A 55,259-nucleotide genomic window follows, 5' to 3' on the forward strand; every position below is an offset into this window, starting at 1 on the left:
TCGCCGGCGACCGGGCCGAGGAGTTCGCCGCCCGGATGGCCGGGCGCCCCTACGGCGCGGGCGGTATCCGCACGACCATCGCGGCCACGCGCGCCGCGAGCGACGACGAGCTCGACGCGAATCTGCGCCGCCTGCTCGCGGAGTCGGTGCGTGCCGGCAGCACCACGGTCGAATGCAAGAGCGGTTACGGGCAGTCGGTGGCCGAGGAGTTGCGCAGCGTACGGATCGCGGGCCGCCACACCGACGAGGTGACCCTGCTGGCCGCGCACGTGCCGCCGCCGGAGTACGCCCGGCGCGCCGACGACTACGTGGCGATGGTGTGCGCGGACATGATCCCGCGGTGCGCGCCGCACGCGCGCTGGATCGATGTGTTCTGCGAGCAGGGCGCCTTCGACCGGGACCAGGCGCACGCGGTGCTGTCGGCCGGGATCGCGCACGGCCTGGTGCCCCGCGTGCACGGCAACCAGCTGCACCAGGGCCCCGGCGTACAGCTGGCCGTGGAGCTGGGCGCGGCGTCGGTCGATCACGTCGTGCACGTGACCGGCGCCGATATCGACGCCCTCGCCGGCGGCGACACCGTCGCCACCCTGCTGCCCGGCGCCGACTTCTGTACCCGCAACGCCTACCCGGACGCGCGGAAACTCCTGGATGCCGGTGTCACGGTGGCGCTGGGCGCGGACTGCAATCCGGGCACCAGCTACACCACGAGCCTGCCGTTCTGTATCGCCCTGGCGGTGCGCGAGCTGCGCATGACCCCCGATGAAGCCGTCTGGTCGGCGACCGCGGGCGGCGCGAAAGCCTTGCGCCGCACCGATATCGGGGTACTGACCCCGGGCGCGCGCGCCGACGCGATCGCTCTGGACGCTCCCTCGCATCTGCATCTGGCCTACCGGCCCGGTGTCCCGTTGATCAGCCGGGTGTGGCGTGGCGGCGTACTCGTGGTGGGAAAGTGAGTCCGCGATGACTGCCTGGACCGGCCGCGTAGACGGTGCCACCGCCGATCATCTGCGCTGGCATCAGGCCGTCGCGCCGTACACACCGGGCCGCGACCCGGGAGCGTGCGTGTTCGTCGGCTTCGCCAGTGACGAAGGGGTGCGCCGCAACAAGGGCCGTCCCGGCGCGGCCGCAGGACCTGACGCACTGCGGCGCGCGCTGGCGCCGATGGCCCTGGCCACTCCCCTGCGCGCCTACGACGCCGGCACCGTCACGGTGACCGACGGGCGACTCGAAGACGGACAGCGCAGGCTCGGCGCGACGGTGTCGGCGCTGCTGGACGCCGGCGCCTTCCCGGTGGTCCTCGGCGGCGGCCACGAAGTCGCCTTCGGTACCTATCTGGGCGTCGCGGGCTCGGCGCGCCGGACCACGGGCACCACGATCGGCATCCTCAATCTGGACGCGCACTTCGATCTGCGCCCCGATCCGGTCGCCAGTTCCGGCACCCCGTTCCGGCAGATCCTCGAATCCGACGCCGACGTGCGCTACGCCGTGATCGGGATCAGCCAGCCCAGCAACACCACGGTCCTGTTCGACACCGCCGACCGGCTCGATGTGCGCTACCTGCTCGACGACGACTGCGCACCCGAACGGGCCGCCGCCTTCGTCACCGAATTCCTGGCCGGGATCGACCTGCTGTATCTCACCATCGACCTCGATGTGCTGCCCGCCGCCGTCGCCCCGGGGGTGAGCGCCCCGGCGGCATTCGGTGTCGCACTGCCCACCGTCCAGGCGATCTGCGATCAGGTCACCGCCAGTGGCGTGCTGGCGGTCGCCGAGATCGCCGAGCTCAACCCGGAACTCGATATCGACGCCCGCACCGCCCGCACCGCGGCCCGGCTGATCCACCGCCTGGTCACCGGGCATGTGCGCGCCGGCTGATCAGAAGTAGCGAACCCACACATAGATCCAGGCGATGACGCTGCTGAGCAAGGTGACCAGCATGCCGTACTTGGTGAACTGCCAGAAGGTGATCTTCTGCCCGGCGCGGGCCGCGATCCCCAGCGCCACCACATTGGCGCTGGCCGCCACCGCGGTGCCGTTGCCGCCGAAGTCGGCGCCGAGGGCGAAGGCCCACCACAGCGACTGACCGGTGGCCGGGTCGGGAGCGCCGGCCACGAGGTCCTCGACGACCGGCGCCATGGTCGCGGTGTAGGGGATGTTGTCGACGAACGCGCCCAGGACAGCCGAACCGAAGACCAGCGCGGTCGCGGCGGCGAAGAAGTTGTCGCCGACGATCCCGGTGGCGGTGTTGCCGATGGCCGCGATCACCCCGGTGTGCACCAGGCCGGCCACCATCACGAACAGGCCCATGAAGAACACCAGCGTCGGCCACTCCACCTCGTGCAGGATGTCGCCGAGATCCAGCCGCGACACCAGCACCATCACCCCGGCGCCCACCAGCGCGATCACCGACGGCTCGACGTGCACGACGCTGTGCAGGCAGAACCCGATCACCACCCCGGCCAGCACGATCAGCGAACGGACCAGCAGCTTCGGATCCCGGATCGCACGCCGCTCCTGCAGCGCCATCACCGCCTCCACCGACCCCGGGTCACCGCGCAGCGCGGAGCGGAACAGCACTTTGGTCAGCGCGACGAACAGCACGAAGGTGATCACCACGATCGGTGTCATGTGGATCAGGAAGTCGTTGAAGGTCAGGCCCGCCCGGCTGGCGATGATGATGTTGGGCGGATCGCCGATCAGCGTGGCCGCGCCACCGATATTGGCGGCCAGCACCTCGGCGATGATGAACGGCTGTGCGGCGATACCGAGCCGGCGGCACACCACCAGCGTCACCGGCGCCACCAGCATGATGATGGTGACATTGTCCAGGAACGGCGAGGCGACCGCGGTGATGAGCATGAGCATCACCATCAGGCGGTACGGATTGCCCCGCGACCGCTTGGCCGACCAGATCGCCAGATAGTCGAACAGGCCGGTCTGCTTGACGACCCCGACGATGATCATCATCCCGAGCAGCAGGAAGATGACATTCCAGTCGATGCCCTCGTGCGGGGAGAAGAACACCTCGTCGCCGGGGATCAAACCCAGCACGGCCATCAGGCCCGAGGCGATCAGGACGGTCTTGACCTTGTCGGCTTTCTCCGTGGCGATGAAGAAGAAGGCCACCACGAAGATCAGCACGGCGAGGGCTGCGGCCATCGCCGACAGCCTCAGTCGCCGGGGCCGACGACGGCCAGGCTCGTCAGCAGCCGTTCCAGGGTGATCGCGCCGCGCAGCACACGCGAACGGTCGACCACGGCGATGAGCGGACTGTGCTTGCGCGCCATCAGGATCGCGATCTCGAGCAGAGTCGCGTCGGGGGTGACGGTGGCCGGTGTGGCGGCGCCGTCGGGCAGGCAGTCACCGACGGTCAGGCTGCCGGGTTCCTGCCAGAACAGGTCGGCGTGCACCTCGTCGATGGTGCGGACCAGGCTCGGGTCGTCCTGATAGGAGGCCGGGATCGCCAGGCGCAGCACCTGGGTTCCGGGCAGCACCGCGACCGGGCGGTCCGCCTCGTCGACGACGATCAGCCCGGGCAGCCGGTTGACCACCATCAACCGCACCGCCCGCGCGACCGGATCGCTGGTACGGACGGTCGGCAGGTTCATCGCGATATCGCGTGCGCGCATGGCGTGGCTCCGGGGGGATTCGACTGTGCTCAACGGTGGGCTCGCTTCCCGGTCAGGTGGTCGAGCCGCTGTTCCACGCGGGCCAGCCGGTCACCGAGCGGGCTGCTGTGCATCAGCTCGGCGACCTGGTCTGCCTCGTCGGGCTCCAGGACGATGTCGACCGCGGGTTCGTCGCTGTCTTCGAGGTAGGCGAGCAGGCGGCGGTCGCCGGCCGACTCGGTCAGCAGGGCGAATCGGGTGCCGCGGCGGGTGCGGAAGCTGTGCAGCACGCCCGCTCCTGGGATCGTCGTCCGGTCGATATCCATCCCCAGCGGTCCTTCCTGGCACGGTCGATTGCCTGTGCATCGAGTCTGTGCCGGGCCGGTCGGAGCCACCATCGGCCGTGACACCCATCTCCGCGGCCGGTCGGTACCGGGATCGGCGGGTTCGATGGGTGTCGCACCCCATGGACAGATCAGTGGAGCGCCAGCATGCTGGTGGCATGAACCGTCTCGCAGCGCTGCGAGCAGGACGTGAGCAGCGAATCAGAACCCCGGTGACGGCGCTGTTCTGGCGGATCTGCCTGCTCAACGGCGTGATCTTCACCCTGGGCACGCTGGTGCTCGCGCTCTCCCCGGCCACCGTCTCGGCCCGGTTGCGGCTGACCGAGGTGCCGGTGCTGGTCATCGGGCTCGCGGTGATCCTGACCGCCAACGCCGTCGCGCTGCGCACCAGCCTGGCGCCGCTCGACGAGCTGGTCGCCTCGATGCGCCGGGTCGATCCGCCGCGGCGCGCGGTCCGGGTCGACCGGCCCGCCAGCGGTGATTTCCACCAGCTGATCGAAACCTTCAACGCGATGCTCGACCGGCTCGAATCGGAGCGCTCGGTCGCCGGCGGCACCGCACTGGCCGCCCAGGAGGGCGAGCGCAGGCGCATCGCCCGCGAACTGCACGACGAGATCGGCCAGAGCCTGACGGTGGCGCTGCTGCGGCTCAAACGGGTCGTCGACCGGGCGCCCACCGGGCTGCGCGAGGAGGTCGAGGCCGCGCAGGAGACGGTGCGCGGCTGCCTCGACGAGGTCCGCGGGATCGCCGCGCGGCTGCGGCCCGACGTGCTCGAAGACCTCGGCCTGCCCAGCGCGATCACCGCGCTGTGTCACGAATTCACCCGCTCGGCGGGCATTTCCGTGCGCCGCGAGGTCGACCCGGCGCTGAGCCGACTCGATCCCGACATCGAACTCGTCTGCTACCGGGTGGCGCAGGAGAGCCTGACCAATGTGGCGCGCCACGCCGGCGCCGACGAGGTGACCCTGGTGATCGAACCGCGACCCGGCAGCGTGCTCCTGCAGGTGACCGACAACGGACGCGGCGGCGCGGTGGAGGACGGCGCGGGCATCCGCGGCATGCGCGAGCGCGCCGTGCTGATCGACGCGACCCTGACCATCACCTCCCCCGCCGCGGGCGGCACCTCGGTGGAGCTGGTCATCCCGGTCGCGGCCCGGCGCGAGGAGGTTCCGGCGTGAACTCCCCCACCCGCATCCTGCTCGCCGACGATCACGCGCTGGTGCGCAGCGGGCTGCGGATGATCCTGGACAACGAGCCGGACCTGCTCGTCGTCGCCGAGGCGGCCAACGGGCTCGACGCGGTCACCGCGCTCGCCGACGACAGCATCGACCTGGTGATCCTCGATATCGCCATGCCCCGGATGACCGGCATCCAGGCCGCCCGCGAGATCACCAGGACCAACCACGCGGTCCGCGTCCTGATGCTGTCGATGTACGACAACGAGCAGTATTTCTTCGAGTCACTGAAGGCGGGCGCGTCCGGATACGTGCTCAAGTCGGTGGCCGACCGCGATCTCATCGAGGCCTGCCGGGCGACGATGCGCGGGGAGTCGTTCCTCTACCCGGGTGCGATCACCGCGCTGGTGCGCGACTACCTCCAGCTGGCCCGGCAGGGCTCGGCGCTGCCGGAGACGATCCTGACCCCGCGCGAGGAGGAGGTGCTCAAGCTGATCGCCGAGGGGTACTCGGCGCGCGAGATCGCCGCCGAGCTGGTGATCAGCGTCAAGACCGTCGACCGGCACCGGGCCAACATCCTGCAGAAACTGGGTTTACGTGACCGGCTCGACCTGACCAGATACGCCATCCGCGCCGGGTTGATCGAGCCGTGAACACGACCGGGACCCCCGCGGCGCGACGCCGCGGGGGTGGGGTCTCATTCCGAGACCGGATCCACCTGGACGGCCTGCTTGCGGCCGACGATCAGGCGCATGACCGGCTCGACGACGCGCGCGCCGATCGGACCGATGATCGCCATCAGCAGCACATAGGTGGTGGCCAGCGCGGCGAACCCGTCGGGCACCGCACCCGCGGCCACCGCCAGACCCGCGATGACGATCGAGAACTCGCCACGGGCCACCAACGCGGTACCCGCGCGAGCCCGGCCCAGTTGCGAGGCGCCCGCGCGTTTGGCTGCCCACCAGCCGGTCGCGATCTTGGTCGCGGTGGTGACCACGGCCAGCAGGATCGCCCAGCCGAGCACCGGCGGAATGCTCGCCGGGTCGGTGCTCAGGCCGAACAGCACGAAGAACATCGCCGCGAACAGGTCGCGCAATGGTTCGAGGATCTTGGTCGCGTCGTGGGCGGTGGAATCGGAGATCGCGATGCCGAGCAGGAACGCCCCGACCGCCGCCGACACCTGCACCGCCGAGGCGATACCGGCTACCAGCAGCGCCGAGCCGAGCAGTTTGAGCAGGAAGATCTCGCGGTCCTCGCTGGCCACGATCGCCGAGACGTATTTGCCGTAGCGCAACGCGACCACGAGCACCAACGTCACCGCGACCAGCGCGATCCCCACGGTGGTCAGCCCGGCCACGAATCCGACACCGGCCAGCACCGCGGTGAGCACCGGCAGGTAGACCGCCATCGCCAGGTCCTCGAACACCAGGATCGACAGGATCGTCGGGGTCTCCCGGTTACCGAGGCGGCCCAGGTCGTTGAGCACCTTGGCGACGATGCCGGAGGACGAGATATAGGTGACACCGGCCATGGCGATCGCGCCGGTCGGCCCGAGGCCGAGCATGAGCGCGACGATCACGCCGGGTGTCGCGTTGAGGACCAGGTCGAGCAGACCCGCGACCCAGGATTTGCGCATACCGGTGACCAGTTCACCGGCGGTGTATTCGAGCCCGAGCAGCAACAGCAGCAGGACCACGCCGATCTCGCTGGCGAGATGGATGAAGTCCTCCACCTCGTGCAGCTCGATGAGGCCGCCGGTGCCGAAGACCAGGCCACCGAGAAGATAGAGCGGAATGGGTGAGAGGCCGATGCGTGCCGCGATGCGGCCGAGCACACCCAATCCGAAGAACACTGCCCCCAGCTGGATCAATGCCAGCGTTGTTCCGGTCATCTGCACGGGCTCAGCCGCCGGAGAGGATCGAAGCGGCGGCGTCGAGCCCGGCATTGGTCCCCACGACCACGACCACGTCGCCGCCGACGAACCCGAATTCCGGTCCCGGCGAGGCGAGTACCTGCCCCGCGCGCAGGACCGCGACGATCGAAGCACGGGTCCTGGTCCGCATCTCGGTGTCGCCCAGGCGTTTGCCGGCGAACGGGGAGTTCGGCGGGATCGGCAGCGACCGGGTGCTCACTCCGTCGAGTTCGCGATGCTCTTCGCGCAGTTGCGCGACCAGCTGCGGTGCGCCGAGCAGGCTGGCCAGCGTGCGGGCCTCGGCATCGGACAGCGGGATCTGTACGGTCGTGTCGGAGTCACCGATCTTGGTGAAGATCAGGTCTGTTCCGCCGTCCCGATGGTCGACGATGCCGATCCGGCGGTCGACCTTCGTGAGCGAAAATTCTTTCCGGACACCGATTCCCGGCAGGGAAGTCACATCTACATTCATAGGATCACCTAACTTCAGCTAGGCAATACCTTACCTTCTCTTTACTATCGATGCGCCCGGTCAGCCCTGGTCGAGCAACCGCGCAGCAGCGTCGAGGCCCTCGTCGGTGCCGACGACCACGACGAGATCACCGGCGACGAAGGTGAAATCGGTTCCCGGCGAGGGAGTTACCTCACCCGCCCGGACGACCGCGACAACCGAAGCCTTCGTCCGGGTGCGCATCTCGGTGTCGCGCAACGGCCTGCCGTCGTACGGACTGCCCCGATCGATGGCGAACTGCCTGGTGGACAGCTCGGCCACGCCGGGCACGTCGCGGGTCTTCTGGACCACTTGGGGCGCGCCGAGCAGGCCGGCCAGCACGCCGATCTCGGTGACCGACAACGGAATCGAGGTGGTGGTGTCGAAATCGCCCGGACGCGAGACCACCAGATCGACCGAACCGTCGCGGTGCTCGATCACGCCGATCCGCCGACGAGCCTCCGCCAGCGGAAAGTCCTTACATACGCCGATCCCCGGTAGAGGCGTCACATCGATGTTCACGCCCACACAGTACGACGGCACCCCCTCGCCCGGGACCCCACCCCGGCTACCCGAACCGGCCGCCCGGAACACCCACCGCACGCACGGTTAGGGTTGTCGGCTGCCGGACCGGCCGGCACCTCAGCGGAAACGGAGTTCGACATGGGCGCCTCGCCTTCCTGGTGGGACGGACCAGTCCTCACCGCACTGCGCAGCCCACGCCGGTTACGGACCGAAGTGCTCGGCGGACTCGTCGTCGCGCTGGCGCTGATCCCGGAAGCGATCTCGTTCTCGATCATCGCCGGGGTCGATCCCCGCGTCGGGCTGTTCGCCTCCTTCACCATGGCCGTGACGATCGCGTTCACCGGCGGGCGGCCCGCGATGATCTCGGCCGCCACCGGCGCGGTGGCCCTGGTGATCGCACCGGTCGCCCGCGAACACGGGATCGACTATCTGGTCGCGACGGTGCTGCTGGCCGGGGTGTTCCAGATCGCGTTGAGTGTGGCCGGGGTGGCCCGGCTGATGCGGTTCATTCCGCGCAGTGTGATGGTCGGGTTCGTCAACGCGCTGGCGATCCTGATCTTCCTCGCCCAGTTGCCGCATCTGATCGGGGTGGGATGGCTGGTGTATCCGATGGTGGCGGTCGCGCTGGCGGTGCTGGTGCTGCTGCCGAAACTGACCACCGCGGTCCCCGCGCCACTGGTGGTCATCGTCGGGTTGACCGCGGTGACGATGGCGTTCTCGCTGGACGTGCCGAATGTCGGCGACGAGGGCGCGCTACCGGAGAGCCTGCCCACCCTCGGACTGCCCGCGGTGCCGTGGAACCTCGAGACGCTGCGCGTGATCGCGCCCTTCGCGCTGGCGATGGCGCTGGTCGGCCTGCTCGAATCGCTGATGACCGCCAAGCTCGTCGACGACATCACCGACACCCACTCCGACAAGACCCGCGAGGGCTGGGGTCAGGGCGTCGCCAATGTGGTGACCGGGTTCTTCGGCGGGATGGGCGGGTGCGCGATGATCGGCCAGACCATGATCAACGTCAAGGTCTCCGGCGCGCGCACCCGCATCTCGACGCTGCTGGCCGGGGTGTTCTTGCTCGCGCTCGTCGTCGGCTTGGGCGGGCTGGTCGCGCAGATCCCGATGGCGGCACTCGTCGCCGTCATGGTGATGGTGGCGGTCGGGACGGTGGACTGGCATTCGCTCGCACCGAAGACCTTGCGGCACATGCCGATCGCGGAGACCACGGTGATGCTGGTGACGGTGGGCGTCACGGTCGCCACACACAACCTGGCCTATGGCGTCGTCGTCGGTGTGCTGGTCGCGATGGTGGCCTTCGCCCACCGGGTCGCGCACTTCACCGAGGTGGTGCCGGTGCGCGCCGAGGACGACGTGCGGGTCTACCAGGTGCGGGGCGAGCTGTTCTTCGCCTCGAGCAACGATCTGGTCTACCAGTTCGACTACGTCGGTGACCCCGAACACGTCGTGCTCGATCTGTCCTCGAGTCATATCTGGGACGCCTCCACCGTCGCCGCGCTCGACGCGATCGTCACCAAATACGCCGGCAAGGGCAAACGCGTGGAGATCATCGGACTCAACGACGCCTCCGAGGCCCGCCGCGCGCTCCTGTCGGAGCATTCCGGCCCGCGGTGAGCCGGCATCGGCTTGCGTATTCGGGCGAACTTGTGTGTTGTGGGGTTGTGACCAACTCTTCCGGAGACGCGTATCCACTCACGGACACGATGACCACCACGACGGCGGTACACGACGGCGTCACCGTCCTCACGGTGACCGGTGAGGTCGATCTGGCGACCGCCCCCGCGCTGGACGCCACCATCGACGCCATCCTGGCGGAGAAACCGGCGGCCCTGGTGATCGACCTGACCGCGGTCGGGTTCCTGGCCTCGGCGGGGATGGCGACGCTGGTCGCCGCCCATCAGCGCGCCGGCGACACCACCGCGATCGCGGTCGTCGCCGACGGGCCGGCCACCAGCCGTCAGCTGAAGATGACCAGCCTGGATCAGGTGTTCGCGATGCACACCACCCTGGCGGCCGCACTGGCCTCCTTCTCGTCCTGACCGGCGAGGACCCGAGCCACGACGCCGCGCCGCCGACCGGAGCAGTTCCGGCGGCGGCGCGTCGTCGTCGCGCGCTGTCTCAGCAGAGGCCGCGCAGCTGCTCGATCAGCTTGACCCGGCCCGCCGCGTTCTCGGCCAGCGGCGTGACATTGAGGGTGGTGACACCGGCCTCGGCCATCGCGGCGACGCGCTCCTTGACGAAGCTCTCGGTGCCGATCAGCGACACGTCGCGGACCAGCTCGTCGGGCACCGCCTGCGCGGCGGCCTGCTTGTCCCCGGCCAGGTACAGCTCCTGGATGCGGTCGGCGGCCGCACCGTAGCCGTACTTGGTGGCCAGCGTGTGATAGAAGTTCTTGCCCTTGGCGCCCATGCCGCCGATGTAGAGGGCCAGGTGCGGCTTGACGAATTCCAGCAGCGGCGTGACGTTCTCGCCGATCGCCAGCGGCGGACCGGCGAAGATCTCCAGCTCGCCCAGCGCCGGATCACGCTTGGCCTTGCCCGCGGCGAGCGCGTCGCCCCACACGTCCTGCGCCTTCTCCGGCAGGAAGAAGATCGGCTGCCAGCCTTCGGCGAGTTCGGCGGCCAGCTCCACGTTCTTGGGCCCCAGTGCGGCGAGCAGCACCGGAATGTTCTCGCGCACCGGATGATTGATCAGCTTGAGCTCTTTACCCAGACCGGTGCCGCGCTCGGCGGGCAGCGGGATCTGGTAGTACTTGCCCTGGTAGTTCAGCTTCTCGCGACGCCAGACCTTGCGGCAGATCTCCACCAGTTCGCGGGTGCGCCCGATCGGGGCGTCGTAGGGCACGCCGTGGAAGCCCTCGATCACCTGTGGCCCGGAGGCGCCGATGCCGAGGATGAACCGGCCGTCGGAGACGAAGTCCAGGCCGGCCGCGGTCATCGCGGTCAGGCTGGGGGTGCGGGTGTAGAGCTGCAGGATCCCCGAGGCCAGCTGCACCCGTTCGGTGCGGGCGGCCAGGAAGCCCAGGGCGCTGACCGCGTCGAACGAGTACGCCTCGGGCACGAAGACGATGTCGAGTCCGGCGCGTTCCAGGTCGGCGACCTCGGCCGCCACCTCCTTGAAACCGCCCGAATAGTTGATGCTCAATCCGATGCGCATGACACCCAACATAGCCCCGGCCACGGCACCGTCCCCGACCGGTCGGTCTGTCGGTACACCCGCTGGTCGCGCGGGGTTACCGGCCGGGCACCCGGTAGCGTTGGGGGCGAATACCCCTCGCAGTTCTCGCCGCATCGAAAGGTCACCCCGTCGTGTCGCAGCCCACCGTATCGCCGCAGCAGATCGCCCCCTCCTTCGGTTCGGTGACCCTCGAGCAGTATCTGTCGCAGCTGGCCGCGAAGGTGCCCGCACCCGGCGGTGGCGCGGTGGCCGCGCTGCACGCCGCCCAGGCCGCCGCGCTGGTGGCGATGGTGGCGCGCTACACCACCCGGGCCAAGGACGCCGAGCACAAGCCGGTCGTCGACCGGATCATCGAGGCCGCCGACGCCGCCCTCGGGCGCGCGCTGGCGCTGGCCGACGCCGACGCCGCCGCGTTCACCGCGGTCGGCGCCGCCTACAAGCTGCCCAAGGACACCGACGCCGAGATCGCCGCCCGCACCGCCGCGATCAACGCCGCGCTGGTGGAGGCGGCCCGGGTGCCGGCCGCGGTGGTCGACGAGGCCGACGAGATCCTGTCGCTGGCAGCCGAACTGCTCCCGATCGGCAACCCGAACGTGGTCACCGACATCGGTGCCGCCGCCGACGCCGCCCGCGCCGCGGCGATGAGCTCGCAGCTCAATATCGAGATCAATGTCGGTTCGCTGCCCGCCGAACTCGGCGACCCGTTCGCCGCCGCGCTGCTGCGCGTGGACACCGTCGCCGCGCGCGCCGACGCCCTGCACGGCGACGTCCTGCACGCCGTGCGCGGCTGACCCCCACCGCGCCGAACACGAACTGGGAACGATATTTCGATTCCCTCACCTGGGCGAACACAAGACGACACACCGATGGGCCGGTCGGCCGTTATCACTTCGATAGGTCGAGTTGATCATGGCCGCCTAGACTTGGTGTCCGCCTACGAGTGAGTGAAGGGGTGGCGTCTATGAGGAGCGCACTTCGTTTCCTGTTCGTCGCGACCATGGCGGCAGTACTCGCCGCGTTCTGGTCCGGTGCCGCCTCCGCGGCGCAGATCGCCGACTCCCCGACCGCGCGACTCACCGGAATCTTCCCGGCGAACGGGCAGGTCGTCGGGGTCGCCGCGCCGGTGACCTTCACCTTCGCGGCCCCGGTCGCCGATCGGGCCGGCGCCGAACGCGCCGCCTCGGTCCGCGCCGCCGACGCCCTGCCCGGCACCTTCGCCTGGCTCGACGACACCCACCTGCAGTGGACGCCCACCGGCACTTTGCCTGCGAGCGCGCCGATTTCGGCCGGATTCGGTGATCAGCGCACCGAATTCCAGACCAACGGTGGCGTGTACGCCGAGGCGAACCTGTCGGCGCACACCTTCACCGTCAGCATCGGCGGCCAGGTGGTCCGCACGATGCCTGCGTCGATGGGCAAGCCGGGCTTCGAGACACCGACGGGCACCTTCTCCGTGCTGGAGAAGTTCCGTTCGCTGGTGTTCGATTCGCGCACCATCGGCATCCCGCTGGACTCCCCCGAGGGCTACATCATCGACGGTGAATGGGCCGTGCGGCTCACCTGGGGTGGGGTGTTCGTGCACTCCGCGCCGTGGTCGGTGGACTCCCAGGGCAACGCCAATGTCAGCCACGGCTGCATCAATCTCGCCCCCGACGACGCCGCCTGGTACTACGAGAACGTCGGCATCGGCGATCAGGTCTACATCCACTGGTGAACTGATCCCTCGTGGCATTCGGCGATCCCACCGTCAGCGCAGTATCGTGCCCGTAACGAAATCGTTGCGAGACAGACCTGACGGCGACAGCCTGATGAAGGTGGGGCGATGGATCGACCGGATGCACACAGACCGATCGGGGCTCGGCAGCACGACCCGGGGTCGGCGCACCGAACCGGTCGCGACCGCGGCGCACCGCGCCCGCGGCGGCTGACCGAGTCGGCCGAGCCGTCGCCGGCCGGGCCCCGTCATCGCGTCGAGGGCGGTCCGACCACGCCCGCCGGGATCCCGGTCATCCCGGTCGCCGCGATCGTCACCGAGGACAGTTTCCCCACCGACCGCCTGCCGGTCGTCGGCGGCCGGTTCGATCCCGTTGCGCGCCATGCCCTGCCGGATACGGCGTTCGCGATCGAGGAGCCTGACAACGGCCCCGACACCGACGAACTGCCGATCATCACCCCGGACACCCGCGCCCCCGAGACCATCGGTCACCGGGCGCCGTGGGAGCCCCCTGCGCCCGGCCCGGACACCGAATCCGCCCGGCCCGCACCGGACTACAACGGTGACGACGAGGTCTTCGCCCGGATGATCGACCGCTCCCGCAGGCGCAGTGTGCCGCGCTGGGTCGCCCCGCTGGCCGCCTCGGTCGCCGGCGCCGCGCTGATCGGTGGCGGCTATCTCCAATTCCGCGGTCCCGCACCGGCATCCACGGCCGCGAGCAGCCCCATCGAGACCCCGGCGGTGACGACCGCGGCGGGCTCCTGCCCCGCCGAGCAGGTCGGCAACCAGATCCAGGGCAACGGCCCCGGTGGCACCGACAGCGGCGTCTCGGCGATTCTGGCCTTCCAGCACGCGTACTACGTGGCGCGTTCGGGCGATCAGGCGCGCACGCTGGTGGCCGCGAATGCCGCGCTGCCCTCGGGCGCCGACATCCAGGCCGGTATCGACACCATCCCGGCCGGGACCACCCACTGCCTGGCGATCGTGCCGGGCAGCGAGGACGGCCAGTACCTGGTCACCATCACCGAGTACCGGCCCGACGAGGTGCCGATCCGCTACAACCCGCAGCTGGTCGGGACCGCCGTGGTCGGCGGCAAGACGCTGATCACCTCGATCGGGCCGGTCCGCTAGACCCGGTCGAGGTGCGAAAAACGGTCAGCCGCGGGCTTTTTCGGCGGCAACGACCACATGGCGCATGAGCAGCGCGGTGGTCACCGGGCCGACACCGCCGGGCACCGGGCTCAGCGCGGCGGCCTTGCCGAGCACCGAGGCGGCGTCGACGTCACCGACGATGCCGCCGTCGGGGGCCTCGTTGGTGCCCACGTCGACCACGACCGCGCCCTCGCCGATGTGCTTGCCGGTAACCAGCCCGATCCGGCCCGCGGCGGCGACCACGATATCGGCGGGGGTGGTGACCGCGGCCAGGTCGGCGGTGCGCGAATGCGCCACAGTGACCGTCGCGTTCTCGGCCAGCAGCAGATGCGCCAGCGGCTTGCCGACGATATTGGAGCGGCCGACCACGGTCACGAGCCTGCCCTCGAGGGCGATGCCGTGATGCTTGAGCAGTTCGACCACGGCCTCGGAGGTCGCGGGCACGAAACCGTCCAGGCCGGAGGCCAGCAGGCCCAGTGACAGCGGGCTGACCCCGTCGACGTCCTTGCCCGCGGCGATGGCCGAGCTCACGTCGTCGAGCGCGACACCGGCGGGCAGCGGGGTCTGCAGCATGATCGCGTCGGTGGCCGGGTCGGCGCTGCGCGCGGTCAGTTCGGCACGGATCTGCTCGGCGCTCGCCGTGGCGCCGAGATCGATGCGCTCGCAGGCGATACCGAGCCGTCCGGCGGCCTTGCGCAGGGAGTTCACGTACCAGGCGCTGGCCGGGTCGTCGTTGGCGACGATCAGCGCCAGCGTCGGGGCGGTGCCCGCGGTGGTGAGCGCGGCGGCGCGCACCGACGTGTCGGCATTGATGGCGGCGGCGAGTTCCTTGCCGGTCAGCGAAGCGGTATCCACGGTGGGTCAGCTTATCCGCCGCGCGGCCCGCGCCGAAACCGCCGGGCCGCGCCACGCGGCACGGCCGGGGTTCCCCGGTGCCCGGCGCGGCCGGTCGTAGGGTGTGCCCAGCTCTGCCCTCAGCTCCGCCAGCACGTACCGAACCGTTCGCCGGAAGGGTGTCGACTGTTGTGAAGATCTCCAGGCATTGGAAGCACGTGGCCGCCGCGCTCGCCGTGGCCGCGACCCTCACCACCGCCGGGGTCGGCCCGGCCACCGCCGAAGGCGAGGTGACCGCGCTGTACAACTCGGCGCAGCAGCACTTCCTCGACGGTGACGACGCCGCGGGCCGCGCCGATCTGCGCGCGCTCATCGCCGCCGACCCGCACGACGCGGAAGCGCTTGCCCTGCAAGCCATCTGGTCGCACTATGCGGGTGATCCGGCGGCGGTCGGCGAGGCGCTGGGCCGGCTCGGCGCGGTCGACGCCGCGATGGCGGCCGGGACGAACCGGGTGCTGCACGCGGTCACCGCGGCCGTGTCCACCCTGCCCAATCCGCTGCCCGCGCTGGTCGGTCCGCAGACCGGGATCGTGGTACTCGGCTACGGCCTGCTGCCCGACGGCGCGCTGCGTCCCGAATTGGAGAACCGGCTGACCGCGGCCTGGTTGCAGGCGATCGCCGCGCCGTTCTCCCCCGTGATCGTCACCGGCGGCAACCCGCAGAACGGGATCTCCGAGGCCGAGGCCATGCGGCGCTGGCTGATCGGGCGCGGCCTGCCCGCCGATCGCATCCATGTGGAGGAACGAGCCGGGTCGACGGTGCAGAACGCGCTGTTCAGCACGCAGTTGCTGCGTGATCTCGGTGCGACCAGTGCTGTGGTGGTGACCTCGCCGAACCACATCCGCCGCGCGGTGGCCGATTTCATCGTGGCGGGCACGCATGTCGTCGGGGCGATGACCTCGCTCGACGAGCTGGTCTCGCAGTTGCCGCCGCCCGCGCGCAGCGCGCAGCGCGGGATCTACCTGGACGCGACCCGCACCTTCCAGCTCGACAGTTCGCGCTGAGGCGTTAATCCATTTGCCCGGCAGGGGACAATCTCGGCATGAGTACTACCACTGCGGGTGAGGTGATCGCGGCGCTGCGCGGCGCGGGCTGCGTCTTCGCCGAAGACGAGGCGGACTTGCTGATCGAGGCCGCCGCCGATGACCGCACCCGGCTGGACGCGCTGGTGGCGCAGCGGGTGACGGGGACACCGCTGGAGTATCTGCTCGGCTGGGTGGAGTTCCGTGGGCTGCGGGTGGGGGTGCGGCCGGGAGTGTTCGTGCCGCGCCAGCGCACGGCGTTTCTGGTGGAGCAGGCCGTCGCCGGGGTGGCGTCCGATGCCGCGCAGGTCTGTGTGGTCGACCTGTGTTGCGGGTGCGGTGCGCTGGGGCTCAGCGCCGCCGGGGAGCTGGGTGCGCAAGGGCACACGGTGGAACTCGTCGCGGCCGATATCGATCCGGTCGCGGTCGCGTGTGCGCGGGAGAATCTCGCGCCGGTGAACGCGCCGGTGTTCGCCGGTGACCTGTTCGACGCCCTGCCCGCCGATCTGCGCGGGCGCGTCGATGTGCTGCTGGCGAATACGCCCTATGTGCCGAGCGCGCGGGTGGCCGATCTGCCGCCGGAGGCGCGCGAGCACGAACCGCTGGTCGCCCTCGACGGCGGCGCGGACGGCCTCGACGTGTTCCGCCGGGTCGTCGCGGGCGCCGCAGGCTGGCTGGGACCGGGCGGGTCGGTCCTGATCGAGATCGGGACCGGGCAGACCGATGCCGCGTGTGCCGCGCTGCTCGCCCACGGGCTGGAGCCGCGGATCGAGCACTCCGAGGAGTACTACGCCACCGTCGCGATCGGCACGCGTACCGATCCGGCCTGACCGGGTGCGTGACGGCCGCTACAGGAGTTCGGTGATCAACGCTTCGACGCGGGTCCTGATCTCGTCGCGGATCGGCCGGACCGCGTCGAGGCCCTGGCCGGCGGGGTCGTCCAGGGCCCAGTCGCGGTAGCTGATGCCGGGCAGGACGGGGCAGGTGTCACCGCAGCCCATGGTGATCACCACATCGGAGGTTTCCACCGTGTCGTAGGTGAGGATTTTCGGGGTCTGATCGGCGATGTCGATGCCGAGTTCGGCCATGGCCGCGACCGCCGCTGGGTTGAGCTGATCGGCGGGTGCGCTGCCTGCGGAGCGGACCTCGATGGCGTCGCCGGCGAGGTGGGCCAGGAATCCGGCGGCCATCTGGGAGCGGCCGGCGTTGTGCACGCAGACGAACAGCACGCTGGGCTTGGTGGTCATGGGGCGCTGAGCCTTTCGGTGGTGGGGAATCGTTGGCGCAGCGACAGCGACACGTAGACCAGGGCGACCAGGACGGGAACTTCGATGAGCGGGCCGACGACTCCGGCCAGGGCCTGGCCGGAGGTGGCGCCGTAGGTGGCGATCGCGACGGCGATGGCGAGCTCGAAGTTGTTACCCGCGGCGGTGAACGCGAGGGTGGTGGTGCGCTCGTAGCCCAGGCCGAGCAGCGCGCCGAGGGCGTAGCCGCCGCCCCACATGATGGCGAAGTAGGCCAGCAGCGGGATCGCGATCCGGACGACGTCCCAGGGCCGGGAGGTGATCTGGTCGCCTTGCAGAGCGAACAGGATCACGATGGTGAACAGCAGCCCGTAGAGCGCCCATGGCCCGATCTTGGGCAGGAAGCTGGATTCGTACCAGTCGCGGCCCTTGGCGCGTTCGCCGAAACGGCGGGTGAGGAATCCGGCGAGCAGGGGGATGCCGAGGAAGATCAGCACCGATTTCGCGATCTGCCACGGTGACGTGTCGATGGTGGTCTGTTCCAGGCCGAGCCAGCCCGGCAGGACCGAGACGTAGAACCAGCCGAGGACGGCGAACATGATCACCTGGAACACCGAGTTCAAGGCGACGAGGACGGCGGCGGCTTCGCGGTCGCCGCAGGCGAGGTCGTTCCAGATGATGACCATGGCGATGCAGCGGGCCAGGCCGACGATGATCAGCCCGGTCCGGTATTCGGGCAGGTCCGGCAGCAGCAGCCAGGCCAGGGCGAACATCAATGCCGGGCCGAGCACCCAGTTCAGGATCAGGGAGCTGAGCAGCAGTCGGCGGTCGCCGGTGACGGTGTCGAGGCGGTCGTAGCGGACCTTGGCCAGCACCGGATACATCATGATCAGCAGCCCGATGGCGATCGGCAGCGAGATCCCGTCGACCTCGATCGCGCTCACGGCGTCGCCCAGGCCCGGGATCAGGCGGCCCAGCAGCAGGCCGGCGGCCATGGCCACGCCGATCCAGACGGGCAGGAACCGGTCCAGGGTGGAGAGTTTGCCGACGACGGCGGGGGTGTCGGTGGTGGTGCTCACGCGCTGATCACCGTCGCGGCCTCGGCCGTGAGCACATCGGCCAGCCTGGTCAGCGCCTGCGGGACGACCCGGTAGTAGACCCAGGAGGCGCGGCGTTCACTGGTGAGCAGCCCGGCCTCGCGCAGCACTTTGAGGTGGTGCGAGATAGTCGGCTGGGTGACATCGATCCCGGCCGACAGATCGCACACGCAAGCTTCGCCGTCGGCGCGGGCCGCGATCGCGGAGAGCAGACGCAGCCGGACCGGGTCGGCCAGGGCTTTGAACACCGTGGCCAGCTCGGCCGCGGTTTCGCCGGTCATCGGCGGGCGGGTGCTGGGTGTGGGCGCACACCCCGGCGCGGCCACACTCAGCGGCAGCTCTTGGTTCGACATCCATCGATATTGACAGATATCGAAACAGTGGAGCAAACGGACACCGGGTGAACTCGCCCGCACCGGCCCGCTCGCCACACACGATCCAGCTCATGGATCGGCCGTGGCGCTTCGGTTTTCCGAATTCGCCACGGCCGACCGGTCGACAACCGTTCTCGGCCGGTGGAGCTACTTGCGGCCGGTGAACTGGTCCATCGAGTGGTAGACGCCCACCGCGTTGAGGTAGAGATCGCGGATCTTGATCGGCAGCAGGCCGGTCAGCGCACGGTTCATCCGCGAGGTCCACGGCAGCACCACCAGGGCGCCACCCTTCTTCATCTCCGACCACGAGGTGTCGACGACGTCGTGCTGCTCGAGCATCGGGGTGAACAGGATGCCCTTGGCGCCGTCGAACATGCCGGTGTTGATGTAGGTCGGGCACACCGTGGTGACCTTGACGTGCTGATGACCCGCCTGCTCGAGCTCGAGGCGCACCGAGTCCGACCAGCCCAGCGCCGCCCACTTCGAGGCCGCGTAGACGGCCATGCGCGGGTTGGCGACCAGACCGGCCGAGGACGCGATGTTGAGGATGCGCGCCTCGCCGGCGCCGGCGACCATGCCGGGCAGGAACTCCAGCGCGATGTACATCGGCGCCAGCGAGTTGATCGCCATGGTCTTGTCGATGTCGGCGCGGTTCTCGGTTTCCCAGAAGTAGGTGTTGCCGCGCACGATGCCTGCGTTGTTGACCAGGATGTCGATGCCGCCGACCTCCTTGCGGACCGCCTCGGCGTTCTCCTTGATGGAGTCCTGCGAGGACACGTCGACCACGTACGGGTGCACCTTGCCGCCCTGGGCGGTCAGCTGCGCCGCGGTCTCGCGCAGGGCGAGCTCGTTGACGTCCCACAGCACCACCGCGTCGGCGCCTTCGCGTACCGCGTGCTCGGCGAACAGCTTGCCCAGGCCCATGGCGGCGCCGGTGACCAGCACCCGCTTGCCCGCGACCGTTTCCAACTTCATCTGCCTATCCCCTGCTCTGTTCGCGCTGCTACTTCTGGCGCAGCGTCTTCATGACGCCGAAGACCAGCGTCATCGTCTTGGCCCACATCTGCTCGGACATGCCGGGCAGCGGCGCGATCGGCAGCACGCGCTGCACCGCGACGGTCTGGGTGTCGATGTACTTCAGCAGGCCCTCGGGACCGTGGCGACGGCCCTGCCCCGAGATGCCCAGGCCGCCGGAGGGCGCGTCGACGCTGCCCCAGGCCGCGACGAAGCCCTCGTTGACATTGACCGAGCCGGCATTGATCCGCGCGGCCACGCTCTTGCCGCGCTCGGCGTCCTTGCTCCACACGCTGGCGTTGAGGCCGTAGGCGGTGTCGTTGGCTGCCTCGATGGCGGCCTCGTCGGAGTCGACCTCGTACACCGACACGACCGGGCCGAAGGTCTCCTCGCGGTAGACGGTCATGCCCGGCTGCACGTCGACCAGCACGGTCGGCTCGTAGAAGTACGGGCCCAGGTCCGGGCGGGCACGGCCACCGGCGAGTACCTTGGCGCCCTTGGCGACGGCGTCGTCGACGTGTGCGGTGACGGTGTCGAGCTGACGCTGGAAGGTCAGCGAGCCCATGTCGCGGCTGTAGTCGAGTTCGCCGCCGAGCGACATGTTCTTGACATTGCCGACGAATTCGGCGACGAACTGGTCGTAGACACTCGAATCGACGTAGATGCGCTCCATCGACTCGCACAGCTGACCGGCCGAGGAGAAGCAGGCCCGCACGGCCAGCCGGGCCGCCTTGGAGACATCGGCGTCGGCGAGCACCAGCAGCGGGTTCTTGCCGCCGAGCTCGAGGGAGTACCCGATCAGCCGCTCGCCGGCCTGCTGGGCGATGGTGCGGCCGGTCGCGCTGGAGCCGGTGTAGTCGACGTAGTCGGCGCGGGCGATCACGTCGCCGCCGATCTCGCGGCCGCGCCCGAGCACCGCCTGCCACAGTCCGCGCGGCAATCCGGCGCGCTCGGCGGCGTCGATGGCCCACAGGGCCGACAGCGCGGTCTGGTTGTCGGGGCGCGCGATGACGGCGTTGCCTGCGACCAGGGCGGGCAGCGCGTCGGAGGCCGACAGCGCCAGCGGGTAGTTCCACGGCGAGATGACCGCGACGACGCCCTTGGGCCGGTGGTGCACCTCGATGGAGGTGAGCACCGGCAGCACGCCGCGCGGCTTGCGGTCGGCGAGCAGCTTGGGCGCGACGGCGGCGTAGTAGCGCGAGTTCAGGGCGACGTCGGCGACCTCGTCGAAGGCGTGCGGGCGGGACTTGCCGGTCTCGGTCTGCACGATGTCGAGGATGGTGTCCTGCTCGGCGAGCACGATGTCGTGGAAGCGGCGCACGATCTCCACGCGCTCCTTGACCGGCACCTTGGCCCAGTCGCGCTGGGCGTGGCGGGCGACGGCGAAGGCGCGGTCGATATCGGCGATCGAGGACTGCGGCAGGTCGCCGATCTTGTGTCCGGTGGCCGGGGCGAAGACCGCCACCGCGGGCGCGCCACCGGCGACCGCGCGGTCGAACAGGGGCTTGACCAGGGCGGTCGGCAGCGCGGTGGGTTCGGCGGTCAGCTCGGGGGCTGTCGTCATTGTCGGCCCTTCTCCTCATCAGATGGGTACTGCAAGCGGCGGTCGGCAGCGCGCCGGAGCGGTCGCGCTCGGTCGGCTATTTGCTGAACACTGGTGTTAGATTAATAGTTGCGCCCGGTACCGTGTCAAGCTTTCCGTCGAGGTCCGAAGGGTGTGAGGAGGTGCGATGACCGCAGATCCGGCCGCGGTCCGCCGTGGGCGGCCGCCGCAGACCGAGGAGCAGGCCGAGGAGGTCCGCGCCCGCATCGTCGAGGCGACCGCGGCGGTGTTCGCCCGCAACGGTTCGCGCGGGCTGAGCGTCGCCCAGATCATCGAGCAGGCCGGACTGGCCCGGCCCACCTTCTACCGCTATTTCGGCAATGCCTCCGAGCCGCTGCGCGCGGTGCTCGACGCCTCCAACGACGGCCTGGTCGGTGGCATCAGGGCCGCGCTGACCGGGACCGACGAGCCGGTCCAGCTCGGTATCCGGCTGATCGACGCCTATGTCGACTGGGCGCGCGGGCACGGGCCGATGCTGCGGCCGCTGTTCGCCGAACTGCACGATCCCGGTTCGCCGGTGTCGGCCTATCGCGAACGCGCGCTCGACGACATCCGCGATCTGGTCCGCAAGACCTTCGGCGAGCTCGGCCGCCCGATCCCGGCCGCGCTCGATCTGGACGCGGCGCTGCACGTGTGCGAATACATCGTCTACCGGCTCACTGTGGGCACCGCGCCGGGCAGCGACCCCGATCCCGCGCTGGCGACCGAGGCCAGGGTCACCATGATCCGCGTGCTGCTGGTCACCCTGGGCACCCGCGACGATCTCGCCTACGCGATGGAACTGCCCGGGATCTTCCCGGACGCGTGAGCCGGTCCACACAGAATCTCCACAACTTCCGGACGGTCCTCTCCACAGCCGCTCGCTAGGGTCTGGGCATGGAACTCACTGGGGGCACGACAGGACCGGCGGCGCGCCGGGTGCTGGTCGTGGACGACGAGGTGACGATCGCCGAATCGGTGGCGGCGCGACTACGCGCCGAGGGCTTCCACGTGGAGCTCGCCCACGACGGACCGGGAGCGGTGGCCGCGGCCGCGGCGGGGGAACCCGATCTGGTGGTACTGGATGTGATGCTGCCCGGTTTCGACGGCCTGGAAGTGTGCCGCCGGATCCAGGCCGACCGGCACGTACCGGTGCTCATGCTCACCGCGCGCACCGACGAGACCGATCAGCTCATCGGCCTCGGCGTCGGCGCCGACGACTATCTCACCAAGCCGTTCTCGCTGCGGGTGCTCGCCGCGCGGGTGCACGCGCTGCTGCGGCGGGTGGAGCGGGCCGCCGACCGGGGCGAGGCCAGCATCCTCGTCGGGGATCTGCGCATCGATCTCGATCAGCGCCGGGTGTGGCGCGGACAGACCGAAGCCCGGCTCACGCCACTGGAATTCGAGCTGCTGGCCCGGCTCGCGCAACGGCCACGGGCGGTGCTGGCCAGGGAGCGGCTGCTCGAGGACGTCTGGGACTGGTCGGACGCGGCGGGCACCCGCGCGGTCGACAGTCACGTGAAAGCGTTGCGGCGCAAGCTCGGTGCCGATCTGATCCGCACCGTGCACGGTGTCGGCTACGCCCTGGAGCCGCGATGACCACGCTGCTCGATCGCGTCGCCGAACGGCTCCCCCGCCCGCTGGACCGGCTGCGCTCGATCAAACTGAAACTGGCCGTGCTGATGGTGTGTTCCGGTGCGGTCGCGTTCGCCTACTTCTGGTCGCGACTCGGCTGGCTGCCCACCTTCACCACCCTCACCGCCATGGTGATCGCGTTGGTGACCTCGCAGTTCCTGGCACACGGCATCACCCGTCCGCTGCGCGAGATGACCGCCGCGGCGCGCCGGATGGCGCACGGCGACTACAGCTTCCGGGTGCGCGCCTCCTCCCGCGACGAAGTGGGACAGCTGGCGTCGGCGTTCAATCAGATGGCCGCCGATCTGGCCGCGGCCGACCGGCAGCGCCGTGACCTCATCGCCAATGTGTCCCACGAACTGCGCACGCCGGTGACGGCATTGCACGCTGTGCTGGAGAACCTCGTCGACGGGGTGAGCGAACCCGATCCGGCGACGCTGCGGACCGCGCTCGCGCAGACCGAACGGCTCGGGCTGCTGGTCTCGGAACTGCTCGACCTGTCCAGTATCGAGGCGGGCGCGTTCACCCTCGACCGCGAAACGCTGCCGCTGGCACCGCTACTCGCCGAGGTGATCGCCGAGGCCGAGGTGATGACGGCAGCGCTGGGACGCGGTGTCCGGTTCACCACCGCGATCGAGCCCGCCGACGCCACCGTCCACGCCGACCGGGCCCGCCTGCACCAGGTGCTGTTCAACCTGCTCGACAACGCGGCCCGGCACGGCCCGTCCGGCGGCGAGGTGCGGGTCTCGGTGCTGGCCCGACCCGACGCGACAGTGCTCGAGATCCAGGACGACGGCCCCGGCATCCCGGAGTCCGACCGCGCCACCGTCTTCGACCGTTTCACCCGCGGCGGCCGCACCGACGGCGGCGGCACCGGCCTCGGCCTGGCCATCGCGCGCTGGGTGGTCGACCTGCACGGCGGCAGTATCGCCGTGGCAGGCCCCGGTTCCCGCATCCGCGTCGTCCTGCCCACCATCTGACCCACCTTCCCGATCAGCACCCCGACCACCCGGTCCGGGGCCGATCCCGCACCTCCGAGGGGACCCACCATGAGCGAAGAACCCACACCCGACCGCACGGACCGACAATCCACGTCCGACCCGGACCCGACCCCGACGGTCGATGACCCCGTCGCTGTGCTCGATGGACCGCCCATCCCCTGGCCGCAGGCTCCGGTACCGGCGAAATCGGATGCCGGGCAACAGTCCAGCGGGATCGCCCAGCTGCACGCCACCAGCCGGAACCAGTCCGGTACCGCCGGCACCATGCCCCCGATGCCACCGCCGCCGCCGCCGCTACCTGCGGTCCCTAGCCGCTGGCAGCTCGTCGCCCGCCCCGCCGGTGTCCTCCCCGCCGCGGCCGTAGCGGGGATCGTCGGCGCCACCCTGATCCCCCTCGATCGCCCCGGTATCGGCTGGTTCCTCACCGGCGCGGCCATCACCGCCGCCCTGTGCGCCGTCGACTACCGCGCCCGCAGTCTCGGCAAGGCCCCGCTCGACGAATCTGCCGTCGACATCAGCGAGGCGGCTGCGGCTGAAGCCCACTCCGCCGCGTCCGGAGACGGCGGTGCCAGGGCCGGGGATGCCGGGTCGCGGACCGATGCCGGGACGACCGCGGCGGATTCCCGGGAGCCCGCGGGCTCGATGCCCGCGGTCGATGTCATCAAGGCGGGCGCGGCGCGAGCGGAGAGTGACGCCGACACCGACACGGCAGGCGCAGCACACGCCGATTCAGCCGCGGCAGTCATCAGCGAGGCGGGAGCACCACAAGCCGAGACCGCTGATGTCGACAACGTGAGCGCGGCGGGCGCCGAGCCGGTTGCGCTCGTCGTTGGTGCGGACGCTGAAAGTATTGTGCCGGTGAAGGACTCGGTGACCGAGGCGGGGCCCGCGAGTGGATTGTCCGAGGTTGCCCGGCAGGCTCTCGCCGCGAGTCGTGACAGTGCGGCTCCGGGCGGGAATTCGCCGGTGACAGTGCCAGGCACTGGCGATCTGCCCGCGGCGGGAGCTGGGCCGGCGACGCCGGTGCCCGGAGCGGGCGCGACCACGGCGAGCGGGTTGGACTCGGGTGACGGGGCGGCGCGGCCCGGGTTGCGGGATCGGGCCTGGTGGGCTGGGGCGGCGCTGGTGTTGCTGGGGGTCGGGGCGGTGCGGGCGGCCGGGTGGTTGTTCGTGCTGTGTGTGCTGGCGGCGTGTGTGGCCGGGTCGCTGGCGGTGCTCGGGCGGCGGAGTTCGCGGGGGGTGGTGCACGACATGATCGCGGTGCCGTTGGCGGTGTTCGGGGCGGTGCCGTGGGCGTTCTCGGGGACGAGCCGGGTGCGGCCGAACACGCGCGGCTGGGGGCGCTACGGGGTGTCGGTCGGGGCGACCGTGGCGCTGCTGGTGGTGTTCGTGCCGTTGCTCGGCGGGGCCGACGCGACCTTCGCCGGACTGCTGAACGGCCTGGTACCCGAGGTCGACGCCGCGTCGGCGTGGCAGTGGATTGTGCTGTTCGCCGTCGTCGGGATGGGCGCCCTCGGCGCGCTGTACCTGCTGGCCGGACCACCCACCGCAGCCTCGGCGGGGAGCCGCCCACGGCGGCTGTGGTCGCGTGGTGAGTGGGTGCTGCCGGTCGGTGCGCTGACTGTGCTGTTCGCGGTGTTCGTCGGCGCCCAGTTCGTCGCGCTGTTCGGTGGCGACGACTACGTGCAGCGGACCTCGGGATTGACCTACGCCGAGTACGCGCGCAGCGGCTTCTGGCAGCTGTCGGCGGTGAGCATTCTGACTCTCGGCGTGATCCTCGCCGTCCTGCACTGGTCGGCCCAGGAATCCGCGGCGGACCGGCGCTGGCTGCGAGTACTGCTCAGCGGTCTGAGTGTGCTGACACTGGTCATCGTGTGCTCGGCACTGGGCCGGATGTGGACCTACCAGCAGGCCTACGGGTTCACCGTGCTGCGGCTGCTGGTCGAGGTGTGTGAGCTGTGGGTCGGCCTGGTGTATGTGCTCGTACTGGTCGCGATCGCGCGGTTGCGCTGGAGCTGGGTGTCGCGCGCGGCGATCGGCACCGCGCTCGCCACCCTCATCGCGCTGGCCCTGCTGAACCCGGAACGCTTTGTCGCCGAACGCAATATCGCCCGCTGGCAGGACGGCGAACGCCTCGACACCAGCTATCTGCGCGAGCTCTCCCCCGACGTCCTGCCCGCGCTGACCGAGCTGCCCGCGCCGCTGCGCACCGAGATCGAGACCCCGATCCTCGCGGATCTGGACAGCGACCCCTGGTGGGCGTGGAACCTCTCGCGCAGTTCCGCGCGCTGACTACGCCCGCCCGCTCCTGGCCAGTCCGCTGGCCCGGAGCACCCGGCGGCCGATGGCGGCGCGAATGGATTCCTCGGTGCCGATGATCCGCACGTGGCTGCGCGCGCGGGTGATGGCGGTATAGAGCAGTTCCCTGGTCAGCAGCGTGGATTCGGGTTCGGGCAGCACCACCGAGACGGTGTCGTACTGGCTGCCCTGGCTGCGGTGGATGGTCATCGCGAACACGGTGACCACCGCCGGGAACTGGGTGGGATGCACCAGATACGGTTCGCTGCCGCGTTGCAGGGCGGCGCGCAGCGAACCGTCGGGGCGGCGGACGATGACGCCGGTGTCGCCGTTGTAGATGCGCGCCTCGTGATCGTTGGCGGTGACCAGCAGCGGCTGGCCCGGATACCAGACCGCCTGGGGCCCTTCGGGTCCCGCGCCACCGGCGGCTGCCCAGTCGGCGGCCTGCCGGTCCCAGCGTTCGACACCGAACGGGCCCTGCCGGTGCGCGCACAGCAGCCGATGCGATTCCAGCGCGGTGAGCGCGCCGACCGCGTCACCCGCCTCCGCCGCCGCGGTCACCGCCAGCGCCGACGCGGTGACGTCGGCGCGCACGGCGGCGGTGTCCTCCGGCGCGCACAGCGACACATCGTCGCCGCCGGCCCGCAGAATCGCGAGCGCGGCGTCCGCGTCACCGGCGCGGACCGCGACGGCCAGGTCGGCGATGTGCCCACCGAATCGCCTGCCCCTGGTCAACCGGACGATCCCACCGCGCAGCCTGCGCTGTTCCAGCGAGCTCAGCGATTCCGGATCTGATTGCCCTGTCGCCCTGGTGATTTCAGGACCGGCGAGCGCGCCCGAGCCGTCGCCGAGTGACGAATCCCCCGCTACCGCGTCCGAGCACCGCACCGGATCGGAACCCGCCCCGAGCGCCGATCCCCCGCCGGCCGATTCCGCGCGCGCCGCCGGATCGGAACCATCTGTGGTCGCTCCGGCGTCGGCCGGCTCGAGCAGTCCGGCCAGCACCGGATTGGGCGTGCTACGCACCGGACCCGCGACCAGATCGGCCAGCACAGCGCCCGCGTCCACCGAGGCGAGCTGGTCGGGGTCGCCGACGAGGACCAGGCGGGTGTCGGGGCGCAGGGCGGAGAACAGGTGACTCATCATGGTCAGCGACACCATGGACGTCTCGTCGACCACCACCACGTCGTAGGGCAGCCGATTGTGTTCGTGGTGGCGGAATCTCGTGGTGCGGCCGCGCTGCCAGCCGAGCAGCCGGTGCAGGGTCGACGCGGTGAGTTCGGGGAGTCCGAGTTCGGCGGCCTGTTCTCGGACGGCTTCTTGCAGCCGGGCAGCGGCCTTGCCGGTGGGGGCGGCGAGGGCGATGCGCAGGGCGGGCAGCTTGGGGCTCGCGCGGCGGTGCGCGGTGAGCAGGGCGAGAATGCGGGCGATGGTGTGGGTCTTGCCGGTGCCGGGCCCACCGGCGACCACGGTGGTCCAGTGGGTGGCGGCCAGTGCCGCGGCCAGCCGCTGCCGGTCGGGGCCGGCGCCGAGTGGGTCGGCGAAGAGCCGGTCCAGTTCCGCGCGAACGAGGTCGGTGTCGATCACCGGATGGTCGGCGCCGCGCTCGGTGAGCACCCGGCGCAGGGTCTGTTCCTGCTGGTAGTAGCGGTCGAGGTAGAGCAGCGCGCCGCCCTCGGCATCGGCTTCCACGAGCCGCAGCGGCCGCAGCGGCCCGCGCTGCCCGCCGGTGATCAGCGGGCTGCGCCGCAGCGCGGTCAGCACCCGGTCCTCGTCCGGCCACGGCAGCATCGCCGGGTCGATTCCTGTTGCGGTGTCACGGGTTTCGTCGGCGTCGACACCGATCTCGCGCATCCGCGCCAGCTCCAGGCACACCGAACCCGACCGCACCGCACGCACCGCCAGCGCCGCCGCGAACAGCACGTCCTCGCTGTCCTCGTGTCCCATCCGGCCCAGCCGCACGGCCACGTGCACATCGGCCGCGGACAAGATCCCCGCCTCGTTGAACACCCGCAGCAACCCGGTTCCGCGCTGCGCCACCTGGATCGACGTCATCGCCCGCCTCCGCTCGCCGGCGCCCGGCCCTCGCCCGCGGCCCCGCACGGCCCGAGTACCCCGACGGCGGTCACGATGCGCCTCCCGCCAGCAGATCCGACAGCGCAACCACCAGTTCCGCGGGTGGATACCAGTCGAGGATGCCGTGTCCCGGTGGCGTGTCCGCGCCGATCATGCCGCGCACGAACAGGTAGCGGGCGCCGCCGAGGTGCCGGGCGGGGTCGTAGCCGGGCAACCGCCAGCGCAGGTAGCGGTGCAGGGCGACGGCGTACAGCAATGCCTGCAAGGGATAGTGCGAGCGGATCATCTCGGTGATCATGTGGTCGCGGCGGTAGTGCTCGACGGTGAGATCGCCGGTGCCGAGACGGTTGGTCTTGTAGTCGACGATCACATAGCGGTGCGATCCGGTGCCGTCGGGGACGCGCAGGACGGCGTCGATGCTGCCGGTGAGATAGCCGCGCAGCACGGTGTCGGGCAGGGCCGCGAGATGGTCGGCATAGCCGCGCAGGTCGTCGCCTGCGGGCAGGTGGGTGCGCAGCAGGTCGGCGACGGCGTGCATACTCGCTGTCCGCGCGCCCGGACTGTCGCCGCCGCCGAGCGGCAGTTCGAATTCCAGTTCGCACAGCCGGTCGCGGGTGGCGAGGGCGGCCAGCGAGCCGAAATCGGCGGGGGTGCGCAGCACTTCGAGCAGCGCGGCCGACAGCACGTCGACGTCGAGTTCGGCCATCGTGTGTTCGACCGCCGCCACGCACTGCGCGCGCACCTCGGCGGCGAGATCGGCGGCCGAGGTGTCGACGGTCTCGAGCACACCGTGTACGAGCGTGCCGAACTCGGCGCCGTAGGGCAGCGCGTTCATCAGCGACGGTGCCGCGGTACTGCCGGTCATCGCGTCCAGGGGTGCCTCGGTGGGTTCGTCGTCGGGGCCCGGCCCGTCCTCGGGCTCGCCCTCGCTCACCCCGGCGAGATCGTGCGCGCCCGCGGTGAGCGCGGAGTAGGAGGTCCGGCGCCACTGCTGGTCGAGGGTGCGGGTGAACGCGGCGGCGGCCAGCTCGCCGGTCGGCAGTTCGGTGCGGACGCGGCGCGGGGCCACGTCCTCGGGGCGATCGACCGCGGTCACCGAGATGACCTCGCTCGCCGGCGCGGCCCATTCGGTGAGCCGCTGCACGGCCGCGGTGTCGGCGGGGATGTCGGCGCGGCGCGGCACCTGCGCCGATCCCGGCCGCCTGCCCAGCACCATCCGGTGCAGCGGGGCAGCGGCGGTGGTGATCGCGGGCGCCCACCAGGCAACGACCTGGCACATGGCCCTGGTCAGCGCGACATACAGCAGCCGCAGTTCTTCCCCGGATTCCTCTGCCTCACAGCGCAATTGGCGTTCACCGTAGCCGGGCGCCGCTTTGCCGCCGATATCGAGGACGCGGGTGCCGCTGTCGTCGTGGAACAGCAGCGTGGCCGGGTACGGGTTCTTGGCGCTGTCCCACGCGAACGGCAGGTAGACGATCGGGAACTCGAGTCCCTTGCTGGCGTGCACGGTGGCGATCTGCACCGCAGCGGCGTCGCGATCGAGCCGGCGGCTGCGCCCGCTGACACTGCCCGCCTCCGGATCGCGGACCCGGTCGGCGAGCCAGCGGGTCAGCGCGGTCAGCCCGAGCCCCTCGGCGACGGCGACCTCGTCGAGCAACTGCGCGAGGTGACGCAGGTCGGTGAGTTCACGTTCGCCGTTCTCCCCGGCCAGCAGCCGGGGCGCGAGATCGGTCTCGGTGGCCAGTTTGTCGAAGACGGCGGCGAACCCGGCGCGCCCGAACAGCCGGGCCGCCTCCCGCAGCTGGGTGGACACCCGGCCGACGAGATCCGCGCCGCCGGCATCGATCTCGGTGACGGTGACGCCGAGGATCGGGGTACACGCGGCCAGCCGCACCCGGTCACCGCGATGCGGTTGTTCCAGCGCGCGCAGCACCCACAGCCAATCGGTGGCCGCCGGTGTAGCGAACACGCTGGTGCCCCCGGCCAGCACCGAGGCGACACCCACCCGGTCCAGCGCCGCGCGCACCACGTCGATCTGGGTCCGGGTCCGCACCAGCACGGCGATGTCGCCGGGCCCGATCGGCCTGCTGACCCGCCCGTCACCGACCTCGGTCAGCGAATGATCCGCGCCGCGTTCGGGTTTGGCGGCGATGGTGGCACCCGATTCGAGCAGAGTCACCAGGTCGGCGGCCAGATCGTCGGCGACCTTCGCGCGCTGCCTGCCGACCGCCGGGAACCCCGAACGGTTGCGCGGGCCCGCGCCGGTGCGCGGCAGCACCCGCATCCGCAGCGGGGTGATCACCTCGGGGTCGCCGTGCAGCCGGGTCGCCGGTTGCGTCGGGGTCACCGGGTAGACGCTGATCTCCGGGTGTCCCAGTTCGGCACCGCCGCACAGATGGTCGATCGCGCGCAGCAGCCCGGCGTCGCTGCGCCAGTTGCGGGTGAGTTCGCTGCGGCGCTGGGCGAGGGCGACGGCATCGAGGTAGCTGAGCACCTCCGCGCCACGGAAGGCGTAGATGGCCTGCTTGGGGTCGCCGACCAGGACGAGGGTGGCGTGTTCGTGGAAGGCCAGGCGCAGGATGTCCCATTGCAGCGGGTCGGTGTCCTGGAATTCGTCGACCAGTGCGACGCGATACCGCTGCCGGATGCGGGCTCGGGCGCGCGGTCCGTGCTCGGGGTCGGCGAGCACGTCGTGCAGTAACACCAGCAGGTCGTCGAAATCGCGCAGGCCGGCCCGGCGTTTGCGGCGTTCGGTCTCCGCGCGCACTGCGGTGGCGAAGGCGACCCGCTCGCCGGCCGCGCCGTCGGTGCGCGGGGTCAGCTCGGCGTGGCGGTCGTGCACGGCGGCCAGCGCGAGGGTGTGTGCCTCGCGCAGGGTGAAGGGGGCGCGGTCGCGGGCGTAGCGGGCCAGGTACAGGTCGTCGGCGACGGTGGCGACGAGGTCGTCGACCGATTCGACCAGGCGCGCACCGGGATCGTGTTCGCCGGCCAGGCCGAGTTCGTCGAGCATGCGCTGACAGAACGAATGCGTGGTGGCGATGGTGCCCGCGTCGAAATCGGCCAGGGCGGTGAGCAATCGGTGTCTGCGCAGGCGCACGGTGGCGGGGTCGGTCGCGGCGAGCGCGCGGACCAGGTCGTCGGGGTGCGCGCGGGCCGTGTCGGGATCGGCCAGTGCGGTGGCGACGGTGACGAAGCGGTCTCTGGTGCGTTCGCGCAGTTCCTGGGTGGCGGCGCGGCTGAAGGTCACCAGCAGCAGTTCGGTGATCGCGATGCCCGCCTCGGCCACGTAGCGGACGGCCAGGCCGACGATGGCGTGGGTCTTGCCGGTGCCCGCGCTCGCTTCCAGCACGGTGGTGCCCGCGGGCAGCGGACCCGCGGCGTCGAAGGCGGCAGGGGCCGAGATCGTGCCGGTCACGGCTGCTCCTGACGCTCGGCGGCCAGCAGCGGCGCCCACCAGCGGCGCGCGATCGCCCCGAAATGGGTGCTCTCGGGTTCGCCGGGCGGTGCGGGTGTGGCGGCGAGACCGCCGAATCGCGGTGCGCGGCCCCACACATAGCGCAGGTAGCGGTCGGTGTGGTCGCCGAATTTGTCGGGCCCGTTGGGGCCGCCGTCGAAGGCGTGCTCGGCGGCGAGCAGGGCGTCGGCGAGACTGTCACCGCGGAAGCGGCGTTCGGCGTAGGCGGCGGTGGCGGCCGGGGCGACCGGCAGCGGCGCGCACAATCCTTCGTCGCGCAGCCGGACCAGATCGCGCAGGATCGCCAGTGCCGCGGGCGGTTCCGGCGCGACGATGACCGACCGGGTCACCGGCCTGCTGCGGAATTGCCCGCGCCCGGTGCTGATCGCGCGCCAGGACCGGTCCTCGGTGGCGGCCAATGCCAGCAGCGACACCCAGGCGGCCAGCCGGTGTTTCGGCGCCAGCCGCGAATAGGTGGTGCGCACCAGTGTCTCGCCGCGCACCTCGGGCACGGTGCCGGCGAGGGTGCGGCCGTTGCCCAGGTCCACGGCGATGTCGACGGCGCGCGGAGGCGCCTCGTAGTCGGGCTGCGCGGTGCGCACGAGGGTGTCGACGGTGCCTTCGACCTCGTCGAGCACCTCGGCGCCGAAGGCGAAGGGCGGCAGGCTGCCGCGGCGCCATTCGGCGGCGCGCAGGCCCGCCGGGTCGGCGCCGGTGAGCCGGGCGGTGAGCATGCGTTCGCCCAGGTCCCATTTCGCCAGTCCGTCGAGTTCGATCGGCAGCTGGTCGGCGATGTCCTCGGATTCCTCGGGCACGCGCAGCCCGAGGCGCTGCCAGAGGAAGGCACGCACCGGATGTTCGGCGAAGGCGATCAGTTCGGCCAGGGCGATGTCGCCGGGCGGCAGCGGCGGGAGCGGTTCGGGCAGCAGCGGCGGCCGGGGTTTCGGTGGCCTCGCCGCCGCGCGCGCACCGGCCAGGGCGACGGTGTCGAAGCTGCGGGGGTGTTCGGGCGCGAAATTGCGGCGGTCGAAGGACTGCAAGGGATGCCGGATGTGCACCGCAGCCATGGCGGCCGGACCGACGTGCGTGGTGAGCACATCCAGGAGCTCGGCCACCGGGACCGCGGGCGGGCGCGACGCCCCGGTCACCGGGTCGGCGCCGGTGTGCAGGATCAGCAGCTTCTCGCCGGCGGCCAGGACGGCATCGAGGAGCAGTTGCCGGTCCTCGCTGCGGGCGTCGCGTTCGCCGACGAGCGGGTCGCGGGCGAGCAGGTCGTCGCCGTCGACGGTGCCGGGGCGGGGGAAGACGTCGTCGTCGAGGCCGAGCAGGACGACCACCCGGTGCGGCACCGAGCGCATCGGCACCAGGGTGCAGACGGTGAGCTCGCCGGTGCGGAAGTTGGCCCGGCCGGGCCCGCCGGCGAGCCGTCCGGTCAGCAGTACCGCCACATCGGCCAGCCGCAGCGGGGTCGCCGCGGCGTGTTCGGTGGCGGCGACGATCTCGCGCCGGGCCTCGGTGCGAATCCAGGAGTGCGCGTCGGGCACGTCGGTGAGCAGGTCGACCGCGCGCAGCAAGACCGCGGTCCATTCGGCGGCGGGCCGCGGGCCGCGCAGGTCGCGCAAGCACACCGCGAGCCGGTCGACGAACTCGGCGAAGCGCCCGGCCAGGTCGACGTCGTTGGAGTCGACGTCGTCGAGCGGTAGCGCCAGATCCAGCCAGTCGTCGCCGGATTCGTCGGCGGTGACGCCGAGCAGGATGCGGTCCACGGCGGCATTGAGGGTGTTCTGCGCGAAGTCGGCCAGGCCGAACGCCTCGCGCTGGCGCTGCCCGATCCCCCAGCGGGCCCCCGACTCGGCCGCCCATTCGCGCAGGCGCTCGATATCGTCGTCGTCGAAACCGCAACGGCGGCGCACGGTCTCGCTCGCCGCCAGATCGAGCACCTGTGTCACTGTGACGCGTCCGTCGGCCAGTTCGAGCAGCTCGAGCACCACCGCCAGCATCGGATTCGTCACCGCCCGCCCGCGATCGGCCAGGCGCACGCGCAGCTGATGCGCGGGATGCTCGCCCTCGGCGGGCACATCCACCGCACCAGCGCCGCGCTGCCCGAACGCGGCCCGCACCAGCGGCGCGAACGCCTCCACATCCGGGCACATGATCAGCACATCGCGCGGTTCCAAGGTCGGATCTGCGGCGAAGGTGGCGAGCAGCAGATCCCGCAGCACCTCGACCTGCCGCGCGGGCCCGTGACAGGCATGGATCTCGACCGTCCCGTCCGCGACCGCACCCGCAGCGGGCGCCAGATCGTCACGGATCGCCGCCTGCACCGCGCCGAGCAGGCCCTGCGCGGGAATCTCGGCGGGACGATGAATATCGGTGTCCAGCACGGGATTCAGGCGCTGCTGCAATTCCCGCACATCACGGGCGAGCCCGGCCAGCAAGGGGTGCCGCACCACATCGACGGAATCGTCGAGGGCACGCGGACACGAGCGACCGGGCCCGGCGAACCCGCCACGAGCGCCTGCGCGATCACCCGTGGCTGCTGTGTCGGGCCCGGCTTCGCCGACCGACCGCCCACCCTCGTCCCCACCGACACCGCTCGCCGTCTCGGCAGCGCCGACATTCCGACCACCCGGGTGCGCGCCGGCACCACCCGTCGACGCCTCTGCACCTGCGGGGTGATCGGTCGCGACGAACGGGGCACCACCGGTGGCCGGTCGTATCGCCGACACCGCCGACCACATCGCCGGGCTCGGGTGCGCCAGCCACAGGTGGACCTCGCGGTGCTCGGCGAGTGCGGTGAGGACGGCGAGCTGGTCGGCGGGCAGGCGGGTCAGGCCGAAGACCGACAGCCGTTCCGGCAGGTCCACCGAGGTGGGGTCGGTGCGCAGGCGGGCGCAGGCCGCGGCCAGGCGTTCGGCGGGGCTCGGGGCGCCGACGGCCGTGCGCAGGGCCCGCCACAGCGGCGGCTGCCAGGCGAGATCGTCGGGGATCGGGTTGCCCGCGCCGTCGGTGTCGGTGCCCGCCGCCCAGTCCAGCAGTACCCGCGGGCGTTGCGCGGCATAGGAATCGAACAGAGTCGCCAGGTGCGCGGCGGTGGCGTAGCGCCTGCCGACCCGGTGACCGGCGCCGGGCAGGCCGAGGTGGCGGGCCAGGACCGCGGCCCACGGCTGCGCGGCGGCCTCGTCGATCACCCGCAGCAGCGTCCACACCAGCCGCTGCCCGGCCCACGGATCGTCAGCGGGGGCCACCCCGCTCGCCGCGGCGAGCACCTCGGCGACCAGGGCCGCCGGTGCGGGGAAGGCGATATTGGCGGCGATACCGTCGCCGGTGCCCGTCACACCGAGCACGCTGGACAGCCGCTGCGCGAGCCAGCGCTCCACGCCTTTGGCCGGCACCGCGACCACCTCGGTGGTGAACGGATCGGCGGGCGCGGCGCCCAGCACCGCACCCAGTCCGTCGGCCAGCGCGTCGGCGCGTTCGGCGCGATGGAGGTGCAGCGGCATCCGTCGTTTATACGCCCAGCGACCGACGCGCAATCGTGCGGCCCGGTGCCACCACCGCACCGGGCGAGTGAAATGGGCCACAGTGCAACGCGTTACCGTCGCGCCTGCGCGGCGGCGCCGGGCGGCCGTGGGATCGTAGCGGTTCGGGTGGGACAGTTCGGCCGCGGGCGAAAGGCTGGTTCGGTTCATGATCGCGCAGGTAATCCCCTTGGTTCCCCGTGCCGGATTCGTCGTCCGGCGAGCAGGCGACCGCTGGGAACTGATCAATTCCCGGAGCTTCGGGCCCGATCAGGTGCTGCACTCCTGGCCACTGGACCGGCACAGCGAAGCCTTCGAACACTGCCATCGGCTCAACGGCTGCACCATCGCCACCCCGCACGCGGCTCATCACTGAGCGGAAATCCGGTGCGGCGCAACGGCGCTGTAACACACTTCGGGCTTCTCCTCAAGTAGTGCGCTTCGGCGCCGGGTGTGCGAGTGTGTTCCTTCGTGCGTGACCGTTCCCCCTCAGCCCGCGTCGTTTCCCGGGTCGCAGCAACCGCCTGTCTCCTCGCCGCCGCGGCCGTCCTGTCCCCTGGCGTCCCCGTGCTGGTCGCTCCCGCCCAGGCCGCGCCCCCCGCGCTGACCCAGGTGTCGGGCTTCGACGCCGACCTGAGTTCCCGGATCGCGCGGGCCGACGCCTACCTCGCCGGGCGCCCCGGCGTCACCGGCTACGTGCTGCGCGACCGGCAGACCGGCGGCGTCTACGCCAACGAACACGCCGAGAACCAGGTGTGGACCGCCTCCACCATCAAGCTGGCCATCGCCGCCGACCTGCTCAACCGCGCCCGGGTCGGCGCCATCGGCCTGTCCCCCGCGGACCGCGCCAATATGGAATCGATGCTGGCCACCTCCAACGACCAGGCCGCCGACATCCTCTGGAACAAGTACATCGGCTTCGACCGGATGGCCTACAACAGCGCCTTCCGCGCCTACGGCATGGTCTCGCTGATCCCGCAGCCGACGGCGACCGCGCTGTTCCCGGACTGGTCGTTCCAGAAGTGCACCGCCGCCGACCTCGACCGGCTGATGAACAACATCCTCGACACCATGCACCCCGACGACCTGGCCTACCTGCTCGACCGGATGCGCTCGGTGGACTCCAACCAGCACTGGGGCGTGTGGGGCGCGGGCTCGGCGATGCGGCCTGGCCTGAAGAACGGCTGGTCGGCCGAGGCCGACGGCTGGGTGGTCAATTCGGTGGGCGTGGCCGGTGACAACGAGCGCTACACCCTGGCCATCATGAACTCCCTCGGCAACGAGGGCGGCTACACCGAGGGCGCCGAAACCGACACCAGGCTGGCCGAGATCCTGCTTGCCGGTCGCTGACCTGCCCATCCCGTATCCTCGATCAGGTCTAGCGCCTGATCAAGATCGGATCCGGGATCTCGTGGCGACGTGGCCTCCGGAGCCGACTACGGTTGAACCCGTCATCACATCGCGGGGCCCGCCCCAGTCTGTCGAGGAGCAGGACGATGAGCACTCAGTCTGTCGGGAATGGTCGGCACCGCGTGGTGGTGATCGGGTCCGGGTTCGGCGGCCTGTTCGGGACCAGGCACCTGCGCCGGGCCGATGTCGAGGTCACCCTCATCTCCAAGACCTCCACCCACCTGTTCCAGCCGCTGCTGTATCAGGTGGCCACCGGCATCCTGTCCACCGGCGAGATCGCGCCGGCGACCCGGCTGGTGTTACGCAAGCAGAAGAATGCCCAGGTACTACTCGGTGAGGTCGTCGACATCGACCTCGCGGGCAAACAGGTCACCTCGCGTCTGCTCAACCGCGACACCGTCACCCCGTTCGACAGCCTGATCGTCGCCACCGGCGCGCAGCAGTCGTACTTCGGCAACGACCACTTCGCCACCTTCGCGCCCGGCATGAAGACCATCGACGACGCGCTCGAGCTGCGCGCGCGCATCCTCGGCTCGTTCGAGCAGGCCGAACTGGCGACCACTCAGGAGGAGCGCGACCGGCTGCTCACCTTCATCGTCGTCGGCGCGGGCCCGACCGGTGTCGAGCTGGCCGGGCAGATCGCCGAACTCGCCGATCGCACTCTCGACGGCACCTTCCGCACCATCGATCCCCGCGACGCGCGCGTCATCCTGCTCGAGGGCGCGGGCGCGGTGCTCGGCCCGATGGGTCCCAAGCTGGGCGCCAAGGCCGCCAAGCGGCTGGAGAAGATGGGGGTGGAGATCCAGCTCAACGCCATGGTGACCGATGTCGACGCGCACGGTGTCGTGGTCAAGGACGCCGACGGCAGCACCCGCCGGATCGAGGCGATCTGCAAGGTGTGGTCGGCCGGTGTGCAGGCCAGCCCGCTGGGCGCGATGATCGCCGAGCGCTCCGACGGCACCGAGGTGGACCGGGCGGGCCGCGTCGTCGTGGAGCCCGACCTCACCGTCAAGGGTCATCCCAACGTGTTCGTGGTCGGCGACCTGATGTCGGTGCCGGGTGTGCCGGGTCAGGCGCAGGGCGCGATCCAGGGTTCCACCTACGCGGCCAAGGCCATCAAGGCCGGGCTCGAGGGCCAGACCCCGGCCGAGCGCACGCCGTTCAAGTACTTCAACAAGGGCTCGATGGCGACGATCTCGCGCTTCGACGCGGTCTGCCAGATCGGCAAGCTCGAGTTCAGCGGTTTCCTGGCCTGGCTGGCCTGGCTGGCGCTGCACCTCTACTACCTGGTCGGCTACCGCAGCCGGATCGTCACCGTGATCGGCTGGTTCGTCTCGTTCCTCGGCCGCAACCGCGGGCAGATGGCGGCCACCGAGCAGTGGCTGTTCGCGCGGCTGGCGATCGAGGAGGTCAACGCCGATCGGGCCGAAGCCAAACAATTGGCCGCCGAGCTGGGCGAGCCAACCACCGGGAACGGCAGACAACCCGCCGAGCGCGAGGTCGGCTAGCTCCGAGAAAGACGACAGGCCGCATGGTTCATCACGAACCGTCCGGCCTGTTTCGTGTGTCCGGACACCAGGATTCCGGGATGTCCGCGTTTCGGACCCATCCGGGTCCGGCGCCGGTCCGAATGCCGGAGGTCATATGTGTGACCAATCCCCCGGATGAAAGGCGATCTATGGCGACGGGGAAACACAGGGCGCCGAGCCCGCAGCGACAGCGAGTCGGTTCGGTCGTCGCGGCAGGAGCGGTCCCCCTGGTCATGGCCCTGATCGGCACGGGCACCGCGAACGCCGATCCCGCGCAGACGGCGGTGACCCAGCCCGAGCATCCGGCCGGACCGGAGTTCGACGCGGTGGCGCCCAACGCCACCCCCTATGTGGGACCGCAGATGCCTGCCAACACCCGCAGCTCGCTGCAGTGGTCGCGGACCGGGCCGGAGACGGACTACCTCTCGCCGGTGGGCACCTTGCACGCGCCGACGCCGGTCGCGCCGGTGCCGCCGATCCTGCCGCCGCCCGGCCAGTTCCGCTTCGGTGACCAGCTGGTCCCGGTGCCGGACTTCGTGCCGGTCGACACCTCGATTCAGATCAACGACGCCGCCGCCCACACCGAGGCCAACCTGGCGACCTTCCTCGACTCGGTCGGTCTCGAGCGCAGCCGCTCGGACAGGATCGCCTCCTCGACCCTCGGCTCGGCGGCTCGTGGCGCGGCGGTCGGCTCGACCGTGGCGATCCCGTTCGCGATGATGGCGAGCACCGGCGGTGCGGTGGCCGGGCTCGTCGCCGGTATCCCGTTTCTGCCGATCGGCCTGGTCGCGGGGCCGATCCTGGGTGGCATGGCCGCGTACATGGCGGTGTCGGTGCCGATCACCGTCGTCGGCGCCGGGGTCGGTGCGGCAGTGGGTGCGGCGAGTGGATTCCTTGCGCCACCTCAGGCGGCGGCACCCGGCACGGTGGACGCCGGGGCAATGGACGCCGGGGTGGAGCTCGTCAGCGCCTGAGCGATCGTTCACGAGTGGGAGCCGGGTGACCTACCCGGCTCCCACTGCTGTCCTCAGCGGACGCCGAGCAGCTCCGGTGCCGTGGCATGCAGACGGGCACTGGTCCGGGTGGCCAGCGAGCCGCCGGCTGCCAGCGGCAGCCGCACGTCGTCCAGGCTGCCCGCCCAGGCCGGGCGGTCGTCGGGATAGACCAGTTCGCTGTCGAGCGCCCGTCGCGCGCTCAGCCGATCGTCGGTCGCGGTGGCGGCACCGAGTGCGAGCCGGTGCCGCAGCAGCGGGATCTCGCCGAGGTCGGCGCACAGGTCACCGCGCCAGCCGCCACCGTCCTCGCCGCTGCGTCCCAGCTGCACACGTTCACGCAGGCGCAGGCGCGCGTCCGGCGCCACGTGCACGGTGGTCACCGTGTGATGCTGCGCGCCGCCCGCCACGATCGTCGGTTCCGGATCGAAGTCCAGTTCCGCGCCCGCACCGACCTCGAACCGCCAGTGCGCCACCGACAGTGGTGTCCGCGTGCTGGGCAGCGCGATGGTCGCCGCGACCGAGCGCACCACCAGCCGCGCGCCGGGGCGCACCACGATCCGGATGTCGAGTTCGTCCCCGCCCAGCGGGGTGGCGGCGGTGCCGATCAGGTGCACGGTGTCGGCACCGGTGTGCCGGCCGGCCAAGCCGCCGACCGCGTCGATGCGCGGCAACCTGCCCGGTTCGGCGACGATGCTCAGTTCAGTGCGCAACGCCGGCGGCCGCGTCCTGCTCGGCGGCCGTGCGCAGCTGCTCGCGCACCCAGGCCAGCACGGGGGTGGCGGCGGGGTCCTCGGTCAGCGACACCAGCGCGGTCGGGCGGTTTTCACGCACCTTGGCTGCGTCGCGTTCCATCACGCCCAGATCGGCGCCGACCAGCGGCGCCAGGTCGGTCTTGTTCACCACCAGCAGGTCGGAGAAGGTGACGCCGGGGCCACCCTTGCGCGGCACCTTGTCGCCACCGGCCACGTCGACGACGAAGATCTGCGCGTCGATCAGGCCGGAGGAGAAGGTCGCGGTGAGGTTGTCGCCGCCGGATTCCACCAGGATCAGATCCAGCGGCGGGTTGGCCGCGACCAGGTCGTCGATGGCGTCGAGGTTGGCGGTGATGTCGTCGCGGATGGCGGTGTGCGGGCAGCCGCCGGTCTGCACGGCGGTGATCCGCTCGTCGGGCAGGACCGCGTGGCGGCGCAGGAAGTCGGCGTCCTCGGTGGTGTAGATGTCGTTGGTCAGCACGGCGAGGGACAGTTCGTCACGCAGCTGCCTGCACAGCGCGGCGACCAGCGCGGTCTTGCCGGAGCCGACCGGGCCACCGATGCCGATACGCAGTGCTTCCCCCGTGGCGCGGTCCCGCTTGGGCCGGTCGTGGCTGTGCTCGTGCGGTTCACCGTCGATCAGATGAGGCGGCATGGGTGGTTCTCCATTCTTGCTGGGCGGTTACGAGGCGAACAGGGGCATATCGCGGAGCAGGTGTCGTTCCGAGAGCGCGTCCTGGAGCGGATCGGAGAGTGCGGCGAGCCCGTCGGTGGCCTCGGCGGCGACCTGGTCGCACACCGGCGCCAGTCGCAGGGTGCCCGCGGCCACCGCGGCGGGATCGAGCGCGAGCAGCCGTTGCGCGGCGGTGGCGGCACCGGTCAGCGTGGTGTAGACGACCACGCCCGCGAGTTCGCGCGCCCCGGCGCCGCAGGCCACCCCGACCATCCCGAACACCGTCGACAGATGCGGACGCACACCGGCGGGCGTCCAATCATGGTGCGGCCACAGCTGTTTCGCGAGCCGCAGCAGACCACGTCCCTGTGCGCGGGAGGCGGCGCGGGCCGCGGGCGAGGGTGTCCGGGCGTCGGCTTCGAGTTCGGCGCGCTCGGGTGTGAGCGTCCCGGCGCAGACCGCGGCGGCGAGCGAGGCGCTGACCAGTCCGGCGGTGGTGATCCGGCGCCGCAGATACACCTCGACCCCGGCGGCGTCGCGCAGCAACCCCGCCGCCACCGCCTCCTCGACCCCGCCGGAATGCACGTGCCCGCCGATGGGCAGGCGCGAATCGGCGAGGGCGAGCAGTGTCGCCAAGCCCGCCGCACCCTCGTTTCGCATCCGCCGATCCTATGCAACGGGACCGGACAGCCGCCCGCTGAGGGCTGCGCACCGTCCGTGTCGGGCTCGCCCCGCCCGGCGGTCGCCTCAGCGGGTGACGCGGGCCGACCGCCAGGCCAGCACGGCCATCCCCAGCAACAGCAGAGCGCCGCAGGCCGTGGCGATGTGCATGCCGCTGACGAAGGATTCGCGCGCGGCCGCGACCAGCCCGGCGTCGCCGCCGGAGTGGACGATGGTGTCGCCCAGGGTCTCGCCGAAGTCGCCGCCGGAGCGGAAGATCAGCGCGGCCAGTGAGCCGAGCAGCGCCAGGCCCAGTGAGTTGCCCAGCTCGAAACTGGTCTCGGAGATGCCGACCGCCGAGCCCGCGCGTTCGGCCGGCACCGCCGAGACCGCCACATCCGAGACCAGCGTGAAGGAGATGCCGTAGCCGACGCCGGCGATCACCGAACCGGCCACGTACCACATCAGCCCGCCGTCGACACCGACGCCGAGCAGCATCAGATTGCCCACCGCGGACAGTGTCAGCGCGAGGGTGAACGCTGTCCGGACACCCCAGCGCAGACCGGCTTTCGCGCCGCTCATCGAGCAGACGAACACCGCGACGGCCATCGGGATGCCGAGCAGCGCCGCCTGTAGCGCGTCGCGGCCGGTGACCGACTGCAGGTAGATGCTGGTCAGGTAGCTCATCGCGGCCAGCGACATCATGCCGACGGTGCTGGCCCCGATCGCCACCCGGAACAGCGGCCGGGCGAACAGCGACAGATCGAGCAGCGGTTCGGCGAGATGACGCTGCCTGCGCACGAACAGCACCAGCAGCACGACGCCGATCGCGGCGATGCCCAGCGCGAGCAGGTCGAAGCCCTCGGCGGCGATGTGCTTGATCCCGTAGACCAACGGCAGGATGCCGCCGATGGAGAGCGCGACGCTGGGCAGGTCGATCGGGCCCAGCGCGGCCGAGCGGTGTTCGGGCAGCAGGAACGCGCCGAACACCAGCAGGATCGCCAGCACCGGGATGTTGATCAGGAACACCGAGCCCCACCAGAAGTGGTGCAGCAGCAGCCCGCCGATGATCGGCCCGACCGCCGAGCCGCCGGCGAAGAACGCGGTCCAGATGCCGATCGCGGTCGCGCGCTGCCGGGCGTCGGGGAACAGGTTGGAGATCAGCGCGAGGCTCGACGGCAGCAGGGTCGCGCCGCCGATGCCCATCAGCACCCGCGCCACGATGAGGACACCGGCGCTGGGCGCGAAGGCGGCCAGCACCGAGGCCAGCCCGAACACGGCCGCGCCGGCGAGCAGGATGTTGCGCCTGCCGATCCGGTCGCCGAGGTTGCCCATCGTGATGAGCAGCCCGGCCAGCATGAATCCGTAGATGTCGAGGATCCAGAGTTGCTGGGCGGCGCTGGGTTCCAGGTCGACGGTCAGCGTCGGCATGGCGAGGAACAGCACCGAGATGTCCATCGACACCAGCAGCACCGGCAGCAGCAGCACGCCCAGCCCGAGCCAGGCGCGGCGGCCACCGGCGACGGCAGTGGACACCGCCGGTTCCAGCTTCGTCATTCCGACATCCTTCCAGGGGTTTGCGTACGCCGTACGCGGGAAATGGGTACAGTGTACGCAGCAGTAGGCAGAAAACGGAAGTGAGTCATGGGATGACTGATGCGAAACTCACCCGCACCGCGATCGTCGACGCCGCCATCGGCCTCGCCGACGCCGACGGCCTGGACGCGGTATCGATGCGCCGCATCGCCGAGCGCCTGGATGTCGGCACCATGTCGCTGTACCGGCACGTGGGCAACAAGGACGAACTCATCGCGGCCATGACCGACGAGATCTCCGCACGCTTCCCCTACCCCGACCCGGCCGGTCAGGGCTGGACGTGGCGCGATCGGGTGCGCATCGCCGCCGAAGTGGATTGGCGGCTCTACCAGCAGCATCCGTGGGTCCTGCTGACCTTCGCGATCCCCCGCTACAGCTTCGGCCCGCAGAGTCTGGCCAGTCTCGCCTGGCTGGTCGATGGCCTGCGCGCACTCGACGTGTCGGCCCGGGAGGCCACCACCATGGCGTTCACCGTCTGGAACTACATCTCCGGTGCGAGCCTGCCGGTGGTCGGCGGTTCCCTGCTCGACCGGCAGCGCACCGCCACCGACGACACCAACGGCCTGCGCGATCTGCTCGACGGCACACCCACGTCCCCGGTGCCGCCCGCGCTGGCGGAGCTGCACGGCGCGGGCGTGAGCGAACTCACCTCCGAGGATCTGCTGTTCCTCGGCCTGGACGCGCTGTGCGACGGGTTCGCCGCCCGCGCGGCGGGTCAGTCCCGCGCGGACTTACGCCAGGCGGGCACGGTCCGGTAGGTCGCGGCCCGCAGCACCCATTCGACCGGACCGTAGGGGTGCCCGCCCAACCACCACGCGCTCAGCGCCAGCTGCGCGGCGAAGGTCAGCAGCGCGATCGCGACGACGCCCAGCGGCGCGATGTCGTCGGCAAGGGCGAAACCGTAGCCGGTGTAGACGACCATGAGCACGACCGACTGGCCGATATAGTTCGAGGCGGCCATCCGGCCCGCGGGGGCGAGCAGGGCGGCGAACCGGCCGGTGCGGGCCGATCGCGCCACCCGCAGGACGACGGCGATATAGGCGAAGGTCATCGCCGGGGCGATCAGATATTGCAGTCCGTGCAGGACGAACGGCGCGTTCCACCAGTGCATCGACTCGCCGAAGGTCGCCGCCGAGATCGGCAGCCCGAGCCCGAAACCGGCCAGCAGCACCCGCGGCGTCCAGCGGCGCACCGTCTCCGGATCTTCGAAGAGACGGCGTTTGCCCGCCGCCGTCCCCAGCAGGAACATGGCCAGGCTCGGCACACCCTGACCGATCCAGATCAGCAGCAGAAACAGCGGCGCGGTGGCGGTCTGCGCGGCGAAGGTGTCGGCGAAGGAGCCGGTGTAGTCGGCCGAGAGCTTCGGCAGATCGAAGAACTCGCCGAGGCCGAGCGTGCCGTCGTCACCGGACAGGAAACTCCACACCGACCAGAGCGGATACAGCACGGCCGCGGTGATCACGGCGGTCTTCGGCCGCATCCGGCGCAGGGCGATCAGCAGCAGGCACAGGACCGCGTACAGGGTGAGGATGTCGCCGACCCACAGCAGATACACGTGCACCAGGCCGATCGCCAGCAGCGCGGCGGAGCGCCGCAGCAACCGCCGCGCCGGGGCGGCCCCCGCGCGTTCGGCGGCGGCGATCTGCAGGGTGAACGAGTAGCCGAACAGGAAGGCGAACAACAGGTAGAACCGGCCGGTGAACAGGGCGTCGACCGTGGCGCGCACCACCTGGTCGACGGTGCCGTCGAACAGTGACACCGGATCCTCGCGCGTGCCGACCGCGCTCCACAGCGTCGTCGCCACGATCACATTGGTGATCAGGATCCCGAACAGCGCGAACCCGCGCAGGATATCGACCTCGGCGATGCGCCGCCCCGACGCTGCCGCCGGCGTCCGGGTCCCGATTGCCGCTGCCATGGGTCGAGGGTAGGCAACCGGTGCACTCCCGGTCGTCCACCGCGCGGCCGATACCGGGTCGCACCCCCAGGTCCTCGCGGTCCACCCTGCGGCGTATTGACTTCTCCCCCACCGGTACCCGCCGCGACGGCATGAGGGACAGTGGAGTGATGCCTACCGAGCCGCTGCCCGCCGACCGTCGTCTCGCCGCCCAGGCCCTGGCCGCCGATGATCCGACGGGGTGGTTCGAGCCGCTCTACGTCGAGGCGGCGGCGGGCACCTCGGTCGTGCCGTGGGATCGCGAGGATCCCAATCCGCTGCTGGCCGAATGGTTCGCCGGACGCTCGGGCGAACCGGGCGGCACCGCGCTGGTCGTCGGCTGCGGATACGGTACCGACGCCGAACATGTTGCGGCCCAGGGCTTCCGTACGACGGCGTTCGATGTGTCGCCGACCGCGATCGACGGTGCGCTGACCCGCTTTCCGCACTCACCGGTCACCTATACCGTGGCCGATCTGCTGGCACCGCCCGCCGCCTGGCGCGGCGTCTTCGATCTGGTCGTCGAGTCGATCACCGTGCAGTCCCTGCCGCCGCAGGTCCATGCCGCCGCCATCGCGGGCATCCGCGCCGCGCTCGCCCCGGGGGCGACGCTGCTGGTCGTCGCCGATGTCAGCGCGGCCACGCCGACGAGCGGGCCGCCCTGGCCGCTGACCCGGGCCGAGATCGAATCCTTCGGCGGGGACGACATCGCGCCGGTCCACCTCGACCTGCTGCCCCGGCCCGACATTCCCGGCCTGCACCGCTGGCGCGCCGAATTCCGGCGCGCCGCAGGGTGATCCGGGCGTCGTTCCCGGACGCGGGTGGCTCAGTGCGGTCCGGTCAGTCCGCGGCCTTGTGCAACCGCAGCCCCCACGCGGCGCCGACACAGCCCGCGATCAGCCCGATCGCGGTCGGTACCGCCACCAGGCCGATCCGCAGCGGCGAATCGGTGGTCGACGGTCCGGGCTCGATCGTCACCTCGGGCACCGGGTCCGGCAGCGGCTCGTAGCTCGCGTCGTAGACGACGAACCCGTCGATGTCGGAGGCCCACCACTCGAACAGCAGCCAGGCCGCCAGTCCGCACAGCAGGCCGAGTGCGGTGGTCGCGAAGACGGTCCGGCGCCGGGCGCCGCGCGCGTGCTGCGTAGTCACGGTCAGCAAGTCAAGCAGCCGAACCGCCCGGCGCGCGGGACCGACGCGGGCGCGGTGACAGAATGGATCGCGATCGTGCTCGTGCGGGGATTCGACACCACCACGGAGGCGGACATGCAGGCTGTTGTCATCGACCGGTTCGGCGATCCGAAGGACGTGCTCACCGCCCAGACCGTGCCCACCCCGGAACCGGGGCCGGGCGAGGTGCGGGTGGCGACGGCACTGTCCCCGATCCACAACCACGACCTGGCGATCATCCGTGGCGTCTACGGCTATAAACCGCCGCTGCCCGCCGTACCCGGCACCGAAGCCGTCGGTGTGGTGGATGCCGTCGGTCCCGGCGCCGAGGGACTCGCAGTCGGGCAGCGGGTGGCGATGGCCGGTATCCACGCGGCGTGGGCGGATTTCTTCCTGGCCCGCGCCGATCGCGCGGTCCCCATTCCCGCTTCGGTGCCCGACGAGACGGCGTGTCAGCTGCTGGCCATGCCGTTGAGCGCGCTCATGCTGCTCGACGATCTGCGGGTGCAGCCCGGGCAGTGGATCGCGGTGAACGCCGCCAACGGCGCGGTCGGGCGATTGGTGAATCTGTTCGCCCAGCAGCGCGGGGTCAAGGTGGTCAGCCTGGTGCGCGGCGCGGCGTCGGTGCGGGCACTCGAGCAGCTCGGCTACGGTCCGGTGATCGACAGCGACGTCGAGGGCTGGGCCGCGCACGCGGCCGCGGTCACCAACGGTGAACCGATCGTGCGCGGCATCGATCAGGTCAGCGGTCCGGCCGCGGGCGCGTTGATGTCGCTGCTGGCGCCGCGCGGTGAGCTGATCTCCTTCGGGGCGCTCTCGGGTCAGCCGCTGGTCATCGAGACCGGTGCGGTGATCTTCAAACAGGCGGTGGTCAAGGGCTTCTGGGGCCAGCAGCGCAGCGCGGAGATCGACCCGGCCGACTACGTCCGGCTGATCTCCGAGCTGGTCGGCCTGGCCGCCGACGGCACACTGCGCCTCGACGTGCAGGCCGAGTTCGGGCTGGACCACGCCGGTGAGGCGGCCGTGCTGTCGGAGACCCCCGGCCGCAACGGCAAGGTGGTGCTGCGCGCCGGCGCCCGCTGACCGCGCCGGGTCCGCTCAGGACACCGGCCCGTTGACCACCGCGTAGGCGAAACCGTCCCAGCCCTTCGCACCGACCGTCTGGATCACCGTCGCGTCGAGGCTGGGTTCGGCGGCGAGCAACTCGACCAGCTCGCGGCCGGCGAGCGCGTTCGGATCGGTGGTCTGCTCGTCGGCCACCGCACCACCGCGCACCACATTGTCGACGATGATCACCGAGCCGGGCCTGGTCAGCCGCAACGCCCACTGCACGTAGTTCGAGTTGTTGACCTTGTCGGCGTCGATGAACACCAGGTCGAAGGGCGCGGTCAGATCCTCGGCGACACCCGGCAGCGAATCCAGGGCCGCGCCGACACGGATCTCGACCCGATCCCCCACCCCGGCCCGATCCAGGTTCTCCCGCGCCACTTTCGCATGCCGGGGCTCGAATTCCAGGGTCACCACGGTGCCGTCCGGGCCGACCGCGCGCGCCAGCCATTCGGTGCTGTACCCGCCGAGCGTGCCGATCTCGAGTACCCGCCGCGCGCCCGCGGTCCGGGCGAGCAGATACAGGAATTTGCCTTGCGGCGGGGACACATCGATCGGCGGGAGACCCGCGTCGGCATTGGCGCTGAGCGCGGGCGCGCCCGCGTCGCCGACGAGCGTGTCCACCAGGTACCGATCGACGCCTGCCCAATCGTTGTCAGTCATGGGCGCCAGTGTGCCACCGCTACGCCTTCGCGGTCTCGACCTCGACGACACCCCGGACGACCTGGATACCTTGATGTACGAGTGTTTTCACCGAAACCAGCGCCTGCGCCATCTTGATGAGCAACTGGGAGATCGTGATCGACGCCGACGAGATCCCGAACAGCGCCCGGGAGATGAGCGCGGGAGTGGCGGTCCCGGCGGAGGCGATCAGGATGGCGGTGATCTCGGCCAGCATTCCGGCGAGGGTGGTCAGCACCTCGGTGACGACCGCCTTGACCGCTTCGACGATGCGCTTCATCCCGCCGTTGGCATCGGACAGGATCTGGGCGAGCGCGGCCTTCTCGGCGATCTTGCCGGTCAAGTCGGTGGCGGTGGCCCGATACGCCTCGGCCGCCGCGCCGGTCCACGCGCCGATTCCGGTGTCCAGTGCCGCGGCCCAGGCCTTGGCCGTCTCCTCGAGGTGGGTGGCGATCTTGCCCCAGGAGTCGGAATACGCCTGGACCATGTCGGGGCTGCCGGTGAGCGATTCCAGAGTCTTGCGCAGGGGCTCGACGTGCTCGAGCATCCAGCTCATCAGCTGCGCACCGAGGAAGTTGAAAGGGTCGAACTTCGCCAGTGTGCTGGTGCCCTTGATCGCCTTGGTGAACATGGTCACCGCCGACTTCACATCACTGGCGGTGGTCGCCGCCTTCGCGATGGCGTCGGCCTTGTCCAGGACCGATCCGTCGCCGGTCAGTCCGTCGTAGAGGCCGTAGCCGTTCTCCCAGACGTCACCGGCCAGGGTCCCCTTCAGGACGCCCCCGTTGGCCTCGTCCTCGCCCTTGCTGTTCTCCTTGAGCCCGGGCAGGCCGACATTGCTCAGAACCGGGTTGGACTCCTGGTAGTAGGTGTCGCGGTAGTCGACGCCGTCGGCGAGCAGCTCGTTCTTCGGCGCGGCCGCATCGTCGAAGGTGTTGATCGTGCCGGGCAGGGTGGTCTCGTTGAGGAACGTGCCCACCGCGTTGGGTCCGTCGGCCATGACTAGACGTTCCTCTCGATCTCGGCGGTCTTGGTCGAGATGTCGCCCGCCCTGGTCGTATCGCAGGTGTCGAAGGTGTCGGCGGCGGTGTTCAGTTTGCCCGGCATCTCACCGGTGGTGGTGTCGAGTGATTCCAGCGCACTGGTGATCTCGTCGTGCAGGTCGTTGAGCGTGATCACCGCGTACGGCTTCACCAGCAGCCCGTATCCGTCGTCGGCGTGCGCGAGGTAGTTCGCCGCTTCGAGCGCCTCACCCACACCCGCGGAGACGCTGCTCACCGTTCCCGCGTGCGTCCGGATCGCATCCGTACTCACATTCACAGAACACGTCACCCTGAGTCCTCCTCGTCGTGGTGGAGCTTGCCGATATCCGCACTGTCTCGAAAGGTTGGACGCGGCAGACCCCGATTCGGTTCCCTCGCCGCGCCGACCGGTTTCCGCGACTACTGCAGCCAGGACTTGCGCTGGTAGAAGATGTCCTCGTCGGACGGCTCCTCGGGAGCGACGACCCGGTCCCGATCGGGCTTGCGGGTGGCGGGTGCCTCCGGTGCGGTGGCGGCGGGCCAGGGGGCCGCCGGCGCGGCCGGGGGCGCGGGCGGTGCGGGCGGCGGGGTGGGGGTGGCGGGCTCGGACTCCGGATCGGGGAAACGCTCGGCGTACTGGCCGACGATGGCCTCGCCCGCTTCGTCGGTGCCGACCATGTCGTGCACCAGACCGGTGACCCGGTCGCGCAGCCGGGCCTGGGCCCGGTGCGTGCAGGCCATGAGTTCGGCCGCCACGGCGGTCGGATCCATGCCGCGGACGGCGGCGGCGAGGGTGATCGCGGTGGTGGAGCCGTTGGCGTCGACGGTGACACTGATCCGGCCGTCGGCCGAGGTGTCGGTGACGCTGACCTCGGTCATCTTGCCGTGCAGTTCCTGGTAGCGCTGCGCCTTGCGTTCCAGGTCCTCGGCCCAGCGCGAGAGCTCGTCGGCGGCGTTGTTCAGGTCGTCCATGACTGCGGTCCCCTCCTGCCGGGGCTCCCCGGCGCTACACGGCAGGGCGCACGCTGAACCGCCCCGTTCGGATCGCGCAGAGCCTAGCCCACCTCCGCGAACGCGCGACCCGCCGCCCTGACCGGGTCCACCGGACCGCCGTTAGGACTGCCACAGTAACCATGTTACTGTCGCGTACGTTCGGATCCCGTGATGCACATCATGCCGCACGGGCTCTGCGGCTCAGGACACACCCGTAACAGGGCGGGGTAACGGTTGATGGAGAGTTGTATGCAGCATTCACGCTCAGTGGCGAGCCGTGCGGCGATGACGGCACTGGTGTGCGTGGCCACGATGGCCGGTCACCTGGTCGGTGCCGGACCGGCGGCGGCCGAGCCGGTCAGCGCGTTCTACATCCCGCCCGCGCAGCTGCCCGAGGCGCCCGGCGCGATCGTGAAGACCGCGCCGATGACGATTCTCGCGACCCCACCCACCGCGGCGGGCTGGCCGACCCAGGCACAGCACGTCATGTACACCTCGCGGCTGCAGGACGGTTCGCCGGTCGCGGTGTCGGGCACCTACATCGAGCCGGCCAACCCGTGGCAGGGGCCAGGGCCGCGCCCGACCGTGGTGATCGGCCCCGGCACGTCCGGCCAGGGTGACCGCTGCGCGATGTCGGTGGCGTTCTCGACCGGCGTCTCGGTGACCGCCGATCCGGCGCTCGGGCTGTCGGCCAACCAGGAACTGCCCTCCTCGGCGGTGTGGAGCGCGCTGGGCGCCCGGGTACTGATCACCGACTACATCGGCCTGGGCACCCCCGGCATCCACACCTACGCCAACCGGATCGAGAGCGGCCACGCCATTCTCGACGGCGCCCGCGCGGCCAATGCCCTCGGCGGTGTCGGCCCGGAGACCCCGCTGGTGCTGTGGGGCTACTCCCAGGGTGGCGGTGCCACCGCCGCGGCGGCCGAGATGGCGCCGGACTACGCGCCGGAGCTGAATCTGAAGGGCACCTGGGCCGGCGGTCCGGTCGCCGATCTGAGTGAGATCCTGAAGCAGATCGACGGCGCGCTGATCGGTGGCGCGATCGGTTTCGGGATCAACGGCATGCTGGCGCGCTACCCCGAGCTGCAGGCGGCGGTGGACCGGGTCGTCTCGCCCGAGGGCAAGGCCACTCTCGCCACCCTGAGCGATTCGTGCGTGGCCGACCTGATCTTCTACCACCCGTTCCTGCGGACGAACTCGCTCACCGTGGACGGCCGTTCGCTGTCGGAGCATCTCGCCGAGATGCCCGAGGCCGCACCGGTGCTCGCCGAACTGCGGCTGGGCAGCCGCGCGCCTGCCACCCCGGTGCTGATCACCAGCGGCCGCAACGACGACACCGTCCCCTACGGTCAGGCCCGTCGCCTCGCCGAGGACTGGTGCGCCCAGGGCGCCACGGTCACCTTCCGCACCAACGAGCTGCCGCCGATCATGCCGGGCTTCACCATCCCGAACCACTTCGGCCCGGAGATCATCGACGGTTTCGGTCCCGACAACGCGGTGACCTACCTGCTCGACCGGCTCGCCGACAAGCCGGTCAGCGGCTGCTCGATCGACTGAGTTCAGCCCATACCCCGATCGCCGGTCCCGCACACGCGGGGCCGGCGATCGGCGTTTCCGGTCTCAGAAGAGGAAATAACGTTGGGCCATGGGCAGTTCGGTGGCCGGTTCCTCGGTCCAGATCTCGCCGTCGATGCGGACGGTGAAGGTATCCGGATTCACCTCGATGCGCGGCATCGCCTCGTTGTGCGGCATGTCCGCCTTGGTGACCCGGCGGACGTTCTTGACCGGCACCAGCTTTCGCCGCACATCCAGGCGGTTCGCCAGGCCGTCCTCGATCGCCTGCTCGGCGACGAAGTGCAGCGAGGTGGCCGCCGCGGCGGGCGCGGCGGCGCCGAACATCGGCCGCGGCAGCACCGGCTGCGGGGTGGGAATCGAGGCGTTCGCGTCGCCCATGGCCGCCCACGCGATCATCCCGCCCTTGAGCACCGCGTGCGGGCGCACGCCGAAGAACGCCGGGTCCCACAGCACCAGATCGGCGAGTTTGCCGACCTCGACCGAGCCGATCTCGTCGTCTAGGCCGTGCGAGATGGCCGGGCAGATGGTGTATTTGGCGATGTAGCGCTGCACGCGCAAGTTGTCGGCGGCGCCGTCGCCGGGCAGGGCGCCGCGGCGGCGTTTCATCACGTGCGCGCTCTGCCAGGTGCGCATCACGACCTCGCCGATGCGGCCCATGGCCTGGGAGTCCGAGCCGATCATCGAGATGGCGCCCAGATCGTGCAGCAGGTCCTCGGCGGCGATGGTCGACGGGCGGATCCGGGACTCGGCAAAGGCCAGGTCCTCCGGGATCGACGGGCTCAGGTGGTGGCAGACCATGAGCATGTCGAGGTGCTCGTCGAGGGTGTTCACGGTGTGCGGCCGGGTCGGGTTGGTGGAGCTGGGCAGCACATTGAGATGTGCGGCGACGGTGATGATGTCGGGTGCGTGCCCGCCACCCGCGCCTTCGGTGTGATAGGCGTGGATGCCGCGACCGGCGATGGCGGCGAGGGTGTCCTCGACGAAACCGGCCTCGTTCAGGGTGTCGGAGTGCAGCGCCACCTGCACGCCCGCCGCGTCGGCGACGGTCAGGCAGGCGTCGATCGCGGCCGGAGTGGAGCCCCAGTCCTCGTGCAGTTTGAACCCGGAAGCGCCGCCGCGCAATTGCTCCCACATCGATTCGTGGCTGACCGTGTTGCCCTTGCCGAGCAGCACGATGTTCATCGGCCAGTGATCGAGGGCTTCCAGCATCCGTGCCAGGTGCCACGAGCCGGGAGTGACGGTGGTGGCTTTCGAGCCTTCGGCGGGGCCGGTGCCGCCGCCGATGAGGGTGGTGATGCCGCCGCCGAGCGCTTCGTCGAGCAGCTGCGGGCAGATGAAGTGCACGTGGCAGTCGATGGCGCCCGCGGTGAGGATGCGGCCGTTGCCCGCGATGATCTCGGTCGACGGCCCGACGACGAGATCGGGGTGCACACCGGTCATCGTGTCGGGGTTGCCCGCCTTGCCGAGGGCGCAGATGCGGCCGTCGCGGATGCCGACATCGGCTTTGATGATGCCCCAGTGATCGATGACGATCACGCCGGTGATCACGGTGTCGGGCGCGCCGTCGGCGCGGGTGGCGCGGGACTGCCCCATCGACTCGCGCAGCACCTTGCCGCCGCCGAAGACCGCTTCCTCGCCGGCCAGGCCGGGGCCGCCGCTGCGGTCCTCGGTGATCTCGACGATCAGGTCGGTGTCGGCGAGGCGGACCCGGTCACCGGTGGTCGGGCCGAACAGTTCGGCGTAGCGGGCGCGGCTCAGTTCGGTCATCGGTTCTCTCCCGAGGTGGTCGCGTCGAGGTGGCCCGGTGCGGGCGTACTGATGCCGTACACCTCGCGGGTGCCGCCCAGCGGGACCAGCGAGACCCGTTGCGCCAGGCCGGGTTCGAATCGCACGGCGGTGCCGGCCGGGATGTCGAGCCGGTGGCCGTGCGCGGCGGCGCGGTCGAAGTCGAGGGCGGCGTTGGCCTGCGGGAAGTGCACGTGGCTGCCCACCTGCACCGGCCGGTCGCCGGTGTTGACGACCTCGAGTTCGACGCGCACCGCGCCCGCGTTCAGTTCGATCGTGCCCTCGGCACAGAGGTATTCACCGGGAATCATGGGCGTCACCTATCCGATCGGGTGGTGCACGGTGACGAGTTTGGTGCCGTCGGGGAAGGTCGCCTCGACCTGCACGTCGTGGATCATCTCGGGCACACCCTCCATCACGTCGGCCCGGGTGAGCACCGACCGCCCCGAGGACATCAGCTCGGCGACGGTCCGCCCGTCACGCGCCCCTTCGAGCACGTGATCGGTGATCAGCGCGACCGCCTCGGGATGGTTGAGTGCGAGCCCCCGTGCCTGCCTGCGCCGGGCCAGTTCCGCCGCGTAGCTCAGCAGCAGCCGTTCCTGCTCGTGCGGCGACAGGCGCATCGGGTCTCTCCTCGGCGATCGACTAGGCGGATGACCAGATATTCTGGCATGTCCGTCCCGAACCCGCCGCACAGCGGACCCCACCGCACGGACCCGCTCGCGCACCGGTGGGGAAAACCGGTGGAGGCCAGGCGAACTCGTGGGTACCGTCGCCGACATGCAGGAACATTCCGGGCTGTTGAACGTGGTCGATATCGAGGCCACCTGCTGGACGGGTTCGCCCCCACCCGGCCAGACCAGCGAGATCATCGAGATCGGCCTCACCGTCGTCGATCTCACCACCCACACGCGCGTGAGCAAGCACGGCATCCTCGTGCGCCCCACCCGCTCCACCGTCGGCGAGTTCTGTACCGAACTGACCGGCCTGACCCAGCAGCAGGTCGACACCGGCGTCGACTTCGCCGAAGCGTGCCGGATCCTGACGACGGACTTCGCCGCAGGGACCCGGCCGTGGGCGAGCTGGGGTGACTACGACCGCAAGCAATTCGTCGTCCAGTGCGCCGAGACGGGCGTGCCGTATCCGTTCGGCAGCCAGCACACCAATGCCAAACAGGTCTTCGCCGAGTCCTACGGCCTGCGCAGGCGCCAGGGCATGGCGGGCGCGCTGGGCATCGCCGAACTGCCGCTCGAGGGCAGACACCACCGCGGCGAGGACGACGCGTGGAACATCGGCGCGCTGGTGACCCGCGTGCTCGACCGCGACGGCTGGCGGGTCACCACCGAGGGGTGAATGCGCTCAGGCGGACAGGTTCTGCAACCGGACCTGACCGCGCGCGACCGTGCGCCCCTCGGCGTCGGTGATCACCACCACCCACAGCTGCTGGGTGCGGCCGCGATGGATCGGGGTGGCCTCGCCGGTGAGCACGCCCTTGCTGACCGCGCGCAGGAAGTCGGTGTTGTTGTTGACCCCGACCACCGACCCGCGGTCCGCGAACCACACTCCGCCGCCCACACTGGCCAGCGTCTCGATGACCGTGCAGTACACGCCACCGTTCTGGATCCCGGCGGGCTGGAACAGCTGCGGACGCACCTCCCACTCCCCGCGCACCCGATCGGCGGAGACCTCGGTGTAGCGCAATCCGATCAGATCGGTGAAGGTGCCTTTGCTCGCCTCGTTCATCAGTTCGGGCGAGAGGTCGGCCAGCGACAGTTCACTCATGGACTCCGGTCTACACCATGACCTATCAGCCGCGCTCACCTGTCACCGCGAAACGATGCGGCGGACCCCGTCACAAGGACGGAGCCCGCCGCGGCATGAATGAGGGGGTCGACCGCAGCCCTCGGGACCACCGGCTCATCCGTACGCCGAGTTGAGCATAGGTCAGGCTTACCTAAGTGGTCAAGTGGGACGCTCGCTCGGCACTTCCCGGCCTGGTCGGACTATCTTCGGGGACGAATCCGGCATACGACGCACAGGAGGCTCCGGTG

The 55,259-nt window shown here is 70.7% G+C and carries 55 protein-coding genes (2 of these 55 only partly in view); 25 read left to right on the plus strand and 30 right to left on the minus strand.

Annotated features, from left to right (window positions below; translation table 11 throughout):
* Positions 1-953, plus strand: the 3' portion of a protein-coding gene (gene hutI / locus ACFXK0_RS09880) for an imidazolonepropionase (RefSeq protein ID WP_379409627.1). It extends 223 nt beyond the left edge of the window; 953 of the gene's 1,176 nt are visible here — the last part of the coding sequence; its start codon lies beyond the left edge, outside the window; the stop codon is at positions 951-953.
* 7 nt (positions 954-960) lie between these two features.
* Positions 961-1,875, plus strand: a complete 915-nt coding sequence (hutG, locus tag ACFXK0_RS09885; protein WP_379409628.1) for a formimidoylglutamase — start codon at positions 961-963, stop codon at positions 1,873-1,875.
* Here the strand turns inward: hutG and ACFXK0_RS09890 are convergent, their stop codons facing one another.
* The 3 genes from ACFXK0_RS09890 to ACFXK0_RS09900 are packed head-to-tail and all read right to left on the minus strand — an operon-like array spanning position 1,876 to position 3,934.
* Positions 1,876-3,159, minus strand: coding sequence for an SLC13 family permease (locus ACFXK0_RS09890; protein ID WP_379409630.1), 1,284 nt, complete (start codon positions 3,157-3,159; stop codon positions 1,876-1,878).
* A gap of 11 nt (positions 3,160-3,170) precedes the next feature.
* Positions 3,171-3,629, minus strand: a complete 459-nt coding sequence (locus ACFXK0_RS09895) for a CBS domain-containing protein (protein ID WP_379409631.1) — start codon at positions 3,627-3,629, stop codon at positions 3,171-3,173.
* Between the two features lie 29 nt (positions 3,630-3,658).
* A complete protein-coding gene (locus tag ACFXK0_RS09900; RefSeq protein ID WP_379409632.1) occupies positions 3,659-3,934 on the minus strand; it encodes a hypothetical protein in 276 nt (91 codons plus the stop codon).
* Positions 3,935-4,110: 176 nt separating this feature from the next.
* Here ACFXK0_RS09900 and ACFXK0_RS09905 point away from each other — a divergent pair, with 176 nt between their 5' ends.
* Together ACFXK0_RS09905 and ACFXK0_RS09910 are read left to right on the plus strand one after the other, a co-directional pair.
* On the plus strand, positions 4,111-5,130 hold the full coding sequence (locus ACFXK0_RS09905; RefSeq protein ID WP_379409634.1) for a histidine kinase: 1,020 nt from the start codon (positions 4,111-4,113) through the stop codon (positions 5,128-5,130).
* On the plus strand, positions 5,127-5,780 hold the full coding sequence (locus ACFXK0_RS09910; protein ID WP_379409635.1) for a response regulator: 654 nt from the start codon (positions 5,127-5,129) through the stop codon (positions 5,778-5,780). The genes ACFXK0_RS09905 and ACFXK0_RS09910 overlap by 4 nt, the downstream gene beginning before the upstream one ends.
* Before the next feature lie 44 nt (positions 5,781-5,824).
* Here the strand turns inward: ACFXK0_RS09910 and ACFXK0_RS09915 are convergent, their stop codons facing one another.
* From ACFXK0_RS09915 to ACFXK0_RS09925, 3 genes are read right to left on the minus strand one after another with little or no spacing between them, the layout of a single operon-like run.
* The gene (locus tag ACFXK0_RS09915; protein WP_379409637.1) at positions 5,825-7,018 is read right to left on the minus strand and encodes a cation:proton antiporter; all 1,194 of its coding nucleotides are present in this window, start codon (positions 7,016-7,018) and stop codon (positions 5,825-5,827) included.
* 10 nt (positions 7,019-7,028) lie between these two features.
* A complete protein-coding gene (locus ACFXK0_RS09920) occupies positions 7,029-7,511 on the minus strand; it encodes a cation:proton antiporter regulatory subunit (protein WP_379409638.1) in 483 nt (160 codons plus the stop codon).
* Positions 7,512-7,571: 60 nt separating this feature from the next.
* Entirely contained in the window at positions 7,572-8,051 is a 480-nt protein-coding gene (locus ACFXK0_RS09925) for a cation:proton antiporter regulatory subunit (protein ID WP_379409639.1), read from the minus strand.
* Positions 8,052-8,192: 141 nt separating this feature from the next.
* On the opposite strand from ACFXK0_RS09925, the gene ACFXK0_RS09930 reads away from it, so the two are divergent.
* Both ACFXK0_RS09930 and ACFXK0_RS09935 read left to right on the plus strand, forming a co-directional pair.
* Entirely contained in the window at positions 8,193-9,680 is a 1,488-nt protein-coding gene (locus tag ACFXK0_RS09930) for a SulP family inorganic anion transporter (RefSeq protein ID WP_379409641.1), read from the plus strand.
* A gap of 89 nt (positions 9,681-9,769) precedes the next feature.
* Positions 9,770-10,105 (plus strand): STAS domain-containing protein, encoded by a 336-nt coding sequence (locus ACFXK0_RS09935; protein WP_379409642.1) that lies wholly within the window; start codon positions 9,770-9,772, stop codon positions 10,103-10,105.
* A gap of 79 nt (positions 10,106-10,184) precedes the next feature.
* On the opposite strand, the gene ACFXK0_RS09940 is transcribed toward ACFXK0_RS09935, so the two are convergent.
* Positions 10,185-11,222, minus strand: coding sequence for an LLM class F420-dependent oxidoreductase (locus tag ACFXK0_RS09940; RefSeq protein WP_379409643.1), 1,038 nt, complete (start codon positions 11,220-11,222; stop codon positions 10,185-10,187).
* A gap of 152 nt (positions 11,223-11,374) precedes the next feature.
* Here ACFXK0_RS09940 and ACFXK0_RS09945 point away from each other — a divergent pair, with 152 nt between their 5' ends.
* From ACFXK0_RS09945 to ACFXK0_RS09955, 3 genes are all read left to right on the plus strand, one after another.
* On the plus strand, positions 11,375-12,034 hold the full coding sequence (locus ACFXK0_RS09945) for a cyclodeaminase/cyclohydrolase family protein (protein ID WP_379409645.1): 660 nt from the start codon (positions 11,375-11,377) through the stop codon (positions 12,032-12,034).
* 170 nt (positions 12,035-12,204) lie between these two features.
* The gene (locus ACFXK0_RS09950; protein ID WP_379409646.1) at positions 12,205-12,957 is read left to right on the plus strand and encodes a L,D-transpeptidase family protein; all 753 of its coding nucleotides are present in this window, start codon (positions 12,205-12,207) and stop codon (positions 12,955-12,957) included.
* Positions 12,958-13,065: 108 nt separating this feature from the next.
* A complete protein-coding gene (locus tag ACFXK0_RS09955) occupies positions 13,066-14,088 on the plus strand; it encodes a hypothetical protein (protein ID WP_379409648.1) in 1,023 nt (340 codons plus the stop codon).
* A gap of 24 nt (positions 14,089-14,112) precedes the next feature.
* On the opposite strand, the gene ACFXK0_RS09960 is transcribed toward ACFXK0_RS09955, so the two are convergent.
* Entirely contained in the window at positions 14,113-14,964 is an 852-nt protein-coding gene (locus ACFXK0_RS09960; RefSeq protein ID WP_379409649.1) for a bifunctional 5,10-methylenetetrahydrofolate dehydrogenase/5,10-methenyltetrahydrofolate cyclohydrolase, read from the minus strand.
* A 170-nt stretch (positions 14,965-15,134) separates the two neighbouring features.
* Here ACFXK0_RS09960 and ACFXK0_RS09965 point away from each other — a divergent pair, with 170 nt between their 5' ends.
* Together ACFXK0_RS09965 and ACFXK0_RS09970 are read left to right on the plus strand one after the other, a co-directional pair.
* The gene (locus ACFXK0_RS09965; RefSeq protein ID WP_379409650.1) at positions 15,135-16,007 is read left to right on the plus strand and encodes a YdcF family protein; all 873 of its coding nucleotides are present in this window, start codon (positions 15,135-15,137) and stop codon (positions 16,005-16,007) included.
* Between the two features lie 38 nt (positions 16,008-16,045).
* Entirely contained in the window at positions 16,046-16,855 is an 810-nt protein-coding gene (locus ACFXK0_RS09970) for a putative protein N(5)-glutamine methyltransferase (protein WP_379409651.1), read from the plus strand.
* An 18-nt stretch (positions 16,856-16,873) separates the two neighbouring features.
* Here the strand turns inward: ACFXK0_RS09970 and ACFXK0_RS09975 are convergent, their stop codons facing one another.
* From ACFXK0_RS09975 to ACFXK0_RS09995, 5 genes are all read right to left on the minus strand, one after another.
* Positions 16,874-17,272 carry an arsenate reductase ArsC gene (locus ACFXK0_RS09975; RefSeq protein ID WP_379409652.1) on the minus strand — a complete coding sequence of 133 codons (399 nt, stop codon included), beginning with the start codon at positions 17,270-17,272 and terminating at the stop codon, positions 16,874-16,876.
* On the minus strand, positions 17,269-18,348 hold the full coding sequence (gene arsB, locus ACFXK0_RS09980) for an ACR3 family arsenite efflux transporter (protein ID WP_379409653.1): 1,080 nt from the start codon (positions 18,346-18,348) through the stop codon (positions 17,269-17,271). The genes ACFXK0_RS09975 and arsB overlap by 4 nt, the downstream gene beginning before the upstream one ends.
* On the minus strand, positions 18,345-18,719 hold the full coding sequence (locus ACFXK0_RS09985) for an ArsR/SmtB family transcription factor (protein WP_379409654.1): 375 nt from the start codon (positions 18,717-18,719) through the stop codon (positions 18,345-18,347). The genes arsB and ACFXK0_RS09985 overlap by 4 nt, the downstream gene beginning before the upstream one ends.
* 168 nt (positions 18,720-18,887) lie before the next feature.
* The gene (locus tag ACFXK0_RS09990) at positions 18,888-19,715 is read right to left on the minus strand and encodes an SDR family NAD(P)-dependent oxidoreductase (protein WP_379409655.1); all 828 of its coding nucleotides are present in this window, start codon (positions 19,713-19,715) and stop codon (positions 18,888-18,890) included.
* A 28-nt stretch (positions 19,716-19,743) separates the two neighbouring features.
* Complete coding sequence (locus ACFXK0_RS09995) at positions 19,744-21,318, minus strand: succinic semialdehyde dehydrogenase (protein ID WP_379409656.1); 1,575 nt, start codon at positions 21,316-21,318, stop codon at positions 19,744-19,746.
* Between the two features lie 166 nt (positions 21,319-21,484).
* Here ACFXK0_RS09995 and ACFXK0_RS10000 point away from each other — a divergent pair, with 166 nt between their 5' ends.
* The 4 genes from ACFXK0_RS10000 to ACFXK0_RS10015 all read left to right on the plus strand — a co-directional run bounded on the left by ACFXK0_RS10000 (position 21,485) and on the right by ACFXK0_RS10015 (position 26,264).
* Complete coding sequence (locus ACFXK0_RS10000; protein WP_379409657.1) at positions 21,485-22,165, plus strand: TetR/AcrR family transcriptional regulator; 681 nt, start codon at positions 21,485-21,487, stop codon at positions 22,163-22,165.
* Positions 22,166-22,233: 68 nt separating this feature from the next.
* On the plus strand, positions 22,234-22,935 hold the full coding sequence (locus tag ACFXK0_RS10005; protein ID WP_379409658.1) for a response regulator: 702 nt from the start codon (positions 22,234-22,236) through the stop codon (positions 22,933-22,935).
* Positions 22,932-23,951, plus strand: a complete 1,020-nt coding sequence (locus tag ACFXK0_RS10010) for an ATP-binding protein (protein ID WP_379409659.1) — start codon at positions 22,932-22,934, stop codon at positions 23,949-23,951. The genes ACFXK0_RS10005 and ACFXK0_RS10010 overlap by 4 nt, the downstream gene beginning before the upstream one ends.
* A gap of 69 nt (positions 23,952-24,020) precedes the next feature.
* On the plus strand, positions 24,021-26,264 hold the full coding sequence (locus tag ACFXK0_RS10015; RefSeq protein ID WP_379409660.1) for a DUF4153 domain-containing protein: 2,244 nt from the start codon (positions 24,021-24,023) through the stop codon (positions 26,262-26,264).
* Here the strand turns inward: ACFXK0_RS10015 and ACFXK0_RS10020 are convergent, their stop codons facing one another.
* The 3 genes from ACFXK0_RS10020 to recC all read right to left on the minus strand — a co-directional run bounded on the left by ACFXK0_RS10020 (position 26,265) and on the right by recC (position 35,303).
* Complete coding sequence (locus ACFXK0_RS10020; RefSeq protein WP_379409661.1) at positions 26,265-28,325, minus strand: AAA family ATPase; 2,061 nt, start codon at positions 28,323-28,325, stop codon at positions 26,265-26,267.
* A 70-nt stretch (positions 28,326-28,395) separates the two neighbouring features.
* Entirely contained in the window at positions 28,396-31,761 is a 3,366-nt protein-coding gene (locus tag ACFXK0_RS10025) for a UvrD-helicase domain-containing protein (RefSeq protein ID WP_379409662.1), read from the minus strand.
* Positions 31,758-35,303, minus strand: coding sequence for an exodeoxyribonuclease V subunit gamma (gene recC / locus ACFXK0_RS10030; protein ID WP_379409663.1), 3,546 nt, complete (start codon positions 35,301-35,303; stop codon positions 31,758-31,760). The genes ACFXK0_RS10025 and recC overlap by 4 nt, the downstream gene beginning before the upstream one ends.
* A gap of 187 nt (positions 35,304-35,490) precedes the next feature.
* On the opposite strand from recC, the gene ACFXK0_RS10035 reads away from it, so the two are divergent.
* From ACFXK0_RS10035 to ACFXK0_RS10050, 4 genes are all read left to right on the plus strand, one after another.
* Positions 35,491-35,697 (plus strand): hypothetical protein, encoded by a 207-nt coding sequence (locus ACFXK0_RS10035; protein WP_379409664.1) that lies wholly within the window; start codon positions 35,491-35,493, stop codon positions 35,695-35,697.
* A 95-nt stretch (positions 35,698-35,792) separates the two neighbouring features.
* A complete protein-coding gene (locus ACFXK0_RS10040) occupies positions 35,793-36,671 on the plus strand; it encodes a tat pathway signal sequence (protein WP_379409665.1) in 879 nt (292 codons plus the stop codon).
* Between the two features lie 146 nt (positions 36,672-36,817).
* Complete coding sequence (locus tag ACFXK0_RS10045) at positions 36,818-38,239, plus strand: NAD(P)/FAD-dependent oxidoreductase (protein ID WP_379409666.1); 1,422 nt, start codon at positions 36,818-36,820, stop codon at positions 38,237-38,239.
* A gap of 254 nt (positions 38,240-38,493) precedes the next feature.
* Entirely contained in the window at positions 38,494-39,234 is a 741-nt protein-coding gene (locus ACFXK0_RS10050; protein WP_379409667.1) for a hypothetical protein, read from the plus strand.
* A gap of 53 nt (positions 39,235-39,287) precedes the next feature.
* Here the strand turns inward: ACFXK0_RS10050 and ACFXK0_RS10055 are convergent, their stop codons facing one another.
* The 4 genes from ACFXK0_RS10055 to ACFXK0_RS10070 form a co-directional block, all read right to left on the minus strand.
* The gene (locus ACFXK0_RS10055; protein WP_379409668.1) at positions 39,288-39,965 is read right to left on the minus strand and encodes an urease accessory protein UreD; all 678 of its coding nucleotides are present in this window, start codon (positions 39,963-39,965) and stop codon (positions 39,288-39,290) included.
* On the minus strand, positions 39,955-40,662 hold the full coding sequence (gene ureG, locus ACFXK0_RS10060) for an urease accessory protein UreG (RefSeq protein WP_379409669.1): 708 nt from the start codon (positions 40,660-40,662) through the stop codon (positions 39,955-39,957). Before ureG ends, ACFXK0_RS10055 begins: the two co-directional genes overlap by 11 nt.
* 27 nt (positions 40,663-40,689) lie before the next feature.
* A complete protein-coding gene (locus ACFXK0_RS10065) occupies positions 40,690-41,340 on the minus strand; it encodes an urease accessory protein UreF (protein WP_379409671.1) in 651 nt (216 codons plus the stop codon).
* Positions 41,341-41,427: 87 nt separating this feature from the next.
* Positions 41,428-42,897: an MFS transporter gene (locus ACFXK0_RS10070; protein ID WP_379409672.1), complete on the minus strand. Its 1,470-nt coding sequence runs from the start codon at positions 42,895-42,897 to the stop codon at positions 41,428-41,430.
* A 92-nt stretch (positions 42,898-42,989) separates the two neighbouring features.
* Here ACFXK0_RS10070 and ACFXK0_RS10075 point away from each other — a divergent pair, with 92 nt between their 5' ends.
* Positions 42,990-43,694 (plus strand): TetR/AcrR family transcriptional regulator, encoded by a 705-nt coding sequence (locus tag ACFXK0_RS10075; RefSeq protein WP_379409673.1) that lies wholly within the window; start codon positions 42,990-42,992, stop codon positions 43,692-43,694.
* On the opposite strand, the gene ACFXK0_RS10080 is transcribed toward ACFXK0_RS10075, so the two are convergent.
* The gene (locus ACFXK0_RS10080) at positions 43,652-44,854 is read right to left on the minus strand and encodes a DUF418 domain-containing protein (RefSeq protein ID WP_379409674.1); all 1,203 of its coding nucleotides are present in this window, start codon (positions 44,852-44,854) and stop codon (positions 43,652-43,654) included. The genes ACFXK0_RS10075 and ACFXK0_RS10080 overlap by 43 nt on opposite strands.
* A 149-nt stretch (positions 44,855-45,003) precedes the next feature.
* On the opposite strand from ACFXK0_RS10080, the gene ACFXK0_RS10085 reads away from it, so the two are divergent.
* Entirely contained in the window at positions 45,004-45,669 is a 666-nt protein-coding gene (locus ACFXK0_RS10085) for a class I SAM-dependent methyltransferase (protein WP_379409676.1), read from the plus strand.
* 43 nt (positions 45,670-45,712) lie between these two features.
* Here ACFXK0_RS10085 and ACFXK0_RS10090 read toward each other — a convergent pair whose 3' ends face one another.
* Positions 45,713-46,024, minus strand: coding sequence for a hypothetical protein (locus ACFXK0_RS10090; RefSeq protein WP_379409677.1), 312 nt, complete (start codon positions 46,022-46,024; stop codon positions 45,713-45,715).
* Between the two features lie 54 nt (positions 46,025-46,078).
* On the opposite strand from ACFXK0_RS10090, the gene ACFXK0_RS10095 reads away from it, so the two are divergent.
* Complete coding sequence (locus tag ACFXK0_RS10095) at positions 46,079-47,125, plus strand: zinc-binding dehydrogenase (RefSeq protein ID WP_379409678.1); 1,047 nt, start codon at positions 46,079-46,081, stop codon at positions 47,123-47,125.
* Between the two features lie 15 nt (positions 47,126-47,140).
* Here ACFXK0_RS10095 and ACFXK0_RS10100 read toward each other — a convergent pair whose 3' ends face one another.
* The 4 genes from ACFXK0_RS10100 to ACFXK0_RS10115 all read right to left on the minus strand — a co-directional run bounded on the left by ACFXK0_RS10100 (position 47,141) and on the right by ACFXK0_RS10115 (position 49,824).
* Complete coding sequence (locus ACFXK0_RS10100) at positions 47,141-47,812, minus strand: O-methyltransferase (RefSeq protein ID WP_379409679.1); 672 nt, start codon at positions 47,810-47,812, stop codon at positions 47,141-47,143.
* Between the two features lie 19 nt (positions 47,813-47,831).
* A complete protein-coding gene (locus ACFXK0_RS10105; RefSeq protein ID WP_379409680.1) occupies positions 47,832-48,830 on the minus strand; it encodes a hypothetical protein in 999 nt (332 codons plus the stop codon).
* A gap of 2 nt (positions 48,831-48,832) precedes the next feature.
* Positions 48,833-49,144, minus strand: coding sequence for a type VII secretion target (locus tag ACFXK0_RS10110; protein WP_379409681.1), 312 nt, complete (start codon positions 49,142-49,144; stop codon positions 48,833-48,835).
* A 128-nt stretch (positions 49,145-49,272) separates the two neighbouring features.
* Positions 49,273-49,824 (minus strand): YbaB/EbfC family nucleoid-associated protein, encoded by a 552-nt coding sequence (locus ACFXK0_RS10115; RefSeq protein ID WP_379409682.1) that lies wholly within the window; start codon positions 49,822-49,824, stop codon positions 49,273-49,275.
* 270 nt (positions 49,825-50,094) lie between these two features.
* Between ACFXK0_RS10115 and ACFXK0_RS10120 the strand changes: the two genes are divergently transcribed.
* Positions 50,095-51,405 (plus strand): lipase family protein, encoded by a 1,311-nt coding sequence (locus ACFXK0_RS10120; protein ID WP_379409684.1) that lies wholly within the window; start codon positions 50,095-50,097, stop codon positions 51,403-51,405.
* A gap of 63 nt (positions 51,406-51,468) precedes the next feature.
* Here the strand turns inward: ACFXK0_RS10120 and ACFXK0_RS10125 are convergent, their stop codons facing one another.
* The 3 genes from ACFXK0_RS10125 to ACFXK0_RS10135 are packed head-to-tail and all read right to left on the minus strand — an operon-like array spanning position 51,469 to position 53,831.
* Positions 51,469-53,190, minus strand: coding sequence for an urease subunit alpha (locus ACFXK0_RS10125; RefSeq protein ID WP_379409685.1), 1,722 nt, complete (start codon positions 53,188-53,190; stop codon positions 51,469-51,471).
* Complete coding sequence (locus tag ACFXK0_RS10130; RefSeq protein WP_379409686.1) at positions 53,187-53,519, minus strand: urease subunit beta; 333 nt, start codon at positions 53,517-53,519, stop codon at positions 53,187-53,189. The genes ACFXK0_RS10125 and ACFXK0_RS10130 overlap by 4 nt, the downstream gene beginning before the upstream one ends.
* Before the next feature lie 9 nt (positions 53,520-53,528).
* Entirely contained in the window at positions 53,529-53,831 is a 303-nt protein-coding gene (locus tag ACFXK0_RS10135) for an urease subunit gamma (RefSeq protein ID WP_379409688.1), read from the minus strand.
* Positions 53,832-53,988: 157 nt separating this feature from the next.
* Here ACFXK0_RS10135 and ACFXK0_RS10140 point away from each other — a divergent pair, with 157 nt between their 5' ends.
* The gene (locus ACFXK0_RS10140) at positions 53,989-54,561 is read left to right on the plus strand and encodes an exonuclease domain-containing protein (protein WP_379409690.1); all 573 of its coding nucleotides are present in this window, start codon (positions 53,989-53,991) and stop codon (positions 54,559-54,561) included.
* Positions 54,562-54,567: 6 nt separating this feature from the next.
* Here ACFXK0_RS10140 and ACFXK0_RS10145 read toward each other — a convergent pair whose 3' ends face one another.
* Positions 54,568-54,951 carry a PaaI family thioesterase gene (locus tag ACFXK0_RS10145; protein WP_379409823.1) on the minus strand — a complete coding sequence of 128 codons (384 nt, stop codon included), beginning with the start codon at positions 54,949-54,951 and terminating at the stop codon, positions 54,568-54,570.
* 305 nt (positions 54,952-55,256) lie between these two features.
* Here ACFXK0_RS10145 and ACFXK0_RS10150 point away from each other — a divergent pair, with 305 nt between their 5' ends.
* Positions 55,257-55,259 carry the 5' end (the start) of a DNA alkylation repair protein gene (locus ACFXK0_RS10150; protein ID WP_379409691.1) on the plus strand. Its footprint extends 660 nt past the window's final position, so the window shows 3 of its 663 coding nt (coding positions 1-3); it begins with the start codon at positions 55,257-55,259; its stop codon lies off the right edge, out of view.

It is taken from the genome of Nocardia sp. NPDC059177 (assembly GCF_042755165.1).
GTDB lineage: Bacteria > Actinomycetota > Actinomycetes > Mycobacteriales > Mycobacteriaceae > Nocardia.

Excerpts from the sequence above, each read along its gene's own strand:
- hutG (WP_379409628.1), top strand. The coding sequence starts at position 961 with ATGACTGCCTGGACCGGCCGCGTAGACGGTGCCACCGCCGATCATCTG.
- ACFXK0_RS09975 (WP_379409652.1), bottom strand. The coding sequence starts at position 17,272 with ATGACCACCAAGCCCAGCGTGCTGTTCGTCTGCGTGCACAACGCCGGC.
- ACFXK0_RS10115 (WP_379409682.1), bottom strand. The coding sequence starts at position 49,824 with ATGGACGACCTGAACAACGCCGCCGACGAGCTCTCGCGCTGGGCCGAG.
- ACFXK0_RS10135 (WP_379409688.1), bottom strand. The coding sequence starts at position 53,831 with ATGCGCCTGTCGCCGCACGAGCAGGAACGGCTGCTGCTGAGCTACGCG.
- ACFXK0_RS09890 (WP_379409630.1), bottom strand. The coding sequence starts at position 3,159 with ATGGCCGCAGCCCTCGCCGTGCTGATCTTCGTGGTGGCCTTCTTCTTC.
- ACFXK0_RS10105 (WP_379409680.1), bottom strand. The coding sequence starts at position 48,830 with ATGGCCGACGGACCCAACGCGGTGGGCACGTTCCTCAACGAGACCACC.
- ACFXK0_RS10000 (WP_379409657.1), top strand. The coding sequence starts at position 21,485 with ATGACCGCAGATCCGGCCGCGGTCCGCCGTGGGCGGCCGCCGCAGACC.
- ACFXK0_RS10130 (WP_379409686.1), bottom strand. The coding sequence starts at position 53,519 with ATGATTCCCGGTGAATACCTCTGTGCCGAGGGCACGATCGAACTGAAC.
- ACFXK0_RS10070 (WP_379409672.1), bottom strand. The coding sequence starts at position 42,897 with ATGACGAAGCTGGAACCGGCGGTGTCCACTGCCGTCGCCGGTGGCCGC.
- ACFXK0_RS10085 (WP_379409676.1), top strand. The coding sequence starts at position 45,004 with ATGCCTACCGAGCCGCTGCCCGCCGACCGTCGTCTCGCCGCCCAGGCC.
- ACFXK0_RS09920 (WP_379409638.1), bottom strand. The coding sequence starts at position 7,511 with ATGAATGTAGATGTGACTTCCCTGCCGGGAATCGGTGTCCGGAAAGAA.
- ACFXK0_RS09995 (WP_379409656.1), bottom strand. The coding sequence starts at position 21,318 with ATGACGACAGCCCCCGAGCTGACCGCCGAACCCACCGCGCTGCCGACC.
- ACFXK0_RS09900 (WP_379409632.1), bottom strand. The coding sequence starts at position 3,934 with ATGGATATCGACCGGACGACGATCCCAGGAGCGGGCGTGCTGCACAGC.
- ACFXK0_RS10020 (WP_379409661.1), bottom strand. The coding sequence starts at position 28,325 with ATGACGTCGATCCAGGTGGCGCAGCGCGGAACCGGGTTGCTGCGGGTG.
- ACFXK0_RS09905 (WP_379409634.1), top strand. The coding sequence starts at position 4,111 with ATGAACCGTCTCGCAGCGCTGCGAGCAGGACGTGAGCAGCGAATCAGA.
- ureG (WP_379409669.1), bottom strand. The coding sequence starts at position 40,662 with ATGCCGCCTCATCTGATCGACGGTGAACCGCACGAGCACAGCCACGAC.
- ACFXK0_RS09940 (WP_379409643.1), bottom strand. The coding sequence starts at position 11,222 with ATGCGCATCGGATTGAGCATCAACTATTCGGGCGGTTTCAAGGAGGTG.
- ACFXK0_RS10145 (WP_379409823.1), bottom strand. The coding sequence starts at position 54,951 with ATGAACGAGGCGAGCAAAGGCACCTTCACCGATCTGATCGGATTGCGC.
- ACFXK0_RS10100 (WP_379409679.1), bottom strand. The coding sequence starts at position 47,812 with ATGACTGACAACGATTGGGCAGGCGTCGATCGGTACCTGGTGGACACG.
- ACFXK0_RS10050 (WP_379409667.1), top strand. The coding sequence starts at position 38,494 with ATGGCCCTGATCGGCACGGGCACCGCGAACGCCGATCCCGCGCAGACG.
- ACFXK0_RS10080 (WP_379409674.1), bottom strand. The coding sequence starts at position 44,854 with ATGGCAGCGGCAATCGGGACCCGGACGCCGGCGGCAGCGTCGGGGCGG.
- ACFXK0_RS10010 (WP_379409659.1), top strand. The coding sequence starts at position 22,932 with ATGACCACGCTGCTCGATCGCGTCGCCGAACGGCTCCCCCGCCCGCTG.
- ACFXK0_RS09990 (WP_379409655.1), bottom strand. The coding sequence starts at position 19,715 with ATGAAGTTGGAAACGGTCGCGGGCAAGCGGGTGCTGGTCACCGGCGCC.
- recC (WP_379409663.1), bottom strand. The coding sequence starts at position 35,303 with ATGCCGCTGCACCTCCATCGCGCCGAACGCGCCGACGCGCTGGCCGAC.
- ACFXK0_RS10065 (WP_379409671.1), bottom strand. The coding sequence starts at position 41,340 with ATGCGAAACGAGGGTGCGGCGGGCTTGGCGACACTGCTCGCCCTCGCC.
- ACFXK0_RS09915 (WP_379409637.1), bottom strand. The coding sequence starts at position 7,018 with ATGACCGGAACAACGCTGGCATTGATCCAGCTGGGGGCAGTGTTCTTC.
- ACFXK0_RS09935 (WP_379409642.1), top strand. The coding sequence starts at position 9,770 with ATGACCACCACGACGGCGGTACACGACGGCGTCACCGTCCTCACGGTG.
- ACFXK0_RS09985 (WP_379409654.1), bottom strand. The coding sequence starts at position 18,719 with ATGTCGAACCAAGAGCTGCCGCTGAGTGTGGCCGCGCCGGGGTGTGCG.
- ACFXK0_RS09955 (WP_379409648.1), top strand. The coding sequence starts at position 13,066 with ATGGATCGACCGGATGCACACAGACCGATCGGGGCTCGGCAGCACGAC.
- ACFXK0_RS09950 (WP_379409646.1), top strand. The coding sequence starts at position 12,205 with ATGAGGAGCGCACTTCGTTTCCTGTTCGTCGCGACCATGGCGGCAGTA.
- ACFXK0_RS10125 (WP_379409685.1), bottom strand. The coding sequence starts at position 53,190 with ATGACCGAACTGAGCCGCGCCCGCTACGCCGAACTGTTCGGCCCGACC.
- ACFXK0_RS10035 (WP_379409664.1), top strand. The coding sequence starts at position 35,491 with ATGATCGCGCAGGTAATCCCCTTGGTTCCCCGTGCCGGATTCGTCGTC.
- ACFXK0_RS09895 (WP_379409631.1), bottom strand. The coding sequence starts at position 3,629 with ATGCGCGCACGCGATATCGCGATGAACCTGCCGACCGTCCGTACCAGC.
- ACFXK0_RS10120 (WP_379409684.1), top strand. The coding sequence starts at position 50,095 with ATGCAGCATTCACGCTCAGTGGCGAGCCGTGCGGCGATGACGGCACTG.
- ACFXK0_RS10015 (WP_379409660.1), top strand. The coding sequence starts at position 24,021 with ATGAGCGAAGAACCCACACCCGACCGCACGGACCGACAATCCACGTCC.
- ACFXK0_RS09970 (WP_379409651.1), top strand. The coding sequence starts at position 16,046 with ATGAGTACTACCACTGCGGGTGAGGTGATCGCGGCGCTGCGCGGCGCG.
- ACFXK0_RS10005 (WP_379409658.1), top strand. The coding sequence starts at position 22,234 with ATGGAACTCACTGGGGGCACGACAGGACCGGCGGCGCGCCGGGTGCTG.
- ACFXK0_RS09930 (WP_379409641.1), top strand. The coding sequence starts at position 8,193 with ATGGGCGCCTCGCCTTCCTGGTGGGACGGACCAGTCCTCACCGCACTG.
- ACFXK0_RS10075 (WP_379409673.1), top strand. The coding sequence starts at position 42,990 with ATGACTGATGCGAAACTCACCCGCACCGCGATCGTCGACGCCGCCATC.
- ACFXK0_RS10045 (WP_379409666.1), top strand. The coding sequence starts at position 36,818 with ATGAGCACTCAGTCTGTCGGGAATGGTCGGCACCGCGTGGTGGTGATC.
- ACFXK0_RS10140 (WP_379409690.1), top strand. The coding sequence starts at position 53,989 with ATGCAGGAACATTCCGGGCTGTTGAACGTGGTCGATATCGAGGCCACC.